53 protein-coding genes and 1 pseudogene (1 of these 54 running past the window's edge) are annotated in these 57,671 nt (G+C 37.4%); 21 read left to right on the top strand and 33 right to left on the bottom strand.

Annotation, left to right across the window (positions count from 1 at the left end; all coding sequences use genetic code 11):
- The 10 genes from EHQ43_RS10245 to EHQ43_RS10200 all read right to left on the bottom strand — a co-directional run.
- A protein-coding gene (locus EHQ43_RS10245) for a hypothetical protein (RefSeq protein WP_135771143.1) crosses the window boundary here: on the bottom strand, positions 1–606 show its 5' portion. Its footprint begins 171 nt before the window's first position; the window shows 606 of its 777 coding nt (coding positions 1–606); it begins with the start codon at positions 604–606; its stop codon lies beyond the left edge, outside the window.
- Positions 603–1,250, bottom strand: coding sequence for a hypothetical protein (locus EHQ43_RS10240; protein ID WP_244242748.1), 648 nt, complete (start codon positions 1,248–1,250; stop codon positions 603–605). Before EHQ43_RS10240 ends, EHQ43_RS10245 begins: the two co-directional genes overlap by 4 nt.
- Before the next feature lie 112 nt (positions 1,251–1,362).
- On the bottom strand, positions 1,363–3,936 hold the full coding sequence (locus EHQ43_RS10235) for a ParB/RepB/Spo0J family partition protein (protein ID WP_135771142.1): 2,574 nt from the start codon (positions 3,934–3,936) through the stop codon (positions 1,363–1,365).
- Between the two features lie 78 nt (positions 3,937–4,014).
- Positions 4,015–6,237, bottom strand: coding sequence for a hypothetical protein (locus tag EHQ43_RS10230; RefSeq protein ID WP_135771141.1), 2,223 nt, complete (start codon positions 6,235–6,237; stop codon positions 4,015–4,017).
- 36 nt (positions 6,238–6,273) lie between these two features.
- A complete protein-coding gene (locus EHQ43_RS10225; RefSeq protein ID WP_244242747.1) occupies positions 6,274–7,827 on the bottom strand; it encodes a hypothetical protein in 1,554 nt (517 codons plus the stop codon).
- The gene (locus EHQ43_RS10220) at positions 7,827–8,558 is read right to left on the bottom strand and encodes a hypothetical protein (RefSeq protein ID WP_135771140.1); all 732 of its coding nucleotides are present in this window, start codon (positions 8,556–8,558) and stop codon (positions 7,827–7,829) included. The genes EHQ43_RS10225 and EHQ43_RS10220 overlap by 1 nt, the downstream gene beginning before the upstream one ends.
- Before the next feature lies 1 nt (position 8,559).
- A complete protein-coding gene (locus EHQ43_RS10215) occupies positions 8,560–9,393 on the bottom strand; it encodes a hypothetical protein (protein WP_135771139.1) in 834 nt (277 codons plus the stop codon).
- Positions 9,380–9,793 (bottom strand): hypothetical protein, encoded by a 414-nt coding sequence (locus EHQ43_RS10210; protein WP_108961316.1) that lies wholly within the window; start codon positions 9,791–9,793, stop codon positions 9,380–9,382. Before EHQ43_RS10210 ends, EHQ43_RS10215 begins: the two co-directional genes overlap by 14 nt.
- On the bottom strand, positions 9,794–10,099 hold the full coding sequence (locus EHQ43_RS10205) for a hypothetical protein (protein WP_108961317.1): 306 nt from the start codon (positions 10,097–10,099) through the stop codon (positions 9,794–9,796).
- A 1-nt stretch (position 10,100) separates the two neighbouring features.
- Entirely contained in the window at positions 10,101–10,889 is a 789-nt protein-coding gene (locus EHQ43_RS10200; protein WP_135771138.1) for a hypothetical protein, read from the bottom strand.
- Between the two features lie 123 nt (positions 10,890–11,012).
- Between EHQ43_RS10200 and EHQ43_RS19570 the strand changes: the two genes are divergently transcribed.
- Complete coding sequence (locus tag EHQ43_RS19570; protein WP_167481782.1) at positions 11,013–11,372, top strand: hypothetical protein; 360 nt, start codon at positions 11,013–11,015, stop codon at positions 11,370–11,372.
- Between the two features lie 633 nt (positions 11,373–12,005).
- Here the strand turns inward: EHQ43_RS19570 and EHQ43_RS10190 are convergent.
- The 17 genes and pseudogenes from EHQ43_RS10190 to EHQ43_RS10110 all read right to left on the bottom strand — a co-directional run bounded on the left by EHQ43_RS10190 (position 12,006) and on the right by EHQ43_RS10110 (position 35,725).
- A complete protein-coding gene (locus tag EHQ43_RS10190) occupies positions 12,006–12,956 on the bottom strand; it encodes a hypothetical protein (protein WP_135771137.1) in 951 nt (316 codons plus the stop codon).
- Positions 12,957–13,057: 101 nt separating this feature from the next.
- On the bottom strand, positions 13,058–14,212 hold the full coding sequence (locus EHQ43_RS10185) for a hypothetical protein (RefSeq protein WP_135771136.1): 1,155 nt from the start codon (positions 14,210–14,212) through the stop codon (positions 13,058–13,060).
- Positions 14,212–14,673, bottom strand: a complete 462-nt coding sequence (locus tag EHQ43_RS10180; protein WP_135771135.1) for a hypothetical protein — start codon at positions 14,671–14,673, stop codon at positions 14,212–14,214. Before EHQ43_RS10180 ends, EHQ43_RS10185 begins: the two co-directional genes overlap by 1 nt.
- Positions 14,673–15,464, bottom strand: a complete 792-nt coding sequence (locus EHQ43_RS10175; protein ID WP_244242746.1) for a hypothetical protein — start codon at positions 15,462–15,464, stop codon at positions 14,673–14,675. The genes EHQ43_RS10180 and EHQ43_RS10175 overlap by 1 nt, the downstream gene beginning before the upstream one ends.
- Positions 15,465–15,636: 172 nt before the next feature.
- Positions 15,637–16,230, bottom strand: coding sequence for a hypothetical protein (locus tag EHQ43_RS10170; protein WP_135771134.1), 594 nt, complete (start codon positions 16,228–16,230; stop codon positions 15,637–15,639).
- Between the two features lie 28 nt (positions 16,231–16,258).
- Positions 16,259–17,941: a phage portal protein gene (locus tag EHQ43_RS10165; RefSeq protein WP_167481781.1), complete on the bottom strand. Its 1,683-nt coding sequence runs from the start codon at positions 17,939–17,941 to the stop codon at positions 16,259–16,261.
- A gap of 121 nt (positions 17,942–18,062) precedes the next feature.
- The gene (locus EHQ43_RS10160; RefSeq protein ID WP_135771132.1) at positions 18,063–19,562 is read right to left on the bottom strand and encodes a hypothetical protein; all 1,500 of its coding nucleotides are present in this window, start codon (positions 19,560–19,562) and stop codon (positions 18,063–18,065) included.
- 16 nt (positions 19,563–19,578) lie between these two features.
- The gene (locus EHQ43_RS10155; RefSeq protein ID WP_135771131.1) at positions 19,579–20,241 is read right to left on the bottom strand and encodes a hypothetical protein; all 663 of its coding nucleotides are present in this window, start codon (positions 20,239–20,241) and stop codon (positions 19,579–19,581) included.
- A gap of 205 nt (positions 20,242–20,446) precedes the next feature.
- On the bottom strand, positions 20,447–21,775 hold the full coding sequence (locus EHQ43_RS10150) for an integrase catalytic domain-containing protein (protein WP_135771130.1): 1,329 nt from the start codon (positions 21,773–21,775) through the stop codon (positions 20,447–20,449).
- 203 nt (positions 21,776–21,978) lie between these two features.
- Positions 21,979–22,134, bottom strand: a pseudogene (locus EHQ43_RS19855) (IS481 family transposase); the annotation flags it as partial.
- A gap of 373 nt (positions 22,135–22,507) precedes the next feature.
- Positions 22,508–23,116, bottom strand: coding sequence for a hypothetical protein (locus EHQ43_RS10140; RefSeq protein ID WP_135771129.1), 609 nt, complete (start codon positions 23,114–23,116; stop codon positions 22,508–22,510).
- Positions 23,113–24,516, bottom strand: coding sequence for an FBX42 beta-propeller domain-containing protein (locus tag EHQ43_RS10135; RefSeq protein WP_135771128.1), 1,404 nt, complete (start codon positions 24,514–24,516; stop codon positions 23,113–23,115). Before EHQ43_RS10135 ends, EHQ43_RS10140 begins: the two co-directional genes overlap by 4 nt.
- Entirely contained in the window at positions 24,513–25,415 is a 903-nt protein-coding gene (locus EHQ43_RS10130) for an LA_3334 family protein (protein ID WP_135771127.1), read from the bottom strand. Before EHQ43_RS10130 ends, EHQ43_RS10135 begins: the two co-directional genes overlap by 4 nt.
- Positions 25,416–25,583: 168 nt before the next feature.
- A complete protein-coding gene (locus EHQ43_RS10125; RefSeq protein WP_135771126.1) occupies positions 25,584–26,132 on the bottom strand; it encodes a hypothetical protein in 549 nt (182 codons plus the stop codon).
- Between the two features lie 5 nt (positions 26,133–26,137).
- Complete coding sequence (locus EHQ43_RS10120) at positions 26,138–32,860, bottom strand: RHS repeat-associated core domain-containing protein (protein WP_167481780.1); 6,723 nt, start codon at positions 32,858–32,860, stop codon at positions 26,138–26,140.
- Positions 32,861–33,395: 535 nt separating this feature from the next.
- Positions 33,396–35,087 carry a hypothetical protein gene (locus EHQ43_RS10115; RefSeq protein ID WP_135771124.1) on the bottom strand — a complete coding sequence of 564 codons (1,692 nt, stop codon included), beginning with the start codon at positions 35,085–35,087 and terminating at the stop codon, positions 33,396–33,398.
- Positions 35,084–35,725: a hypothetical protein gene (locus EHQ43_RS10110; RefSeq protein WP_135771123.1), complete on the bottom strand. Its 642-nt coding sequence runs from the start codon at positions 35,723–35,725 to the stop codon at positions 35,084–35,086. Before EHQ43_RS10110 ends, EHQ43_RS10115 begins: the two co-directional genes overlap by 4 nt.
- A 234-nt stretch (positions 35,726–35,959) precedes the next feature.
- Here EHQ43_RS10110 and EHQ43_RS10105 point away from each other — a divergent pair, with 234 nt between their 5' ends.
- Entirely contained in the window at positions 35,960–36,742 is a 783-nt protein-coding gene (locus EHQ43_RS10105; RefSeq protein WP_135771122.1) for a hypothetical protein, read from the top strand.
- A 210-nt stretch (positions 36,743–36,952) separates the two neighbouring features.
- Here the strand turns inward: EHQ43_RS10105 and EHQ43_RS10100 are convergent, their stop codons facing one another.
- The 5 genes from EHQ43_RS10100 to EHQ43_RS10080 all read right to left on the bottom strand — a co-directional run bounded on the left by EHQ43_RS10100 (position 36,953) and on the right by EHQ43_RS10080 (position 40,607).
- Positions 36,953–37,801 (bottom strand): ParB/RepB/Spo0J family partition protein, encoded by an 849-nt coding sequence (locus EHQ43_RS10100; protein WP_135771121.1) that lies wholly within the window; start codon positions 37,799–37,801, stop codon positions 36,953–36,955.
- A 357-nt stretch (positions 37,802–38,158) separates the two neighbouring features.
- Positions 38,159–38,386: a hypothetical protein gene (locus EHQ43_RS10095; RefSeq protein WP_135771120.1), complete on the bottom strand. Its 228-nt coding sequence runs from the start codon at positions 38,384–38,386 to the stop codon at positions 38,159–38,161.
- The gene (locus EHQ43_RS10090; RefSeq protein WP_135771119.1) at positions 38,383–38,937 is read right to left on the bottom strand and encodes a helix-turn-helix domain-containing protein; all 555 of its coding nucleotides are present in this window, start codon (positions 38,935–38,937) and stop codon (positions 38,383–38,385) included. The genes EHQ43_RS10095 and EHQ43_RS10090 overlap by 4 nt, the downstream gene beginning before the upstream one ends.
- 375 nt (positions 38,938–39,312) lie before the next feature.
- Positions 39,313–39,873: a hypothetical protein gene (locus tag EHQ43_RS10085; RefSeq protein WP_135771118.1), complete on the bottom strand. Its 561-nt coding sequence runs from the start codon at positions 39,871–39,873 to the stop codon at positions 39,313–39,315.
- Positions 39,870–40,607, bottom strand: a complete 738-nt coding sequence (locus tag EHQ43_RS10080) for a ParA family protein (RefSeq protein ID WP_135771117.1) — start codon at positions 40,605–40,607, stop codon at positions 39,870–39,872. Before EHQ43_RS10080 ends, EHQ43_RS10085 begins: the two co-directional genes overlap by 4 nt.
- 354 nt (positions 40,608–40,961) lie before the next feature.
- On the opposite strand from EHQ43_RS10080, the gene EHQ43_RS10075 reads away from it, so the two are divergent.
- From EHQ43_RS10075 to EHQ43_RS10055, 5 genes are all read left to right on the top strand, one after another.
- Entirely contained in the window at positions 40,962–41,369 is a 408-nt protein-coding gene (locus tag EHQ43_RS10075) for a DUF6941 family protein (protein ID WP_135771116.1), read from the top strand.
- A gap of 3 nt (positions 41,370–41,372) precedes the next feature.
- Positions 41,373–41,948, top strand: coding sequence for a hypothetical protein (locus tag EHQ43_RS10070; RefSeq protein ID WP_135771115.1), 576 nt, complete (start codon positions 41,373–41,375; stop codon positions 41,946–41,948).
- Positions 41,949–41,950: 2 nt separating this feature from the next.
- On the top strand, positions 41,951–42,262 hold the full coding sequence (locus tag EHQ43_RS10065; protein ID WP_135771114.1) for a hypothetical protein: 312 nt from the start codon (positions 41,951–41,953) through the stop codon (positions 42,260–42,262).
- Between the two features lie 800 nt (positions 42,263–43,062).
- The gene (locus tag EHQ43_RS10060; protein WP_135771113.1) at positions 43,063–43,653 is read left to right on the top strand and encodes an ImmA/IrrE family metallo-endopeptidase; all 591 of its coding nucleotides are present in this window, start codon (positions 43,063–43,065) and stop codon (positions 43,651–43,653) included.
- 16 nt (positions 43,654–43,669) lie between these two features.
- On the top strand, positions 43,670–44,641 hold the full coding sequence (locus EHQ43_RS10055; RefSeq protein ID WP_135771112.1) for a hypothetical protein: 972 nt from the start codon (positions 43,670–43,672) through the stop codon (positions 44,639–44,641).
- Here EHQ43_RS10055 and EHQ43_RS10050 read toward each other — a convergent pair.
- Positions 44,613–44,996: a helix-turn-helix domain-containing protein gene (locus EHQ43_RS10050; RefSeq protein WP_135771111.1), complete on the bottom strand. Its 384-nt coding sequence runs from the start codon at positions 44,994–44,996 to the stop codon at positions 44,613–44,615. The genes EHQ43_RS10055 and EHQ43_RS10050 overlap by 29 nt on opposite strands.
- Positions 44,997–45,098: 102 nt before the next feature.
- Between EHQ43_RS10050 and EHQ43_RS10045 the strand changes: the two genes are divergently transcribed.
- The 14 genes from EHQ43_RS10045 to EHQ43_RS09975 all read left to right on the top strand — a co-directional run bounded on the left by EHQ43_RS10045 (position 45,099) and on the right by EHQ43_RS09975 (position 57,440).
- Complete coding sequence (locus EHQ43_RS10045; RefSeq protein WP_108961346.1) at positions 45,099–45,401, top strand: hypothetical protein; 303 nt, start codon at positions 45,099–45,101, stop codon at positions 45,399–45,401.
- Positions 45,398–45,640, top strand: a complete 243-nt coding sequence (locus EHQ43_RS10040; protein WP_135771110.1) for a hypothetical protein — start codon at positions 45,398–45,400, stop codon at positions 45,638–45,640. Before EHQ43_RS10045 ends, EHQ43_RS10040 begins: the two co-directional genes overlap by 4 nt.
- Before the next feature lie 255 nt (positions 45,641–45,895).
- On the top strand, positions 45,896–46,090 hold the full coding sequence (locus EHQ43_RS10035) for a hypothetical protein (RefSeq protein WP_108961349.1): 195 nt from the start codon (positions 45,896–45,898) through the stop codon (positions 46,088–46,090).
- Positions 46,083–46,970: a hypothetical protein gene (locus tag EHQ43_RS10030; RefSeq protein ID WP_135771109.1), complete on the top strand. Its 888-nt coding sequence runs from the start codon at positions 46,083–46,085 to the stop codon at positions 46,968–46,970. Before EHQ43_RS10035 ends, EHQ43_RS10030 begins: the two co-directional genes overlap by 8 nt.
- Entirely contained in the window at positions 46,967–48,127 is a 1,161-nt protein-coding gene (locus EHQ43_RS10025; protein ID WP_135771108.1) for a metallophosphoesterase family protein, read from the top strand. The genes EHQ43_RS10030 and EHQ43_RS10025 overlap by 4 nt, the downstream gene beginning before the upstream one ends.
- Positions 48,124–50,463, top strand: coding sequence for an AAA family ATPase (locus EHQ43_RS10020; RefSeq protein ID WP_135771107.1), 2,340 nt, complete (start codon positions 48,124–48,126; stop codon positions 50,461–50,463). The genes EHQ43_RS10025 and EHQ43_RS10020 overlap by 4 nt, the downstream gene beginning before the upstream one ends.
- A gap of 431 nt (positions 50,464–50,894) precedes the next feature.
- Complete coding sequence (locus EHQ43_RS10015; RefSeq protein WP_135771106.1) at positions 50,895–51,770, top strand: ParB/RepB/Spo0J family partition protein; 876 nt, start codon at positions 50,895–50,897, stop codon at positions 51,768–51,770.
- Complete coding sequence (locus EHQ43_RS10010; RefSeq protein WP_135771105.1) at positions 51,767–53,272, top strand: DEAD/DEAH box helicase; 1,506 nt, start codon at positions 51,767–51,769, stop codon at positions 53,270–53,272. The genes EHQ43_RS10015 and EHQ43_RS10010 overlap by 4 nt, the downstream gene beginning before the upstream one ends.
- Positions 53,269–53,754 carry a hypothetical protein gene (locus tag EHQ43_RS10005; protein WP_135771104.1) on the top strand — a complete coding sequence of 162 codons (486 nt, stop codon included), beginning with the start codon at positions 53,269–53,271 and terminating at the stop codon, positions 53,752–53,754. The genes EHQ43_RS10010 and EHQ43_RS10005 overlap by 4 nt, the downstream gene beginning before the upstream one ends.
- 225 nt (positions 53,755–53,979) lie before the next feature.
- On the top strand, positions 53,980–54,840 hold the full coding sequence (locus EHQ43_RS09995) for a DNA adenine methylase (protein ID WP_135771102.1): 861 nt from the start codon (positions 53,980–53,982) through the stop codon (positions 54,838–54,840).
- Complete coding sequence (locus EHQ43_RS09990) at positions 54,837–55,289, top strand: hypothetical protein (protein WP_108961359.1); 453 nt, start codon at positions 54,837–54,839, stop codon at positions 55,287–55,289. The genes EHQ43_RS09995 and EHQ43_RS09990 overlap by 4 nt, the downstream gene beginning before the upstream one ends.
- Before the next feature lie 110 nt (positions 55,290–55,399).
- Positions 55,400–56,011, top strand: a complete 612-nt coding sequence (locus tag EHQ43_RS09985) for a hypothetical protein (RefSeq protein ID WP_135771101.1) — start codon at positions 55,400–55,402, stop codon at positions 56,009–56,011.
- 764 nt (positions 56,012–56,775) lie between these two features.
- Positions 56,776–57,069, top strand: coding sequence for a hypothetical protein (locus EHQ43_RS09980; RefSeq protein ID WP_135771100.1), 294 nt, complete (start codon positions 56,776–56,778; stop codon positions 57,067–57,069).
- Complete coding sequence (locus EHQ43_RS09975) at positions 57,066–57,440, top strand: hypothetical protein (RefSeq protein WP_108961363.1); 375 nt, start codon at positions 57,066–57,068, stop codon at positions 57,438–57,440. Before EHQ43_RS09980 ends, EHQ43_RS09975 begins: the two co-directional genes overlap by 4 nt.
- The last annotated feature ends 231 nt before the right edge of the window (positions 57,441–57,671 follow it).

Genomic DNA, 57,671 nt, shown 5'->3' with positions numbered 1-57,671 from the left:
AAAACCCCATGCACCTCTTCCGATTTGAGGTGCTTCTACGTTAAGAGCAGGTTTCCCTTCAAGACTTACTGAAGCCTTATATTTCTTTTGTAAGTTGTGTTTGAGAAAAGGAAGGACTGACATTGTCGCCTTGTATAATTCTTGGGCCGTTTTCCTTCCATTGTTACCGCTTCCTCCCCAACCAGATATGTTTACATTTGAAACGATATGTGAGGTGTAAGATTCCACTATACCAAAGTTAGTTGAATTTAGAATCTTATCAAATTGTTTGTATCCAAAATGTTCGTATTCAGAATCTTTTTTATTTTTATATGCGCTAATTTTGTTTTTAATCTGAGAATCAAAAGGGAAAATTCTGTAATTCCCACCTAAATCATCGGAGGGTTCATCATCCGTCCATTCCACCCCAACTTTTGGGAAAAATGAATCAGTGTCTTTTGCCCCTTCCCCGGAAGGGACAGAGGCGATTGAATACAGTGGATGTCCCGGGTGAACAATTTTTTCACATGGTATGCCCCTATCTCCCAATCCAGTCTCTAAGTAGAGTGCTTTCAATTCTTGAATAATTCGAAATTCAGGATCCAATTGCCACATTGATAATATCATTTCCGTTTTTCCTTTTGAGCCTTGATTCTATTCTCTTGAAGATCGATGATAATAGCCTCTGCAAGTGCCTTGAGAAAGGGTTCGCTCGTAAGCATCTGATCTGCAACCTTTTGCATCTTGGCAGAAAATTTCTGTCCCTTGATTTCAGGATAAGGCTTCCATTGTGAATCCGAAGTCACCATTATCAAATTATGATTTGAACTACTTCTTCCACCTCTTTCTTGCGTTTGAGAAAATTGGAATGTTTTAGTTCCTCTCTTTTTGTCTGTTAGCTTGGTATAACTATATTTATTCCGAGTTACAAATCCGCCATTTGGAGACTCTTCTTTGTGACTCCCAACAATTTTCATGACTACGTCCGTTTGGCTTTCGTTAGATGCCATGGGAACAATTAAATATTTTTTCCCACCTTTAGAAATTCTGACTTTTTTTGAATTATTCAACAGGCTTTGAACAATATCAAACGCTCCTCGACCATTCTCGGCAATTTTTTCAACATCGTAGTTCCCAGTTCCTTTTGAATAAAATATTTTATATCCAATACCTTGTTGTTCGATTTGTATCTGACCTCTACTAAGATACTTAACTCCCCACCAACCTAATCCTCCTGCTTTAACTCCAAGTTTCGCTCGTTCGCCTGCCATGAAGAGCCATCGAGACTGGATTTTTTCCGCAGCTTCTCGGAGAACTGAAAAATACCGAAGGAAATTTTCAGGCCTCTTTTTGATTTGCGATAACACATTGGAAATACTCACTTTAACATACCTGATTTTTATTTTTCAGAGCTTTGAGGAAAGTTCCAATCGAGCTTTTGAAAGCGAACATATCCGGAGTTTGGGAATCTGCTTTTATTTCTCTGAATTTCTTTTTCAATGAATCTCTAAAAGCAGCAATATTATTGAGTGCATCAGATAGCCTTGCAAGTTCTGTTTCCAGTGCACTCTCACCTTTGGTTGCAATTATTGAAGCAGCTAATTCTTTCGCTCTTCCTTCATTGAGATCCGTAATTGTATCACCAAGGAATTTCTGAATTGGTTTTTGGATTGCCGTTAGTAAGTTTTCGAAGCCTGCTGAATTTGCCTTTGCATTGTCCTCGCCACCTGCAAATTTCACAGCCTCCTGTTCTACGTCAGATCTACCGGCAGAGTCCACGTTCCCGAAGGAAAAATTCTGTGCTTTGAGACTATCAATATACGACTTAACTTGGTTAGGTGAAATTCCCTTTCCTTTGTTTTGATTGTACCATGAGAACGCCTTTCTTTGGATTGTAGGTGAGGGCTTGCCTACTTCATCGATCCCGTTTTTTGCGATAACGATTGCCAATGATTCAGGAATCGATTCCCTTTTCTCTTTGGATCCATCGTTTGCTTTATCAGATGTACGGATGTTCTTTTTCGCATCGGTTCGGAGAAGGTCTTTAAGTTCTGGAATTAAATTATTGAGTGCAATGGTTCCTTTGACATATTCCGTAGACTCTCCTGTTCTTTCTGAAATTTCTTGTACGGACTTTCCTTGCTCTATAAGTTTCGCGTAGGCTTTTGCATCATCCAACCGCTCCACTTCACGCTTGTTTTTGTTCGCTGAGACCTGAGCGAGTAAACGATCAGATTCAGAATTGTATTTTTCCTCAATTACATAGATTGGGGTATCTTTTGGAAGTTTTGCTTCCGAAATAAGTTCTTTTACGGCTGTGAAACGATGATGCCCATCGACGACTGTCATTTGACCGTTTTTATCTCTATCAACCTTAATTGGAGAACCAGGATCGAATCCTTTGGCAAGAATTGATGATTTGATTCCTTCAATAACTTTTCGATTATAATTTTTTTCGTCAGTGTATTGCTCAATTGTAGAGATATCTGAAGCAGGAACTTCTTTTAATTTATTTGAAGTCTTCCCGGACACAGATTGTCGATAGACATGTTTGTCTCCAGAAATGCGAAGTGCTTGCGATCTTAGCTTAGGGCTTTTTTTTTTAATTTCAGAAATTGCTTTTATTGCACCATCCTTCTTAGCATTATCATTGCCAATCATTGCTTTGGAACGTGCATCTGGATCGAGTGCTTGTTTTTCTTTAACGTAATTCGAAATTGCTTTCTTGTCTACATTACCTTTAGCATCAACAGGAAATGTGTCAGGTGCATCGACCTTGTACAATGCTTCAAATGCGACTTTCTCTAGATCGCTAAGTGTTTTGAAACCATCACGCACCTGTTTTTCTTTCATTGCAGATCTTAATTCAGAACGGGCTTTTTCAATTTCCGTCCTAAACTCATCCTCACTGAGGCTTTTATCCTTCCGAATGGTATCAATTTTATTCCAGGATTGAGCGATTTTAGCTTCAATCGGGTCCTGCTCGTTGACTAATTTGGATAGTTCCTTAGTATCAGTTTGGGATTTAGGTAAGCTGGAATTCTTTTTCAAACTATCCAGCAATTTACCCAATTCATCTTTTTTGGATTTTGGGATTTCACTCCAATTGGAAATACCTTGCTCTCCGAGACTTTCAATAGAGTTCTTTGCCTGTGACAAAACTTGTTTAGGATCTTTTTCGGAATAAAATTTTTCAGTTCCCGTTCCTTGAGACCAAATCCATTTATCTTCAGTAGGTTTATAAAAAAAACTCACTTCCTTCCCACTTTGTGAAAGGTATTTGTATTTTGTTGCGTTTTTTACTTCTGAAGTTTGCTCTTTGGTGAATCCAAGTTTCTCCAAATTATTTACAATTTCTTGAGAGGATCCCTCCCCATGTTTCTCATTTGAATCAGTATACTTACTTGCAATGAATTGCATGAGCTTCAGATTCCATTTTTTCCCATCCTGAAATTTATCTGCCTGCTCTTTGACCTTTCCCTTTGGAGTTTTTTCCTGTTTCTCTTTGGTGACGGCATCGATGTCGTCACCAATCTCTTCTTTTGGTTCAGCAGTTTCTTTTGTAGGCTCGGTTTTTTTTGCCTTAAATTTTGAATCCCATTTGGTTTTGTTTGCTAAATATTCTGCTAGGTGAGAGGAGAAATCCTGTTTTGAGACGGGTCCAACTTCCTTAGTTATTGCATCCAAATTCTCTTTGTATTCCGATTCAATCTTTGCATTGATTTCCGTCGGCTTGACTCCGAAAAAACTAGCAACCTTGTTCCAAATAGAAGGCTCTTTCTTGCCTTCCTTTTTCGGTTCTTGTTTTTTGTGATCTCGATCATACGCTTCTTTAGTGTACCAATAACGATAACCACCTTTCGCTCTTGGTTCTCGCTTGTAGTATTTTACATTCGTCCCCTGTGAGCCTTTGCTCCCTTTAAGAAAATTTAATATGATTGCAAGATTTTGATTCATGGGGAAGGACAAAGGAATGGATCCCAATGAAAGTCAATTCTTTTCAGGATAGACCATAGCGGAAAAAGTTCGCTATGGTCATTGACCAGGCAATTCCGCACCATGCCTTACAAGAGAAGCAACGTCATCCTTTGTCATAGATTTATCACTTTGTAAGAGTTGAGCGACTCGGTAAATCGTTCCCTTGACTTCTAGTCTTCGAATAACGTCCTCGGCTACACCAATTTTTTTGGCACTGGCAATTTGGATATCCATGAACCCTACATTGTGTTTTAAATCATCCGGATTTCTCAACGAAGCATCTCTTACGTTTTCGTAAATCTGCGAATCGGTTAAATCATTTAGTTTATGTAGGCTTCCTAGTCTTTCCGAATCGGATTTGAACTCTCGCATTACTTCATGGTAAATATCATCTCTTTCTTTCTTGAGTTCGCTACTAAGATGGCCGAGTTTAAGATGTTTTTTTCTGTTTTCCTTTAGTGCAAACAAATACTTTTTGTTTTTTAGTTTGTTTGCATAAACCATAATCGCTTCTGTTGCAAGATTTTTGTTCTCTAAGTCATCCACTCTTTTCTGTTCTTTCGAAGTGAGTTTAAGTTTGGCTTCCGATTTTATTTTTTTAACTGCTCCTTTAAGTTGACCTTTGGAGGACATTAGGTTATTCAATTTTTCAGAAGCTTGGATTTTGGCTTTACCGGTTTTTTCGGAACTATTCTGATTGGTTTTGATTAAATCGATGGATTTGATTGCATCGGGAATTTTCCCTTGTTTTAATGTATTTGCGGTCTTCTCCAACTGATTACCAATTTTCTCTCCTTTCTTCATCCCTTTAGAAAGAGAATCAATAGCACTCACTCTTTCCTTATATTTTGGATATTTTTCAAGAAGGGTGGGGTATTCTCGTAAAACTTTTACAGGAATTTTAATCCCATTTTGCATGGCTTTTTCAGTAGCTTGCGAATGCTCTTCTTTGGACATACCTGCTTTTTTTGAAGTTGTTTGATGTGCAGCCTTGTTCTCGCTCTCACCAATCATTCGCCATCCATTTGATTCTTTCCGATATTTATTCCCATCAGACCATGTTCTAATTTCCCCAACCTGAGCGAGTTTTCCTTTAATGAAGGGGAACAATTTATCAATGAAATGCTTTTTACTTGATTTTGCAAAAGCTAGATCTGCGGCCAAAAATAGAAAAATACTTCCTGAAGGGAGCATAACTTTTAGATGACCATCAATTTTATCCAAAACTTTCGCAAGGTGGCCTCGATTTACGCGCCCATCTATTGGTCTCTCAATCCTAACGATATCACCTGGTTCGGCATTTTTAATATCAAATGCTTCGTTTCTCTCCTCTGGCTTCATTTTAGAAATTCTCTGTTTGTTTCTCTCTTTCGCAAGTTGCTCGAACTCCTTCCATCTTTCAAGTGCCTCAATAGCTTTCTGTTCGTAAGTTTTATTTTGACCAGAATTTGAATCTACATTTGATTTTCGTTTATCATTTGAGTCTTGGGAAGGAGTAGAAGTCTGCTTATTACCGGATACTTCTACCCATCCATTGTCGGTTTTACGATGTTGCTTCCCATCGGACCAAGTACGAGTTTCACCTACTTGGGCTTTATTACTTTTTACGAAAAAGTTTTTTAAAGAGGATTTAATAATCACTGCTTTTGCTTTCTTGGTGGTATCAGCTTTCTCTAACCATATTCTAAATTGATCCACAGTCATGGACTGGATATCGCCTAATCCTTTCCAACCAGGAGTATAGTTTGCTAAATATCCTTCTTTTGCTTCTTCCAAAGAATCAAATCCAAGCATGACTTTATGCTCATCGAAAATTCCGGATGAAGGCTTGATTTGATTGATTATGAAAACTAGTTCCGATTTTATGTTTGGACCAATAAAGCAATCGATATGATCACCGTCTTTTCCAAGAGTCCTTTTGAAATAGCCATAATGGTGAACCATTTTATTTTTCCATTCTTTGCCATTGGAATCTTTTCCACATCTATACGTTCCCTTGGGATTTTCGATGGAAATATCGAATCCTTGAACTTTGACGTGAGCTTTTTTATAGTTCCCTGCTTGTTTTTGAGAATGAGTAGGATTGGAATTATAATCTTCTTTTGAAATTTTAAGACGAGATTTTTGGAAAAATTTTCCCTTGAGTGATTTTATATATTCTTTGAAGTTTCTGCCTCGGATAGATTTGGAAAAAGGATCTTTCTGAAGCGCTGCTCCCCCCGTCAAATTTCCTATGTCTGTATTACCTTGGCTATTTGCAGTGAGCATTTTATATTGCAAAGGCAGGATGTTTAGTCCTGCCTTATAATTTCAAACCTATACGAGTGTAGTAGGTAAGTTCTTAATTAAATAGAATCTCTTTGGTTGTAAAACCGCAAGACCACCATACCATTCAACCATACCCGCTAGTTTTCTTTGATAAACTGCGTTCGGTGAGAACTTGGTTTGTAACAAAGGCAACATACGCAACATTTGGTAGGTTCGCTTCTGGTCGAGAGCAGATCTTGAATTGAAATCACCCACAACACCTTCAGTGCAACCTGGACGCCAAGCATTGAGATCAACATACACGGTAGTAGGGTTTGCAGATTTCACGATTCTTTCTGTCAATCGGAAGTCTCCAGAACCAGGTGATGTCTCACGGAAAATTTGGAAATAAGTAGCCGCATTCCCACTTCCAGCAGGTGTAATTGTTACTGTGATTGATTTACCTGCGCTCATTGCACCAGAGGTTACAATCGCACTTGGAGCAGAACGTCCAGATTTGTTACAAGCAACCACTCGATAACTTACTCCAGCATCAACACCAGAAGAATTTTTGGTATCTTTCGGAAGCCACTCAGAACCCAAAACTGGGCCACCGGATACTGCTAACGCAATGCTCGGTGCATCAGGAGCTAGAGAATTTGTTTTCCCAGATACTTTGTTACCATTGGCATCTCTATAAGTTGGCAATTCAACTAGATGACGGTTCATCCAAAGATCAGTTTTAAATTCCAGCCTCTTATCTTTAAGTGGAGCACCAACTAAACCTGGGATATTGTATCCAATGTCTGCCATAGATCCGTTATTCGGTTGGGTAAAAAATTCTTTAGATTCAGTGTAGTATGTATCCAATACGTTTTTAACACCATCATGGAGCCAAAATTCGTTTACCATACCGAAGTTTGTTCTGATATTCACAGCCAATTCTTTGATGATTTTAATTTCCGGAAAACCACCGCGTGCATCATAAACTTGGCCAGCATTCTTAAGTTCAGTTACAAAACCATCGAATTCAAGTGGATTGATAGCCTTCTCAGCATACCATGCACCATAAGCAAGAGTTTGCATAATTCGGTTAATCGCACCTTGAACTTGGATCGCTTCTGGATCATAAGAACCTGTGTCTTGGATGTCCAAAACCTTAGATACTGCATATCCTTCCGCGAGGAAAGAAACCGTTTTTGAGATTCTCTTGATGGAAACATCTTTGAATTCTGCGTCGTCAACTTCACCTACGAAAGAGAAATCGCCATTGCCACCCCAATCGAGAATTTGACCAAACACGTTTAGAGTCGATTTTGTATCTCGATAGAACATAGTATTCAAGAAGTTATATTCGTCTGAATCCTGTGCTAAGAGAACCATCTCTTCGTCCAAATTGTGCATAGTTGTCGCAGCACCATTTGTGAGAGCAGTAACGTCGGTAATACCGTCGCTATTTGCGTTAAATGACTTCATGAAGTTTCTGATTTCTTCTAGCGAACCGAATGACGGGGTTAATAACCCGAGCATAACAGTCTCAGTGCCTCCAAGATGGAGGAGGCCAATGCAGAAGAGAATTGTTGAAACAACACCAATCAAAGTGAATTTTAAGTTGAGTTTCATTAGTTTCCCCCTTTGGATGAACTTTTTAAAAATTCCACAACAGCCTCAGTTTGACGTCCGGACGATTTGAACGTCTGCAAGTCACCGAGAGCTAATTTTTTATCCTGGACACCTTTGGAAATAAGCTGGATAATTTCAGCTCTTCCATATTGTGCAGGGATCCCGGAAGTATCAAGAACCGGTTTCTTTGTATCTACCGGTTGTTTTAATACTTTCCCGAGTTCTGACTTTAAGAATGCGATTTCCTTTTTGATTTCTTGATTTTCTTTTGCAAATACAGCATTCTCTTCGATTAAGGAAGCGATCGCCATTTCATGCGTTTCTGCGCTTTTAACAGCCATTGCTGTTGATTTTGCAAAAGCCACAAAGTCTGGGTCCATCGCCTTGTTCCCACCTTTCTGGATATCACTTCCAGGATCTGGCTCAGGTGCAGGTTCTTCACCACCTTCATCACTCAACCCTTCAGAGATAATTCCCCAAATTTCCGCGCTGTCTTCTTCAGAAATTCCATTTGTTTTACAGTAAGCCTTGATAGCCGATTCTTCGACTGCAACCTCACCTGATTCAATCGCTGACTTCAATTTATCTAAAAATTCATCAGAGATTCCTTTGCCTGCTCCCGTTCCACCATCTTCAGCACTAGGAGGTGGCTGTGTATCCTCTGCTCCTGTACTGGATTTGGTAAACGAGGAGACAAGCCCCATAAACTGTTTCTGCCAATCCTTATTCATTTCAGACCTCCATAGCCTGTAGTAGTTTAATTGCGTATTGTTTTGCCTTCTCTACCGATAGACCATGATTTTTAACAAATTCAAAAATCGCTTGGTAATCCTTTTGGAGAAGACCAGAATCGATTGCACCAACTAGTCTGTTTGCAACCCACTGATTGTAATCAGGAGAAGAAGAAATGAATTCTAACACTGAACCGACTGGATCAATATTAAACTTGGTTGGTAAAGGCTCTTCTTCTTCCTTCCATCCTAGTTCAGATGCGAGATGAGACTTTAAGAGTAATGCTTGGGTTTCGTCATTGATTGCCTCACCTGGAGGGCAAATGGCTATATGAGTAAGCCTTGCTCGATCCCAAGTCTTTTCTCCATATTTGGAAATTGTTTCTGGACTTGGACGGTATGCACCACCAGCAGCAGAAACTTCCAATCCAGAAAATCCAGCTTTGAGTAAAGGAACAAATGGTTTGATGTATTTATTTTCTGCATTAATTCGAGCTTCACAATATAATCCATCATCGCCAAGAAACAGGCCGCGCCCGCTTGGAACACCAAGGATTGCTTCTGCGCTAACCAATTCATTATCAGCTTTTTCTTTGGGATTATTTGACTTTGCGAATTTAGATGTTTGAGATAAGTGATTCCAATCGATCACACCTTTCTTTTGGAAGTATTCAACATCCTCTTTGTGGGTCCATGCTCCTTTCAGGAACATATCACCTTCTTTGTCACGCTTCTCTGTCGATACTTTAAGAAGCATGTTTATGAACTTACCTTCAATTTCGGCTTGTTCAACGGTTGCAGATTTTAAAAAACAATACGGTTTATTCTGTTGCACTGACAGTCCTCTTTACTAGAATTTTTGCAGTACCTTGTGCTCGAATTTGTATCTCTGGAGAATTTGGTTTGTATCCTTCGAGAATCACTGAATAGGCTTCAAACCAATTCCCAGAATCGAATCTGAATTGGAATTTTGCTCTATCACCTGCCTTGATTCCGTTTGGGAAGTCATTTTCGGCATACTCTGCTTTCAATACAATGCATGTAGTATTTGGATAAGATTCGAGCGAGACTGCAATTGGAGTAACCATGGTATCGGAAACTGAATTTTCTATAATGATAGCCTCACTAAGCGCACCTTTGGTGAATTCGTTTTGAGTTATCATTTCTGGCAATACTACTTGTACACCTGAATCCTCTACCAATGCGACTTGTGATTTAATTTGGATTGCAGCCATTTAAAATACTTTACCTGCAGGAATAAAAAATCCAGATACTTCCGTAACTCCCGTGAATTTCAAATTCTCACCTACGAATGCTTTCGGAAAAAACGTTTGGATCCCACTACCATTTCGGGTATAGACCTCACCATCAGCAGATGAATTGGTATATTCACAGGTCCAAGCACCACCAGAGCGCACTTCAGTGATTACATAGATTTTTTGCTGATCATTCAAATTTACAACATTGGCATCGTGGAGCTCCGTAAAATGATTTGCATACGGAGCTCTTGCAATATCCTGTGCTGCTAGAAATTTTCTCACGTTATTTTGCCACCGTAAGAACGATTGTGTTCGTAGTTGACCAATCGACTGAGCCAGAGTTGTCAATCGTGAGTCTATTCCCAGTAATTGTTACTGCACCGTCCCAGGCTAAAGGAACACCTGGAGTCGCTGTTGCAACGACTCGAATGTCGGCCAATGTAGGAGCGAAATCGAAATAGAAATGCATTACACCTAAAGCGACTTCAACCGCAGTAGGAACGCGCCGGATCACTGAATATGCCTGACTTCCTGGCTCACGTCCATTGAGTAATGTTGCAGCGGCCCATCCGTTATTTGCTCCCAAGAGAGTTTCTGTAGTGGGAGTAGTCTTGTTACCAGGTACTTTGTGGTATACAAACATTTCATTGGCAGAAATTTTAATGGCCGTAACTTCAGAAATTGGATCTGAATTTATAACATCAACAAGTGCAGCAATTGCATTCCCAGGTGTATCATCCGCATGACCTTTTACAGCTATGTTCCCAGACACAACTCCGTCAGCAGCACGATCAAATTCATATGTTCTTGCACCAATTCCAACGGTTTCCGCATCAGCGACATTAGCCGCGACTCGCAACGTATTACATGCGCGAATACCAGGATCATTTGTTAGGTCGACAAACTTGAGGCCGTTCCAATAAAACTTTCTACCTGTATCACTTTCTCGAACATAGAAAGGTTTAGATCCAATTTTGACCGACAAAGAGGACTTCTCGATAGAGGTGACAACTAGTTCTTTACTAGCATCTCCTTGAGCTTGGTTGATTTTCTGATCTATATTTGCTAACATTTTACCTCGCATAAGCGGAGCAGGTATTTGATTAGGGAGTGACAAGGGACGAATTACCTGCAATTTGCAAGAAAAAAATGAAAGGCTTGAATGTTTTTTTATGTCTCGTATTATCGGATTATTGTGGCACAAGAAGAAGAGAGTTTTGATCCAAATATTCCAACGGCGGAATTCATTATAATTCACGCATCAATCGATAGATTACTTGAATTGTTTTCTCAAGGAAAGATAAGAATTTTTTTATCAGAAGTGAGAACGCTTAGAGATATCCGAACTAAATCAATCTATCTAACACATGCTCAAAAGAAACTTACAATGGGTATTATCAACGGTATCTATACAAGACACCGCGATATTTATAAAATTCTTACGCCTGCTTCAAGGGCAAAACCTGTCGAACCGAATCCCGACTTACTGCGCTTGCAGTTGGCTCAGGCAAATTCAGACCTTCTCGATAATTTGAGACAATTAACCGCTTCATAGAATCGATATAATCTGGATCTTTTCCCAAAAGGAATATTTTACACATTAACAGCCATCGCCTTTTCCAGAAAAAATTTGCGAGGCCAATTCTTGTTCCCATTGAGTAAATATCAATTTTCGGAGGAACATTCGAAACATGAGTAACAGAATATCCCGCAAATGCCTGGATAAACTGAGAAAGAAACTGTAAAAAATCAGAAAGTCTCGGCTTCTTTCTTAGATTTGCTTTCACAGATAATTTGAACAATGCAAGTACAACCCATCGATGGATAGGATTCATGTAATGAAGATAGAATCTATGCGTAAATGTGAGTAACTCTACTCGCTCTTTCCCTATAACTTGTTTGGCTCTTTTTTGTTGAAATTTATTACTCACGTCACTTGACCTTTTTTTAATAATTTCCGCAAGAGCAGGATTTTCACCTGCATTGGGTGTTGTTGTCCAGGACATTAACTATGCGGTTCACTTGGTTTCAGTCCCCTGAAAATCCCCGAACGCCTGGATTGTTTGCGTTTGTATTTTCCGCCACCTTGCGAAAGGAACCACTCGCCACCCATCACGGATTGAAACCGTTCCAAAGCCTTGTCCGTTCCTAAATCCCAGTGTGAGATTTAGGTATCCAACTGCAATAACTAAAGTATCGCGACTCTCATGGACCTATATCGACTCATGTTTTTTTCGTACCATGCCTTGAGATAGTTAGTCAACTCTAAGATTCGGGCTCCATACATCGAGCTCGTCGCAGACTGAGTTGTGCTGACAGATTCATGTAGAACACCTACCCCAACTGAAAAACTTGCAACGGCAGCAGCGCGTCCATCACCATAGATCGACATTACTTTAATGGCTGTTACAAGACCAATAACCTCTCTTAATTCCGCTGGAACTCGATACGCAGAATCATACCCAGAGATAAAATCAATATAGTGAGTAGTTGGAATTTTCGTTGGGCTCATCCCTTGAAAAACTCTTTGCGATCGAAGCGCTGCGTTACCAGAAAAGGAGACATTAGATCCAAGAATCCCAATAGAACGTAAAATTCCTTGGTCATATACTATTCTCGCTCTCTTTTGGAAATCAACGATTGTGGTTGTCGGTTCATTGTTCATGTCCCGGCCAATTGGATTAACGAATTGCCAAGTAATTAGTCTTTGAAGTGGTTTTTTTCGCAATTCTACAAAGAAATTATTACCAAGATCGGAATTCTGATAATCGTGAGCATCATACCACTTTGCATGAGGCTCGATTAACCTTGGGAGGTTCCCTTTTGGTCTATGCCTATAGATTGTCGGATAGATTTCGTGCTCCAACTCCTCAGAAATCGCAAGTGTAACCTGATCTACGAATCCTTTTAAATTTTCGTCTGTGATATATGATCCATCAACTGTCACCAATCGACCGTTACCTGACATCAAAGAATATCGTATTTCATCGGGGGTTACAATGGCTCCCCACCCACCGGTTTTTGGAATCGATGGATCGATTTCACCTGGAATTTCTGTAGCATACAGTCTTTCCAAAAGGTGTCTGTTTGCATTTTCGTCGGGATTTTGGAATAGAAAACCTTTAAACGGTCGCACCATATTTTTTACCTTTAATGAAACCTAAGATGATATTTGAGCAGAGTTTGACATGGGAAGTGACAAGGGCATCCCCCATGCGAGAATTCAAGCTTTTTTCGGTTTCAGTCAGTCGCCACCGAACGATAAATTGATTCGCGGAAGATTCTACCAAGATCAAGCCTTGTCTGATTAATCCTCCCAATAAATTTTCTCGGTTGGATACGTTCTGCCAGAGCTGAGGCCGTTGTATCTGGCATAATCGTATATCTAGGATTATATTGGTACACACAAACTATTCTTTCTGGAAGAGTACCGGCATTGATGCGAACATATCTACTGTCTTCTATCCAAAAGTCTTCATACTCGATAGAATCGGTATAGACTGCCACAATCTCCCGAAGTGGGCTGTATTTGACAGGGTAACGTCCGTCCTTATCTTTTTGTAGGATTTCTTTCTCTGTCCGAAGAGAACGCAATGGAATCAGTATGTCATCTTTTGAAAGGTTTAATCCAGAACCAACAACGATATCAATATCGCCTGATTGGACATCTATCAATTTCTCTGCCAATCGAACATCCTTAGTATCGATCGTTTTATAACCAATTTTAATTGGAGAAAATGTCACGTAGTTTAATAAATACCTTCGGCCAGCCTCTGCCACTGTCTCACATGAGATTTTGGTAAAATCATATTTAAATCCAATCTCATCGTAACCTGATTTGTCGAAACGTTCTCTCCAAACAGAATCGACGATCACGATGATATCTTCTTGAACTGGATGGAGCAAAAACCCATCGTCTTCTTGAATAAATGAAACATTTTCAAATTTTGTAAATGATTCGATATCATAATCGCAATCCAATTGATAATATTCCTGGAATTCGATATTTGGTTTTAGCTTAATTCTATTGTGCTCAAAACTCTCAATTGATAGATTAAAATTTCCTCCGAAATCTTCATTCCGAAACACTTTCAGTGATCTGATTTTGGATATTGGTCCATATTTCGTTTGAACAACATTGCCATCATAAAACATCGGATTTAAAGTTTCCGTTGGCATCCTTCGATATCGTTCGATCCGATACAATTGAGAATCACTTCCAGGAATCGCCATTTTTGTTTCGTCTAGATCTCCTATTGTGGGAATTGCGCGAATCCAAATTGCAGGCTCGCCTTGCCTACTAATTAGATCATCGGGTGGATTAGGATTAAATACTGAAGGCGCAGGGGTAACTCCAAATGGATTCCCGCCACCAGAAAGATATTGCTTTGCCATTAGTTATATTTCCCACCATTCCGCTCGATTACCTCTTTTGCGGATTCTATTACTGCGAGTTTTTGTTCCTGATTGAATGTTGATCCAGATACATCGAGATAGATTTCTTCTCCAGCTTTCCTCACAGAGAGCAAGACTATTCCGAGAGTTTCAAACTCATCCGTGTCCATTTCATTTCTGTATTTAGATACTGCACTTTTGGGATCTAAAAATTCTATCATCTCAGAGAAGGCCATTGCATCGAGAACGACTTCTCTACCTGAACGTTTTGGTGGAGTGGATTTGATATAACTATCAACTCGATCCAAAATATCTTTAAGCATGAGCCAATACTTCTTTTCCCAAGGATCCTCGATCGGTGTAATATCGTCCCATGTTGCGTGACGCTTATTTGCATCTTCAAACTTTTTTATAAGAACACGTCTAAGAAATTCTAAATGGTCTTTATAATGATCAGTCATTACATCACTCTTTGCCCTTTTCGGAATACTCCATAATCGATTCCCAATTCACTCATCGCGCGGATCCTTCCAGCATTGAACGCGATACTTGCCTCTGTCCAGGCAAATCGTCGAAAATTTCTATTCAATCGCAATTGCAGCAATTCGGATTCCTTACCATTGAGTAATTCAAGATAAGTTTCCGATGAAATAGTACCTTTTTCAACAAGATCCAATAAGTCAGGATAAGCAAAATCACTTTGCATTTGTTCAAGTGTCTTCCCTTCTTGAATTGCCGTAACTATCATATCACGCCACATTTGTGTTAGATACTCATAAGGCTTTCCACTTCTCTCAGGTTGACCATCTTCACCATAGATTATTTCACCCTGGTCATCTCGTTTGTAAATCGCAAGCCATTCCGCTCCATGTTCCTTTGCATATTCTTCTGCGAGCCTTGAAATTTCTTTTTTCGAAACTACTTTTCCCTTTTCAAAAACTTCGTCTATGCCAAAACCAAGCTTATACTTAAATGCTTTGTCATAGTCTTGAATCCCCATTTCAGTAACAGTTTCCAATGGTAGTTTCAGCTCACCGGTTAAATAACCTGAAAGGTATCCGAGCAATGTTCCAGTTTCGCCGATTTCTTTGAAAGTAGGATTCCAATCTTTTTCCAAATAATCAAACAGCCATTCATCGAAGTCCTGGTCTGGAGGATCCGGCATATCATCAAGAACAGTATCTTTCCCAATATTTATAATAGCTGGCCGTATTTTTTGTGGCAGCGTTTTCGCTGTAATTGAAGGAAACATTCTGGAAAAGAGATTCTTCCCCCATTTCATTACACCCTTTTTGAAATAAAGTTTCGATGCGTACATAGTAGGGGAGTCAGGTCCAAGTACGACATACTCTATCCACTTGAGCCGATCCCCAACAAGTAACTGAAATTCCCTTCCTGCTTTGCTTCGCAAAAAGGGGGACTCTTTACCCCAATCGTTTTGCAAATTGATCTAACTGCTGTGAGAATAAAGACAACTTTGTAGCATTTGGCAATCCACTAGAAACAACACCTTCAAATTCGGATACAAGTGTAAGATAGTCTTGAGTTGCCGCGAGTTCTACAATTCTATTTGATAATTGGCCTAGAGCCTCAGTTGCATCTGGATTCACACTTCCTACTTTATCCAAAATTGCACTAATAATCATAGAAACGATTATCGGCTGTGTCTGGTTAGGGGAAGCAAGTATATCGGAAATCGTATATCCCAAATCCGTTTTCTCTTGCTCACTTAGGTGATCAATTTCCCCTTGAATGAAGCCAATCCCTTGATCTTCCGTTCCCTGATTTTCATCTTCCACTTCAGGAGGTGGATTAATTCCTTCCGCCTCTTTCAGATTAGAAGGTTTTTCCTGATCGAATTCTGGAAGTGTAGTCCCCGTTCCATCACCAGAAACAGTATCTCCGCCTTCTTCCAGAAGCGATCGTTTGTTCTCTGAGTTTTCAATTACTCCTTCAGTGATTGGCTCCGGTGTTTCTTCCACGGCCACTTGTTCGGTTGTTTCTTTTTGATTTTCCATGTTTTGTCCTTCTAAATTTTTAAATTAACTACTCATTCGGTAGAAAGTCTTCTTCACCCCAAGGCAATTCTACCTGGTTACCGCTTGCAACTGGAGAATGTTCTTCCTCAATACCACCTTGCGCTTGTTCCTCGTCTGCGAAGACTTTCCCAAACTCCTGACTGAAATATTGATTTCCACGTAAGAGGCCAAGACGTGCCAGTTTCTTTCCCTGCTCTACCGTTATGATTCCGCGAGCTACATAATCTTCCGCTTCCTCTTTCATGGTAGGTAAATCATTTGCTTTACGTATTTCATCAAGTGACCGACTAACTTTGAATTGTTTGTCTTCGAGGTCTGCTTTTTTGTCCTCTTGCTCTGTTTTCACTCCGATGAAATTCAATGCGATTGGGCTTTCATCACTCGGATCGAAAACTTCATTGAGACAATCTTGATGAAAACTCATGATAGATCCATGAGCTCGATCTCTGGAAAAATGCTGTCTTCCATCCATGGAAGGCTCTGCTAATGATTGTGATTGATTAAGTCTAAGTCCGAGTTGTGCAGGATCAATTCCGTGTCTTGCAATAATAAATGAAGAAACCATTTGGAGCATTTTATCGAATTCAAAATCATCCGACACATCCAAGTTATGTACCTGAATTTCTCCAGCCCCAAACATCATTGGGATTTTGAAACCCTCTCTCGGTCCATAAAAGGCATTTTCCCAAATGAGTTCAATTCGCTCTTGATCAGCTTTAGGAATTGCGTTTTTTGAAGAAATAATAGCCTTTGGTGGATTCCTAGAGTTGAATCTGTCTGCATTATGTTTTATAGTAAAGAGTAGGGACATGATCTCAACCAAACAAGACTCGATAGGCGAATAACCAAACCCACGCATTCGAATATCAGAAAGGTTATTTTTATGACGGTAAACAATTCGTCCTGATTCATAAGTCTCAGTGACTGTATTGTGTACGATTTGAACGTGAGTGATATTTTTATCACCTTTGTATCCTTTCCTTGGATCCACACGGAAAATAGTCGCGGGATCCAAATAACGAACGTCACAAATCTCTCCTGCTCGATTAAAAGTTCTCAAATATGCAACGGCATCTATTGCAAGAGTGTCCCTAGTAGCCATTTCAAGGACTTCTCCGAGTCGTTCACGCTCTCTCCAATCTGCTTGTGATTTGTCTCCCATTAGGAAAACACGATTTGCGAAACTGACCATCTCTTGCCTTTGCAAATCTGTTGCGGATATGTTCTTTTGCTTTAGAATAAACTCGAATCCTGGATCCTCTCCAATTTTCGCATACATTGATACATCATCAGCCATGATTTGGTGAATTGCGCCTATCAGTGAAGATGCATAAGATATATTCCTTAGATCCTCGAGAGGTATACGATATATCGGACGAACTCGGATCCCTTGCTGGACAGGGACCACCATATCATCTGAATAAATTGGATTCTTTTTGTCCTTTGCTGTTTCCAGCAAATTAAACATTCGATTATTTAATTCAACTGCCTGCTTAACTGTTGATTTTGCAGGTGAATAAAAAAAGGATTTCCTAAACTCCTCCACAGTCATGGTCCTCGGATCGGAAGAGGGTTCCTCGACTGCTTTAGCCTTACCTTGAACAACCTTCTCTCTTAACTCTGGTGGAGTTCGATAGAATAGATTCTTCTCATAATTTTTCCCACGTGGTCTCGGCATGGGAAGTGACAAGAAATATAGTTCTCAATCATTGCAATCGTTTTTTAACATTGAAAGTAGGGTTTTAAGGGGTTTTTAAATTCGTTTGAAAACGATTTGAATACTCAATTTGATTGAACCTAAGAGCTGTTTCTTATTTCCTATGAGACAATGCCTGCGTTAAGCTATTCCTAATTTCTTCGAAAAGTAATTCTGTTTCATTTTTCTCATATTCTATTTTGTAGTTTTCACCATGCTCTTTTTTCATGAAGCTATCAAACAAATCAGCAAAGTCGAAATAGTTAGAATCTCCAACTTCTTCTCTATATTTGATTAATTTCAGTAATAGAGAGGCAAACTCTATATTCTCTTTGCAAATATAGTAAATAATTGATTCAAAAGTAGAAATTGGCAATATAAAGATATGACTTAAGTTAAAATTGTTTATTTTCTCTTCGAAACCTGGGTAATTTCTTTCTAGACCTTCTCTTATAAATTCATCATAAACTTCTTCAAACCAACTGAAGTTTAGATCATCTAATGTAACTATTAGCATGAAGTTGTTTTTAAAAATTACTGTATCGAGATAAAAATGCGTTTCTATACTTTGAACTAAACCTTTTAAAATACTCTCTTTATATGAACTTATTAAAATCTCTAACTTAAGGTCAACTTTCGAAAGCTTCGGCGCATAAATCGCTTTACATTCAATTGTTACTTTCCCAAGAGATTCAAACACAAGGAAATCGGCTTTCTTTTGACCTTCCTTTAATTGGTATCTCTTTTCTATTTCTTTTTCATTCAAAAATGAATTGAATTTTCTTTTCAATAGAGAGTGGGTATAGGTTTCAAAGGCTTTCGAAATTCCGGCGGGGTTCTTGATAAATGCCTTTTCTATTGGTAGCCGTGTCATTGCTTTTTCAAAAAGGTGTTTGCTTATCAAATATTTTGCACCTTTAATTTCCCATATGGGGTACTTGTATAATATTGATTGGTCGAATATTTCTAGTCGCTTACTTCTTGCCTTTGCATCCTGAAGTATATCCTTCTGAATGTAACTAATATCTCTTGATAGGTAAGAAGTAATTTGATCAAATATTTCCTTATCTTCAATCGCCACTTTGATGTCTGAAATATCCAATATTGGAATATCCAGGTGTGTTTGATGCCATGCATAAATTATAATAACGTATTTGAGAAAATCCTTGTAAGAGAAATTCACATCATTTGAAAAATTCTTCTCAAGAGTACGTTCAGATAATTTTAACAACTTTATTGTTCTTTCTATTTCAGGAAGACTTAATTCTTGTTGGCATCCAAATTGCTGGAAAGCAAATCTTCGCATTATCTTATTTAGTATTTGTTTGTTTGATTCACTTTCATAAGCGGGAACAAAGCTATTTAGCTCCAAGCAAAGATTATGGAGATTTAGAATATCCATGAACTTAATTTGCTTTCTAGGGTTGAATCCACCATGAACTACACAAATTTTTAGAAGAAACAATAGATTCCAAATCTGCATCTTCTCGATTGGGATCCGATCTTCTTCCAAAAGACGTATTTGTTCAATCAACGCGATAGCAAAAGATCTTCTATCAAATTTCGAAACGATTTGAACTATCCGATTGTAAATAGGCTCAGTATCTTTGCTCATCTGTTAGAAATAGAATTCATTTTTTAATGAAATCAACTTTCCCTTTGAATTCTTTTGTAAGGATATTGATTAAATCTTCCTTCACATTACCGCCAAGAATAACAATGCATTTTGTTTTTAACACAAATGCGTCTTCATCACCAAGGAATTTTTTGCCAAATTTTTTCAGAGACTCCATTTTACTTAGATCTTGCAAGATATCTTTTATTGGCTGGGAATTGCCAACATATGAATGTCTATAGAATTTAAATTCTATTGCATACAAGAGAATGCTCTGTTTAGTTTCGTGATAAGAATTCCCGTAAAGTTCAACTATTCTTCCAAAATATTCATTAAATAATCCGTTTTGTGGTGTCCCATTTATATAATCTAAATCTTCATTATTATCCGAAATCCATTCTATAAATTTTGGGTTAATTACAACACTATCAATATGGCTGCGCTTAAAATTAGATTTCCTTGGACGTATTCTGAATTTTTTCTCTTCAATCGAACACTTAAATGGAGTTGGATATTCAGTATGAAATAAAGAATGTTTTATATCATTTGAAACATTCTTTTGAAATAATGAATAAAATTCTGAATGTATCTCTTTTTCTGTAAAAAAATAATGATCTGGTCTACTTTTGAATATTTTCTCAAGTTCCTTTATTTTATTTTCTATGGCTTGTATGTTCACAATAGATCCTCAATGCTTTCACCCAGTGAAGTAGTAATCTACTTCGAATACATTTACTTTTGAAGCATTATTTTGATTTGAGATACTATCTATTATAAAGCAATATGCTTCTCGACTTGAATCTTCTTTTATCTACTCGAAATGTTAAGTGGAGAATCAAATAAAAATCTACTCCAAATATAACAGAGAGTTAAAAGATTCCAAGCTATTTTCTTTTTACCCAAACTTGTTCTGCAGCTCGTCTCATCTCTTCAACACGTTGTCTCTCGATGAATGGATTCTTTGTATCTGAATTCACTTCTCGTCTCCATTTCGGAGTTGTATGTAATATTCCTCTTTTCCTTCTAACATTCACTTTGTCTATTGGGTTACGAATAGGGGCAGCAATTTTCACAAATTCGTTTTGCCAATGATTGATCTGATTCTTTAATTCAAAAATATTCAACTTCTCATAAATCTTTTTCATAGAAGCTTTTATCGTTTTCGAAATATCTTTTCTAGCCAGTATCCTTCGGTAAGGTGATTTTGCTTCGTCATACTTTCGAATTGCTTTTGAACCAATCCTATGTTTCTCCTTCAAGATCATCACTGGTAGAAAGTAATTATTGTAAGTATTTAAATCTTGGTACAGTGATCTGACAATATCTGCTTGGATTTGATTTTCAATACGCAAATATCCAGTATTCCTTCTTACAACGCTGTAATTCTTTTGTTCAATATGTGGGTTATCATTCTTTTTGTATGGTCTTCCGCGAGTGAATTGGATATCGTTCCTTTCTGCATAAGCTAGAATTGTCTGATTAATAAATTCTGCTCCGTTATCGGAATGGATTCCTAAAAGTGGGAAGGGTAATATTTTTTTCAGTTTTATTAATGCTTTTAGCATCTGGAATTGAGTTTTATCTTTCACCAGTATACAAACAGTCCATCCCGTACAAACATCTGTTGCTGCAAGTGTTGAATAAAATCCTCCAAATACATTTCCACCATTATGGGCGACTAGATCGATTTGGACAAAACCAGGTAGAGAACTTTTCCATTCGCCAAACGTTTTGATTGGGATCCGATCAATAAGGTATTTAGGTTGCTTCGTCGTAGAGGTGCCTTTGCGACCAAGTTTTTTCCTGGCAGGTTTCAATAAGCGATCCACTGAAGCAGAACTGATGGAGAGAAGTTTGTCCTTGGTTATTTTATCAATTTTAAATACTTTGAACTGTTCGAGTTTGGCTAAGACATCTGGCATTGCCATCACGAGTCTTTTCCCACAAATTCGATCCAGGATCTCCCAAATCTTCTCTAAATAGAATCTGACGTCATCATCATAGCTTGATATACGCTTCTTTCTTGCTCTCAGTTTGACAACATTGTCTTTTTTCTTTCTAAGGACGGTTCTGGCATAGGATCGATTGAATCCAGTAGCTTCAACGAACTGATCGAGTATTAGGCTTTTTTCTTTTTTCGAAGCCCAAAGGTATTTCTCTTTGAACACTTGAACCAACATAGAACGCACCATCTTCGATTGCTTCATGGACATCACCTGCACATGAGTGAATCGTTTCCTTAACTAATTTGGAGTAGATTTTAAGATGATGCAACGACTAGTGTTTCGAGTAGATTATTACGTGATGCAGTGAGCCTCTTCCGATAATATAGATTATGTCGCATTACGTTTGCTAGTCGGTGTATAGAAAGGCACATCGGTAACACTTTAGATCACTCACATGGGTGACACTTTTACTAATCAATTCTATACAATAACCTCTGGTATTTCAACACTTTACTCGTATACAAATCTAAAATTCCAAGGATTGCGTTCGCAAAATAAAGACGACAATGCCTGTCAGAGATCTCTTCAAAGCCAACCACCTCTCGAATAGAAGGATTCCCAATAAAGCTTAATTTTGATAGTAAAGGTTCTAGTATAAATACTGAAATTGCTATTAAAATAAGGATTCGGAATCGCTAGGGCTCTTATTAATGTTGTATAAAAGCAGCTAACCCAATATAATACTCTTTCGAAGAAATTAATAACATTTTGAAGATGCCAAAATTCTTAATTTTAAAGGTGAAAAGAAAAGTTCCATTTAAAAGATCCTAGATGAGTGGAATTATCAAATTCTCAATTGTTGATGCAGCTGATTTTTCAACGGCATTGTTTTTCCTTAAATTATTTATTAAAACTTGCATCTTACTCGACACAACAATATCAGTTCAATGGTTGCAAACTTAGACCTGAATCGAAACCATATCAATTCATTATTAATACTCACTTTTTAAGCTTTAAATAAAGGAATATCACTACTCCTATAGAAATAAGTAACAAATTCATAAAAACAATATTCCCAATGATGAGAAACATTATTTTTTCATTAATTGATTCTATTTTACTTGAAAGTGATAATTCAGATTCTTGAATTTTGAAATTCAATTGGATCAATTCATTCTTAAATAAAGGTTCATCATTTGATGGATTTTCTTTTTTTGTTGGCAGAGCAACTGGTATTTTCGTTTTCTTTACTTCTGGAATCTCTACTTCATCTACTAAATCTTTATTCTTAAGTTCATAATAACGTTGTTGAACTAGTGGGTCTGCGCTCCAAAACTCATAAGCTTTGGAATAATACTTATAAGCTGTGCTAAACTTTCTTTGAATATAATTCTGATTTCCAAGTTCGATCCAAATTTTCGATTGCAATAAATCATATTCAGGATTTGAAAACTGTACTTCAGAACGTTTTAAAATTTCCGATTCTGCTTCCTGGAATTTTTTTTCTTTATATAAGCTTTTTGCTAACTGAAGAGGATCTTCTACTTTTTCAGAAAAAAGCGAGAATTGAATTATAAATAAGGTTAGGATTGAGTATACTAATTTCATCGGCTTAAGATTACCGCCTTATGAGCAAATCTTGGTCTTGGCATTTTTATGGATTCTAATCGCCAAGGCCCGCCTATAGGATTCGCCAAATCAATAGAGTAAATATTATCAGTAGGAATGTTGATACTTGTAGAACCACCCATAACATACGCTCTTCGATTTTGATAAGCGATTGCGATACTTGGATAATAAACAGATGCTGGTAGTGTGGGACCTGCTTGGAAGATATTTGAACTAATACCAGTCCGGTAGTAATCGTAAGAGGATGAAGGTGTTATTGCAGTTACCGGTTGATTGAAGTTTGAAGCTGTACTTCCTCCTACAACTAGAAAAGCTTGAGAATCATTCGGGTAAGGATCTGAACTTTGTGGATTATAACAAACAGTTGCAACCCCATGCCTAGCTTGGTTGATAGATGCTTCGACTAATGTAGTAGTAGAATTGGCTGATGGCAAATACACATCTGTAGTTGCATATGAATTTCCATCTGAATATAAGCGTCCTCCACTGTAAAAGAGAGATCCGTTCATGATGCATCCACCCATATCAAGTCTAGGAAAAATTGCATTATTTGATGTGTATTGAGTCCATTGTCCCATACTTCCCAAGCTTGGATTAAAACGAAAAACTGTGTTTAAGATGGTTCCAGTAGTCATATCCATAGTTGTAGAACCAGAGATTAGATAGACTTCTTCACCATTGGAAACACCGATCCCCCCTTGCAAATCGATTGGCATATCAGCCATTCTTTTCCATTCATTTCGGACTGTGTCGAATCTTTCGACAATTCTAGATTGTATCCAAGACGAACCTACTTTTGTGGCTCCGCCAATTACAAAAATATATCCTTTATGATATACTATTTGCGAAAAAGCTCTAGGCGTAGGTATCTGAGAAACGTTTTCAAACCATCGATTTTCAATTGGATCAAATACATCAATCATTCCTACTGGTTCAAAATTGGATCCAATCCCTCCTAAAATCCAAATCGATCGAAGTCCGTTGATTCTATCTAGAAAGTCGTTTGATGTTGTCACAAAGGATTGATTCCCACTTGTTGCTGCACCAAGTTCCTTGCAGTATACTTGATAATAGTATCTTGTATTAGGTTTTAATCCATCTACAATGAAGAGGTGTTCTTTTCCTTCTCTAATACTTACCCTCACATTATCTGCACCAAGCAAGGCTCCTACTCCATTGAGGGGAAGTTCAGAAAAAGCCATGAGTCCATTCGTTTTTTCAGAACAGAGGACAAAGATATTTGCACTAGTTTCACCTATATTCGAAAGTCCAAATCCTTCGAGCTTTATTTTTTCTAAAGCTTCTGTATCAGAAAGTGGTGAGTTGTAACAGTGGATTAAAAAAAGAACAGAAAAAATAATGATTAATAAAAATTTCAAAACTTCAACATTCCTTGAATCGTAGGTCCAGAAAAACAAACGGTTGTGGTAGTTTCAAAACCACAAAAAGTATTTATGCCCAGCCGTAATTGGAAATCATTAATTTTATAACCCTGCCAACCTATCTCAATCATGGCAAGCGGATTTAAACCTGATCGATTCCTATCTTCTGCAATTGTATTAACATAATTTCCACCTAACCCAACTTTTCCGTAAAAATTCAAAAGAGGATTTTGTGGAAATTGATAATGAGAGTAATAATAAACGATTCCATTAAACATATTGATTCTGTAATCTGAGTTTACTCCCCAAATACCATCTAATTGCAAACCAATCCTTCCATAGCCCTTCCAATCTAAGTATGCAGGTTCCAGGCTTAAATACAATTGGTTGAGTGTTATATCTAAACTTGGAGACCTGTAAAACCCATAACCTAACCCTACAAATGTATTTAGCGATTCCAAGGAAGAGACCAGATATTTTTTGGGAGGTGGGAAATTTTTTTCCCTATTTAAATCTGATTTTTCAATTCTTGATTTATCTATATTAACAAAACCTAATTGAGTTTGCAAAATAATATGATCTTGGTCTTCTTCAATCAGATAGCCTATTAATTGACTATTATCATGTAAAACAATTCTGGATAGTCCAATACTAAAATCGCCACCAGACTTATCTTTTTCAATCTTAGTTAGTTCAGATTTCGGTATACGATAATCCTTACCCTGAAATTGGAATAAGATTGACCTCTCATCTTCTGATATTATTTTTCCTAAATATTTATTGCCAGAAGGTAATTCAATTTCTGCTCCAAACAAATTCATGCCACCAAAAAATAGAAAGACCAGACAATTCAATAATAGTTTGCGTTTAAAATGGATTTTTCTCTTTTTATTCATATAATCACATACAGTTTTAAAAGCCTCGAACAAATAGAACTAACTCATAAGTGAATTAATTAATAATACAACGTACTTGCACAACTTATATTGAGAAAAAAGAATTAAGGAAGTAATTACCGATTGGTTTATATCTTTTAAAGTTATGCTTCAATTGCTACATAATTATTATTTTTTTGTTAGTAAGAGGCAAATCTCTTTCCCTAAAGACATTCCAGATTCAATCCCAGGATCGTGATAATAAAATGTTTTATATATCGGAGCAAGTGATCTACTCATACTAAACTTTATTCTGAATAGTAAGTCACTACGATGTTTTGAGAAAGCTATTAATTCAGCTTCCGTAAGCTCATCATTAATATCTGAAAAATTATCAAGCATCAAATTCATATCAATCTTTTCTTCATTTAACGGGAGCTTATCTTTCGAGCTATAATTAAGAAATTTATATTTTAAAAATTCTACACTTACTTCTCTGCCGATATTATTACATTTTTTAAGTTCTGCATTAATTCCGGCCATAGCTTTATTGTAACCATTTCTAACATAAAATCCATCCCCAAAAATGACATTTATATTAGATTTTGCAGGGAATTCCTTTTCTAATTTTATATTAGTAATCGATTTAAATTGATATTGATAGCATGAATTCAATAACGAAACTAGAATTAAAACAATCTGAAGTTGTCCAGGATTATTAAATTTCTTAAAATTCATAAATTTTACCTTCCCCATGACTCAGTGTACCATCCTCTGTGCCTTGAATACCATTCTAATCCTCCAATCAAAAGCCCAATTGGTCCTGGTAGCCAAACAATTGAAGTTCCTGCAAATGGGAATGGTACAAATAAAACACTTCCACTTTCAGCCATTGTATATGCTGCTGCTGCTTCAGTTAAACCAAAAAAATAAATAGCCACGCCATAAGATAATATGTCATTCAAAGTTAGATAATTCATAAAACCATCCCAATATTTTCCAAACCGTTCAGGATTTTTATCTCTATGATCATTATTCTTACCTGATAAGTAAGCAGAGGCTATGTATAGATTTGCATTAGGATTATCTTTTACTAGCAGAAATGCTGCAAATGCCCATTTCCAAGATTTGCCTATATGGATTTTATCTTCTCTTTTCCCTTGTAAATCACTGTATGTTCCTCCAGCTCTTTTTCCCATTGTAAATCCCATAAAAAGATTTCGCACTCTATCAAAATCATTGTCTGCTGGTAACAAATAATAAGCGGCAAGCGCATATTGCAAGGCTTTCGAAATGTGAGGTTTTCCTAAATGAGAAGCATTTTGACCTATCGTCTTCTCAATGTATGTTTGTTTTCCTCTTTCATTGCCTCTAAATGTTCTGAATGCAGATGCTGTTAATAGCAACCTATCGCTTTCATTCATACCAGAGCTTAGTAAATAAACAACAGCGGCACCGAGATAAGGAGACTGTCTTCCATATCCAGTAGGATCATGATAGTTTATAGGATTCCCATTAGCATACATATACCGATTCATGCCATGTATTTGTTTTGGATAAACTTTTTGGTCTCCCGTCAAAAAACGACCGACAAAAGGATCATAATATCTTGCTTTCATATAATATAATCCAGATTCTTTTTCTTCCGTTTGTCCCGCATATTTGATTTTACTAATATCCGGTCCACCACTATCCGTTCTATGAATCAAGCCATAGGGCTTATATGCAATTCGAGATCTCCCAGTCCAATCACCTCCAGACAATGGGTTTCCTTTCGAATCCGATAAAAAGCTAACAGAACCTAAATGGTCTGCGTGTTGAAACGAGATACCAGATGATGTTGTTGGTGAAATAGGAGGTACTATCGCACCTGTCCCGGGGATGTAATCGTTTCCTTCATCATTGACAGACTTTGCGGAATCAGAAACATGTGTTGGAAATAATATCAGAGGTTTCCCATCTCCATCTCCTCCGATTCCTAAAAACCCACAATTGCTAACACCGAGAAGAAATGAAAAAAGCAACAATACATTTGCATATCGCATAATAGGTAAAACAAAAATGGAAAAGTTAGATTGTTTTTGATTGCGAACGAAAATGAATAAAAATCCAAGGAATGCGAATTGGATTGAAAATGTTCCAAATCTTATATTTTCATTTGTTATCTGTTTTCTTAGTGGTTTTAATACCAAAGAATCAAATTTATTTTTTCTATATAATTCACAGTCCATTGTAATTTTGGAACAATCGAATATAGATAAATTTAGACTTAAAATTTTATCCCAAGGATTGAGATAGCTAAAATTTTCATCCCTCAAATATTGAACGTCTGGAATGGTTATTTGTGCTAGTGGTTCTCCTTTCAATCCCTTAAGATATATGGTAACAGATTCCGGAATACCTTCCTCCCTCGTGATTTCAAAGGCATCTCCAAATAAATTGTAACTAATCTGTTTTCCATTCCCTACATCTTTTTTGATTCGATTCCCGGAATGGTCATAATAGTAACGAATAGAAGTGCCTCCAACGGTAGTGATGCTTGTTAATAAATTATTGGAATCATAAGTATGAACATCTCCATTCCGATTTACCATATTTCCGTTCGAATCATATGAGTAATGAAATGTTCCTATTTGAGGAGACTTTGCTTCGGTGACCAAGTGAGGTTTATTTAAATTTTCATATTTAAAAGTTACATCGCCTCGTTTTAGTAAGTTACCATCTGCAGAATATTCGTATAATTCTTCGCCATATTTCCCACTAGACTTTACAAGACGGCTCAAAGAATCATATTCAAAATTTTGAGTTCTATCTTCTCGGTTATTATCTAATATTTTGCTAATATTTCCGCTTGGATCATACTCATATTTCAAATTTTGTTCTAGAAACCCATCCGCTAGTTTAGTTCGAAGTCCAGTTAACCTTTTGAATTTTTTATCAATTTCAATAGTAGACTCAACTCCGTTTCCTATTATTTTTTTAATTACAAAGCGATCATTTTCTAGAAATGGTCCTTCATATTTCACCAGAAGTTGGTTAGTTGAGTTGCCATCCGCAGAATCCAGAGTCATCTGATTCAAATGACCACCAGATCCATAAGTATAATGAATTACCGTTCCTTCTGGATATCTCGTGAGAGTAGGATTGTTATTGGTATCATACTCTGATTCGACAAACAAAGTTATATCATCCATCATTTTCTTTTGCCGGATTACATTACCTCGCATGTCATAATCCATCAATACTGTTAGGCTGCCATCATTAACCTGTGTCAATCTTCCGACTGGATAAGACTGCGATGTAGCACCCCCAACGTCGTACAGATAAGATATTGTTTTTCCGTTAGTTACCTGTGATTTGATCCTCGACAAACTATCATAGGTGAATTCGGTTATTGTTCCGTCTGATTTGATCGTTTTTGATATTCGCCCCAACAAATCATATCGCATTTCTATATTACCAGACGATTTATCAATTTGTCCTATTTTTCGACCTCTGGTATCATATTCATATCTAGTTTGATTTCCCAACGAATCAATAATTGTTTTAACTTCACCTCTAGGATTATAACTCATCGTATGGGTGGAACCATTCATCGTTCGTCGGATCTCCTGACCCAAAACGTTCTTTTCAATTTCCAACGTTTGGACTAGCTCGCCTGTTACCGAAAACATGTTTGTAGTCGTAACTAATTGGTTTGGAGAATATGATATTGAAATTCTTTCCCCATTCGAATTTATAACACTTGTAACCCTGTCAAAGTTATCATAATTATACTCTTCCCACTCTTCTTCCATAAGTCCAGAAATGATTGGATTGTATTTACGATAGAGCCGCCCATTAGAATCATATATCATTCGTTCTGTAAGATTAGATGATTCATTTAGCTGAGTGATCTTACTTTCAGGTTTCCCATCATGATTAATTATTTCGGTAGTGACCGAATATCCACCTTCTGAGTTACGAGACTGTTTTATTACTTGAAGCTTCGTCTCATCTTTCATGAATTTGAAACTTTGTTTAAGACTAGGCTCCGAATCACCCGGAAGTGTTTCGCTTTTTTCATTCAGAAAAGGATCATATGTTTTTTTTAAACTTGTTCCGTTTGGCGAAATTTCTTCAATTAATGAATCTGTAAGTAAGTCATATCTTTTCTCTGTTCTATGACCTAAGCTATTCATTTGCGATACAACATTGATTCCGGAATCGGAATCATATTCAGTTATCACTTCACCGATACCCGGAATATTTTTTACCGTATTTCTGCCGAGCATGTCATAAGTCATTGTCACTTTCGATTGGTCTGGACTTCCAGTAAATGACACAACTTCAGCAACCAAATTGTTATTGGTATAATTAAATTCCTCATCCGAAACTAATTCAGATTGCGAATAACTTTTCATTCTTTTAAGTCTTCCAATAAAATAGTTATCAAATGAAGTATTATTATCAAAATTTGATTCTTCTTCTTTTACCAATATGTTATTAACGAATGTTTTTTGAGACAAAGCATTGCCATAAATGTCATACCCTGCTTCGTATTCTTCTTTTTTATAAAGATAAGAGTCTATGTAGGATTCCGAAACCTGCGAATTTCGTAATACTAATTCAACACCAAAAGGATTTTTGATTTGATAATTATAAGTTAGGCTTTTTGCAAGTGTCCCATCCGAATAAAAACTCATTATCGATTTTTCTAGACCGGCAAATTGGGGTCCTGCTTGGTTATATATTATTTCTTTTCTTACATTATGTAATAGATTAGTTTCAATTACTTTTTCAAACCCATAATACGCCCGGGAAAATAAATCACCAAGGTGAATTCTAAAATTTTGATAATCATACCTATCTACTATGACTTTATCTGCACTTTTCGATACTATCTCATAAACCTGTTGTTTTGATATTGGAACTGAAAGCTTTGGGTAGGAGCCAATATTAAACTGGATAGCATTTTGAAATTCTTCTGTCTTTTTATATCGAATTTCAGTTTCAAACCACATCCCATCTGATAGTTTTACAAGCTTATCATGTGAATTATTCAAAACTACCGGAGTAACACTTAAATTTCCTCCTTCTGGAGTATCGTAAAGAGCTAATAAGCTAAGGAGACTTAGAAGTAAGCCTGGTGACATTGTTGTTTTGGGAGCTTTAAATAAGGAAACAAAAGCATCAAACCCCCTTGCATGCATCGCAAAAAAATTCTGACTTCTGCGCGTACCATCAACATAGTCCTGAATGGCAGGGTAATAACTTAAGTAAGGTACATTTAGTAAAAATGCGTTTTTATCAGCCTTTAGATGAATTAGTTCTACTCTTCCATCCTTGTTTAAGTCCATTGCTCCATAAAACGAATCAGCTTCTGCCAATGTACCTCCACTGACAAAGCCTTGTCCGTTTCCATAATTGACAGCTACTCTCGATCCATCAAAGGCTAGTAAGTCGACTTTCCCGTCTCCATTCACATCAGCAAATGTTTTAGTTTTAAGAATTTCATCTCCAAAAACTTCTCCCTGGTAAACCATTCCGGAAAGATAACCTTGATTAACTCCTTCCGCAAAACTTTTCCCTAAATTTAAATAAGTATAAAATAATCCATTGGGTAGTAATACGCAGAAATCTGGTCTACCGTCACTATTGATATCTGCAAGCCATCTGTTGTATCCTTCCTCTTTAATATTCCCATTGCCCGTGTAGATTCCACCCATTCGATACTCAATGGAATTACCGGAGTTTAAGAATATTTTTCTTATAACTACCTCGCCGTTTAAAATATGTACAAACTCAGGCTTTCCGTCAGAATCAAAATCGATAAACTGCCCCATTTTTTCATTTATAAAGATTGGGCCAATGTCTATATGATTTTCGCCAGAAAAAGAAGTACCTTGTGAGTAACTGATTGAAATCGTTGTATCATTAATCTTTTTTATATAATCTGAACGTCCGTCTCCGTCCATATCAACAAGACCTCCCTTCCAGGTTAAATCAGGAGGACTAAATAGAAAATCAACGGGCGGGGTAACCAAACTTAAATTTGATATCAGATATGGTTCAGTATAATAGCCATTCCGCGCGAAAGTAACTAATACATTTTGACCATTCGAATATGCTAAGTCTACATTTCCATCTCCATCAACATCCCCCCAAGACATTGTAGAAAAACTATTATAACCTATACCATGCAAATTCGGAGATACAGTGGATTCATCCATACTTGTTGTTGGATTTTTAATTGTGACAATTCTGAACGAACCTTCATCTTCATTACCTACAAGTCGAACTCCTTCCAAGCTTCCATCACCATCCGTATCGCCGAAGGTTAGAAGATTATTTGGACTTCTGGTTCCTGTCATACAAGGAAGCCACCACGTATTCTGAAATTGACTGCAAAGCAAACCATACCTGGCTTTTTCGGTCTGGCAGACCAATAGACTCGCTGGGTTTGGCATATTACATACCATCGTGTTGAATGCCAAACAGTTTAGTGTACCTAGGTTGCATTCAAATTTATCTTGCAATGGCACTCTTGAAACTGCAAAAAGATTTGGAATTCGTTTCTCAACTTTTGATCCATATACAGATTGTGTTCTCTGGCTATAGGATAATTGAATATCAAAGTATTTGCCATCTCCAAAGTTATTTGATTCTTCGCGAGAAATCGTAATTAATTGTGCTTCTCCTAATAGATTTGTAGAATAATCAAATTTATATAAACGGACAGTTACTCCAGCTACTTTTACTCTAATCTCGCTTATTAATTGGTTATCTTGCGATTGAATAAAATTCGTATATTTCTTTGCGTTATCGTTATTGTCTCGATATTCGAATGAGATTTCTCTGTTTTGGTATGCAATTTTTGTAACAAATATACCTGCACTGCTATTCGGTTTCTCATATGTTACAGTATATCCAACACCAAAAGTGTCCTTTACACTCGTTAGCCACCATCTTTGGACCTGATCTTGGCTATACAATGAATTTTCAGTTTGATACTGATCGTTGCCCCCAAATGTATAAATCAACCCGTTTTTGTCTTTCGCTTGCCAAGTTTTCGAGTCAAGTTTCTTGAATATAAATAATGATTCAGGTTTAGTTCGATAAATATTTAATGTATTCGAGGGGACTAGCTCTCCACCTAGTGTAGATGTAAAGCGCTCGATCCCATGATCATACGATCCGCGAACATCTCTTTCTATGTAATGATTAAGATTTAAATCCCATCCTTTTCCTAATAACCCAGTTGGTAATTCCGAATTATACGAAAGTTGCAAATTAGGTGCTATTTCTTTTAGGGCAACAGGCAGCTCAATGGGGAAAGTAGTAATAGCATTCCCGAACTGATCAACCGAGATTATTGGTAAATTTTGAGGAATTTTTTCGTTCCAAAAATCCATCAAGGTAAAACTTGAAAATGAAAAGAACGCAAAAGATAATAGTAGTATATTCTTTAATTTTGAAAATTTCAAAGCGAACCCCAGAGCCATTACTTACAATAACACGTGTTTCATAATAAATTAAAATTCAGAAACATAGGTCAATGTTTTTTCGTACAACTTATATATTCTAAAAAGTTTTATTTGTATTCAAAAAGGCTTAGATTTTGATGCCAGAAAAAAGCTATTATATTAATAACAGTTCAGATTAATTTTATTTCAGAAATTTCAAATTATTTTGAATTTCGCATTTTTTTTCAGAATTAATAAAACAGAAATATCACAGACCATAGCGGAAAACATTCCGCTATGGTCTGTGATAGAAAAAAGGCCTTTATCCCCAATTCGAAATTCTATAATCGAAAAAATGGATGATTTTAAATTACTACTATGTCACCTAACGCCTGAAACCATTTACAGTCATTGAAAAAAGTAGGGTAATTAAATCTCTGTAATTGAAAATACAGCCTTTTTTAGGGACCATATAAAGAACCTCTTTAAGTACCTTTACATAGAACACTAGCGTAAACGAAAAAGATTTCCTTTTTCAAATACACAAAAGAAAAACTTAATAACCACGCCTTCTTAGCTGTTCTCTTCGTAGCTGCTCAATAGACTTTCCAATTGTAACTTGAGATTCTTGACGCAAACCTGATTCACGCTCCCTTGCCTTCGCTAACTGTTCAGGGGTAACAATACTTATCATATTCCCCATTTGTTCTACTATCAATCGATGAGCCATCTCCAATGCGTCGGGACCATCCAGTTTCTTGTAAGGGAATTCGTTTAGCATTTCAAAAAGTAAATGAGAATCGGATCTAAGTAGCATAAGGCCAGTTGCTACAATTGTTTGTAATGCACCTTCAATTCGTTTGATCTTATCTCCGGTGTTTGGGATCCCAACCATTGGAACAATGATTCGATCACCGGGTGTTAATCCTTGGCCGATATTTGGGTTTACACAAAGTTCATTCCAGTCTTCCAAATGCCGTTTAAATGCGTCCAGGAAGTATTCCTGCCCTCCACTGGTCTCAACACCCGCAACTGTCCATGGAAACGCTCTGAGAGCCTTTACGAGGTCAATTTGGATCTGATCTGGAGGTCTTCTAGCAATGTCCGAATAGAGTTCGTAAAACTTTCCTTGCGGGGAAAGTCCAACTCCAACAATTGCGGAATAATCTGATCTCTGAGTCTTTCCCAAAGAAAGATCCACTGCCAATCCAAGAGTCCATCCTTCAAATGATTCCGGCCTAACAAATTCGTAAGCCTGAATTCTACCTTTGAATTTCTGATCGATCTCTGCGAGTATGACGTTCTGCCTTTCTCTTGCGAAAGAGATTGGATCGACTTCTCTTTCCTTTACAAGCATCGAGAGAGGTGCCCCGGCTTCCCAAGTAGAATATTCGGATCCATCTGGACGTGTTCCAATTGCAGAGAATTTCTTACGATTCCAATCCCAATATTTTTTGGTGTCGTTGTAGATTACTTCACCAACGCAATTTGGTGAAAGAGTTGTGTAAGATAAAACTACATCAATACCCCACTGAGCACCGAGCTTCAATGCGGCTCGATCGAACCAACGATATTTTTTTTGCATTCGGGAATCTGATTCAACGTCCTTCTCTTCATCCGGATCATCGACAATCAAAGCGTCTGGCCGATATTGTCTGTACCGAGTTCCACGAATGGCATTGAGAAAACCTTTCGCGATGATCCTGGCACCACCACGGAAAACAATATCCAAATCATTCCAAGCAACGTTCTGCCCCTTTTGATCTTTAGCAGGTCTTAGTTCAGGAAAGTCAGAGATAAGAAGTTCGTTGTCCTCGCACTCATCGACAATCTTTTGTAAGAATCCTTTGGCCTGTGTAAGTGATGCACTCACCATGATTACGAAATGCCAATCGCGCCTAAGCACCAACCACATGACACCGCATAAAGAGAGAATGGTTGATTTTCCAAAACCTCGTGAGAGAGCTCGGATTATTTTCATCGGCCCCCTACCCTTCTTTCCAGCAAAGGCTTGTATGTCCTCTATCAATTCCAATTGCTGTTCCCCAAACTCAGTAGAGAAGTAGTGAGAAAAATAAGTATTGAGAAATACTCGAAAATTTTCTATGGCCTTTACTCGTCGTAAGGTGGCGGGATTCCCTTCTCCGGATTGTGCTTTTTGTTTTTCTAAAAATCGCTTGAGATAAATTTCAGCGACTTTGGCCGGATACCTTTTTAATTCCTTACGCAATTCCTCGATTTGGATCATATCGCAAGGTCATTCCCAAACTTTTCAGCAAGCGCAGTTGAAAGTGCCTGAACAGCTTGTTCTATCTTTTTGTCTTCTTCCTCTTTGTCATCGGACTTAGGAAGCCGTCCCGTTTTTTCTAAATAGGCGAAGGCTAATTTTCCGGCCTGGATCTTGTCTTCAAAGTCATAGTCACCTGAAGCTATCTCTTCCAAGATTCGAAAGAATCCGACGGCCACGGGAACGGAATTTTGGCGAATATGTGATATGAGCTCCAACTCAATTTCATCGGCATACTTTCGAAATGGCTCACAGTGTTTGTAATTCCAACCGAACCAGTCCCGAGCTCTCCCAATCAAAGGACCAATGTGCGTTTTATATTTCCCGGCTCGGAAAAGAATTAATCCAGATTCTTGAAATGGGGAGACATCTGGAAATTCTCTATATAGAACCACGGCCTTGTTTTTGGGAATTGGTTCAAATTCTTTCCCTCCCCTACTCTCTAAAAAAATCTCCTCTGGTTCTCGACTCGGTAATGCATTTTCGGTCGAGTTATCTGAGATTGTTGAGTTAGTATTTTCCCATGAATTTGACCTACTATTTTTCGTCACACGTTTGCTAGGTGCTTTTTTCCGAGGGATTTTCTTCTTTGGTGCCATCGGGAAGGGACAAATTGCAGTAAAATACTGCCTGTCAACGAAAAACACATTGACCACTTACAGTGATTTACTGCAATGAAGCAATGCCTAGAATAACTTTAGATTTGGATGATGAATCGTATGAGTTGCTTGAAAAAGATCGCGGTGAGCTTTCACAACAGAAGTATATGATTAGACTATTGAAGGAATACCAACTTCAAATATCGATCAGGAAGCGAAAAAGAGAAGGGAAGAGTGAATAAATTGATTAATTTCATTTCGAGAGTAGATTGGTTCAAAGGATTTTTATCCGTAATGGCTCTAAGTGGCTTTCTGATTATAGCATTCGTATATGGATATTATAATTATAATTTTCCATTTATAACAGATGATAATGAACTTTGGGCTCAGTTTGGTGATTTTGTAGGCGGGACGTTAAGCAGTATTTTTTCTTTTTTAACCTTCCTTGCAATCTTATACACGCTTCATTTACAGCGAGAAGAGTTAGGTTTAAATAGGGAAGAGTTAAGACTTAGCCGCGAAGAATTAAAAATTGCAAATAAGGAAGCTGGGGATCAAACACGTATTTCGAGGACTCAGCTTGAAAATTCAAAAAGACAAAAGAATGAAGCGTATTTATTGGAATATATGCAGGTTTATTCAAAATTAGAAAGAGATGTTAACAATCCAAGATATTCTCATAAAATAGGTTCTTCAATAATTGACTCCTTCCTTTCCGGCAAGTATGGAATTCAGAATGATCAGATTATTAATAAGGATGGGTACGCTCTTGATGTCGTAGCCATATTAAAATATCTTAACTGTTTAGAATATTTAATTCATTGGGATTTATTGCAAGTTCAAGATGAAACTTTCAATACTCAACCTATTCCTGATCATCGATCATTTTCATCTAAATACGCTCCTTTTATAAAGTCTTTTTGCGATGATAAAACTTTCATTCATTTATCAAAATCGGGTGTCCTACTTAAAATGAATATAGCAGCTCAGTTTCCGAATATAGTAAGATTTATTTAATTCTGTTTTGACTATAAAATGAGTTCAGGGTAATAGCTAAGTAGAAAATCGATTTTGCATTGACTACCACTCTCTTCCGCTAAGTCGATTAAATCCTGGAGATTAAAATCAGATAAACCATTGCCATTTTCAGAACGGATAACTTCTCTCACAAATTCATTGAAAAAATCTTCGCAAGTATAATCCGAATCTACTAAATAATCTAGATGCCTAATCTTGAGCTCCTTCCTTTGCTTCGATAAATTTCTTTAGATCCTTCAGTTTCTTGATATCTGGATCCTTTTGAATTGCGTATTTCAAGTAGTGTTCAAACCCACCGACTTTCCCAAAATCCTTTTTAAACTCCGATTGTTTCTTTGAAATTTTATTCAATCGCTCTTTGTAGGAATCGATCTCTTTGCGAAGATCCTCTTTGACTTTGTTCTTTTGCTTCTCAGCCTCCCACCAATCAAGGATTCGATTATTGAAATAACGGATCTCTCCATCTTTCAGTTCTGGTAACTCCTTGGGAGGTTTCTTCATATCTTTCTTTAGTTCGTCTCGGAGTTCCTTTAGGTCCCGATTTACAGTTCCAAGAGGCCAGCCAAACATATCCATGATCTTACGTCGAATGGGGGTTTTGAATTCTTTTCGGGAGGAGAACTTATTCCCATAGGACCCTCCCCTATCGTCTTGGAGAACTTCATCTTTCCCAAACCAAATAAGGATTACACGTTTTCTGTTTTCTGGAGTATAGTCTTTAGCAAAACCGTTCTGAGCAACCATGACACGAGCACGAACGATATCAGTTAATTCAGATAGAACATGTTTTGCTGGGATTGTTTTGAAGCCTGCTTTTTTGGAAGCACGGTATCTTCTTGCGCCATTTAGAATTTCGTATTGGCCGTTTGCATTTTTTTCTTTGGTGAGAACTATAGGATCTTGTACACCTTGAGAGGCAACATCAGCATCAAACTCTTTTTGTGATTCGCGATCTACGTCTCGAAAGAAGTTATCTTTGTGGATGACTAAATCATCGAGTTTGACTAGCTTTATTTCGGAATATAAAATCTTTTCCATTGAAGACAAGTATGCCCTGCGATTGAAGAATCAAGCAGTTTTCAGAGATTGAAATTAGCAATTGGTTTTGGAAAATTCAAGGAACTGCAATGCTGGCAGAGTAGGAGATGAGGAAATTAGAAACGGAATCGATTAGAGAATTTAAAGTTTTTGCCATAGTTTTTTTTACCTCTTTTATCTTACGTTTAGAAACTAATTTTGCTAAGAAACCGAGGATAAATATAAACAAGACCCAGACCCAAATTTTTACGTTCTGTTGCTCCTTCTCTACCAGACATGTTGGAGTGCCATAAGACCAGTATGATTAATTCTTAGACGAAATGAATCGGAGTAAAGAACAGATTTTTCGCTTAAACCTCATTCAAGAAGTTCTTCAACTCGGGCTAAATTCCCATCTATAAAATGAAACCGCAAAATATTTCCATGACATGCAAATTCTACTCTATCTTCTCCCCATTCGTGGTATGCAACTTTGGAATTGCAATTTTGACAAATAGGTATTTCAGACGGCTTTTCAAAATACCTTTCTGCATCCGATGTAGAAATGAATTGGTCATTGTCAGACTGTGGAAATAGTTCGATCATAATGGTGCCCAATTTTTCCACATGAGAAAAGCGGATCCTTTCAAATCCTCTGGTCGAGATGCTTTTGAAACTAAGTCCCAGGTTGATGGTGATAACCTTTCCCTACTCCATTTTAAAAATTCATCCCAGCTCTTTTGTACATTGTACTGTGATTGTACTCTCTTTATAGGAACGTTGGAAATTGCAAAGCCTGCCTCGGCACTTTCGCCTACCCTGCTTTTGGTTTTGGGAATATTCTGTTTTGGCGCGGAGGACAAAACTTTGGACAAAATATGATCTTCTTTTTGCACCGATTTTGTCTCAAGAATCGGTATTAGTTTTCTTCGTCTCCCATCGAAACCAGTTTGTTTTACCAAACCCATTTTTTTAAGTTTAGAAATGATTCTTGAAACCGAGTCCGATCTAACTCCAATTAATTTTGAGAAATGTTCGTTAGATGCGAAACACTCCCCTACCCTATCGAGGGAGACTATTTCTGCGAGTAATACTTTTTCTGTGAGATTCAAAGGCAATACTTCGATCTCAACAGGTATCCATAATCCTGTCCTCATAATGATCCTCTTAGGTGGACACGCCTACGGCCACGTAATAAATTGATTTTTTGTTTGGATCATTGGATTGATCCAGCTTCACTAAATTGCCAAATTTTCGGAAGTGGCAAGTCTTAGGCGTTAAGACGGGTACACGGTATATTTAAGAGACATAATAAGTCAAGCACATAATGAGACATAATGGATTAGGATGGGTGCTAGACGGATTTTGGTAACTGTGTTTTGGGAAGTTTGAACTTTGCGGGCTTCCGAATTCCCGCATCGTTCGTATCCAGTGAAGCTAGACATGTACTAAGTAGTCATAATCAAATAGAAGTACAAGAAAAAAATTGCTTTTGAAACCAAAAATTTGAAATCGGCAACGCGTTTCCTTTTTCAAATTTTATTTAAGTCCTTTTCTAGTTGCGTGATTTTAGCTTTCGCGGCTAGGAGAACTCGCTCTTTTTCACTTATCAAATACTCTTTGAGTATTTTTTTCTCTTTTGAGCTAATGGAATTCCCAGATTTAAATCTTTGGTAAATTTCCTTTGGTTCATCGTTTTGAATTTCTGCCGGGTTTATTTCCTTTTCACTTTTGTTTAGATCCGCAATCTGCTTTAATGCTTCACGAATTGATTTCGCATTCTTTACAGTTTCTCTGTTTTCGTAAAATCTTATGTAATTGCTTGCCATCCTTTTGTCGAAGCCGATGAATTCTTTATTTGATTCAATGTATGGCAAAAATTTCCCATGGCCAAGGTTTGATTTGATTCGAGCCAATTCTTCGCCGGTAAGAATTGCATTTCGAATTGTATTCATTGCTGCACCAATTGTGCTTCGGTGGAGATCCCTGAGTTTTATAAGATCAGCATCTTTATCTAATTCGACAATATTCCGTTCCTCTCCACCAGGTCGAACTTCATCAAAGGCGCTGAGTCGTTTTTCTTTTTTGCTCACTTCAAAATTTCCTTAGCTAAAGATAAAAACATGGGGAATGCCTTCCCGGTTTTTTCATTTAAAAACTCGCTGATATCATTTGAGACTTTTATAGCTTCGGAATTCACGATGGCGGTTTGGAAAACTTGGTAACCTTTTTTCTTTAAGATCGGTTTTAATTCTTCAGCCTTTTTTAAAGTACATTTGGAAATCAATGCTCTCAATTTGATTTCGTTTTTCATTGCTTTGGACGCATTTTGCCTTTCGATTTCTATATCATCAATTCCTTGCGAGCTCCAAACACTAGGTTCAACAGGGCAAATTATTTCATCGGAAGCAAGAATTGCACATCGTAACCCTGTGTTAGTAGCCGGGTGTGCATCAATTAAAATGAAATCGTAGTTTAAAGATTTTAGATCATTTCTGAATCGTAACCCGAGAATAGGGTCCGTTGCAAATTCGATGTCAATATTTTTAATATCTTTTTTGGCCGGGATTACATCAATCCCGTCTTTGGATTTCCAGATAAATTCAGAAATATCTGCATATCCTTTTAGCATATTCAGGATGTTTTTTTCATCTAGATCATTCCCTTTTGGGAACTGCTTAATCATGAAATTAGAAAGATTATTGTTTTGATCTAGGTCAATAAGTAAGATTTTTTTCCCATAGCTTCTCAGTGCTTGACTTAAATATAAGGCAGTGGTAGTTTTTCCGATTCCACCTTTCAGTGAGGCAACAGTAATAATTTTCATCTACAACGAATGGAATGATCTACGCCTCACGATGACAAGGAAATTCTGTATTTGTAAAATGTGATTATCGTAAATTACGGCAAGATTGCACGGGTTTATAATCTTGGGTTTTTCAGCTTCAAATAAGGAATCGTTGGTTCACTTGCATTAACTGAAATCGAAAAATAGTAGGTTTATTTAATCCCGATGATTGAGAATCGTTTCATTCGCGGGAACAAATCCAAGGACAAATATCAGAATAGAGATCGATATTGTCAAAATAATTGTATTATGTCACTAGAATGTTTTGGAAAAAACCAAAAATTTGATGAATTTTAATTTGCTTATTATGGGGACTGTCGAAGCTTAATTTAAATGGTAAAACCAACTGTTGCCGCAATTCTTTTTGCAGACAAGATAATCGAAGAAAAAACAAATAAAAAAGCTATCATAGGAACATTCGATCGAGTCTATTCTCCCAGTTTCCCTATGCAACCGTTTCCTTGGGGTATATATTTAGCGCTAACTGGAATTTTGGGTGCGGTAAAATTTAGTCTAATCTTAGATAAGCCTGGACTAAAAGAACCACTGTTAAGAGTTGAAGGGGAAATCGATGGGAAGGAAGAAGATGGGATTATTGAAATTCCGATGAATTTTTCGAATTTTCAGTTTGCGGAACCAGGTGACTATACCTTAAAAGTTTTTGTAAATGATAATGTGATTGGAACTCGGAAACTGGTAGTGCGAATTGGTGCGTTCCCTCCACCTGTAAAACAAGGATAAAGAATGTCTTCAGTCATTGAAAGATCAAATTTAGCTGGTGTTACAGAGAAAGAAACAATTGGTGAAAATTTTAGGATAGTTGGAAGACCCGATTCGGTGGAATTTTTTATTTCTACTGATTATCCAGAAAATGTAAAATTGAACCACTTGAATTATAATGTTTCTGATTTAATTCTTGGAGCAACTCAAGATTTCGATTATAAGATAAATGTGCAAAGTTATTTATTACATAAGCTTACTGACTCATCAACGAATAGGTTGCTTTTTTGGAGAGATATTGGTAAGTTTGAAATAAGTTTTACTAAGAAATCGTTTCACCATGAACTAGAAGTTTTGCCAAAAATCGGGAGGATTAAGAAACCTTTATCCGTAAATATTACCTATGAGGACGGATTATATTTTGTTGAATGTGAAGACCTTGACCTTTATGATCACGGAGAAACTGCAGCGAAAGCCCTAGCAAATTTTTCTGAGTATATTTTGTCAAATATTTCAGAATTTCAAAAAACTCCTGTTGCAGAAAAACATGAATCATTCATAGAAAGTGAAAAGAAATATAAAGAGTACTTTGAATTTTAACAGTGAGTTCTTTTGAAACAAAAGATATGATGAGTTCCTTGGAAAAAAAGGGATTTGTAAAAAGAGACGGAGATCATCATTTCTTCGATTTTTTTTACAAAGGTCAGAAGACAAGAATTTCAACAAAAATTTCTCATGGAAGCGACTATAAACAATATCGTGGTAAACTTTTTAATTTGGTTAAAAAACAATTGAAGTTTGTAAAGAATATTGATTTGGTAAATTTTGCAAAATGCACACTTGGGGAAGATGAATATATTAAAATTCTCCAGGATCAGGGAATTCTCTCTAAGGATGATCAAGAAAAACTGTAGATCGCTTGTACCGCCTTCCGATACAAATATTGGCATAACTATTCCTAGAAATTCAATGTTAGAATAAAAAAGAACCTGTCAGAAAAAGTTCCAAGGGAAGTTACTCCATCCTAGCGATTCCCAATCAAAAAATATTTATTGTATATTTTAGTTCCAAATGGATTCGTCCGTTTTTCGTGAACGATTATGCGGAACCCTATCTAATCAAAAAATTCTTCGATGGAGATATCGAAAAATACAAACTCTTCGATATACGACAAAACAGATTTATTGCAGAATCGACTGAAAAATCTCTTATAGTCCATGAAATAATCAAAAGAAGTAGAGAATAATTATGTCACTTAAGTAGGACAAATTAGAACATTTTTTTTAAATAAAATTGTTTTAGATGATTTCTGTCCTAGGAACATATTACTATACATATGTGGAGTTAAGCAAAAAACAGAAGAAGGAGATATTGAAAGAGGAGCTTTTGCGGTTTGCCGATGCTATTCTTAATTCCGAGGAATCTCTGGAAAACCTTATCGAAGAGTTTTCTGTCAGATTAGTGGGGGCAGGAGGGGAGAAATAATTGGTTTGTCTCCATTTTCTAACGGGCTTGTCTATGTAAATAAAGGAATTTACATGTCTTTCTACTTTGTGTATTATGTCGTCACAGGGTGGCAAGTTCCTGAAACAAAAGCCCAATGGGAGGATTTGTGCATTTCTGAGAAATGCCCGATTCCGGTATTTTATCTATACGTTTCGTAAAATAGAAAGTCTTTTAGAGTTATGAAGTAAATAGGTTAAATTTAATAAAAATGATTACTGAAGATAAAATGTTCGAGCAATTAACAGAAGAAAATGTCCTTGGAGTATATAAGAAACCTAATATATCTTACTTTGAGCCAAAGCAATCTCTCTACTCGAAATCTGCAATAAAGAAGATTGCTGAATGGGTGGCAGAAAAGTTGGAATTTTCTGTGGGTGGATCGATCGAATCTATCGTAAAAAAAATTGGTGGTGAGTTAGTTTTCCTTGGGCCTTCCAACATTATGCAAGTTGGTGATGAACAATTAGGTGCTATTCTAATCCATGAACAGTTTAAGTTTCAAATTTTTATTCCGAATTACACATTAGAATTCCGAGATCGCTTTACCATTGCGCATGAACTTGGCCATTATTTTCTTCACTACATTTTCACGGACGAAAGAAAGCCCTTAATAGCTGCGCGAGGCGTTTCAAATAAAGTAGAAGCAGAAGCGAATCATTTTGCTGCTTGCTTCTTAATGCCTGAAGATGAGTTTAGAAATGACTATTCGAAAATGAATTTAAGTCAACTTAGTTCAAAATATCAAGTATCAAAGCTCGCAATAAATGTGAGAGCATCTTATTTGGGAATTCAACTATAACGAGTGTTTAAAATAAGTGTCTCCTCCCATTGTTAAGTTATTTTTGAGCGTTGATATAATTGGTTCCACTGAATATAAAGCAAAAAATACAGAAAGAAATAATGACAAAAATGGAGAACAGTCGTGGTTGGCTTTCTTCGAAACATTTTATCAAGATTATCCAGAAAAATTAAATACAGCTTTAACAAAAATTGGTGTCTCAACATTGCCACAGCCTTGGAAAAGTCTAGGTGATGAAATAATATTTCAGGTTGAAGTAAATAGTCACAAAGATATTGCAGACTATTTGTTCGCATTCATGAATGCCTCGGATAGCGCGGAGAAGTATTATGCTTCGAAGGAATTGCCTATAAAAGTTAAAATGGCAGCTTGGCTAGCAGGCTTCCCTAAAATTAATGCTATTGTTAATATAAAAAACCAAATTTCTGAGGAGCCTGACTCTAGATTTGAAGATTATTTGGGGCCAAGTATGGATACTGGTTTTCGATTAAAACAACATGCAACACATACAAGAATGCCAATTTCAGTTGAGATTGCATATGTGCTTTCTTCAGAGACAAGTTTTTCTAAACCCGAGTTAGCAAAAGAGTCATATTTTGAATTGTTCTTTTCTGGAGAAAAAGAACTAAAAGGGGTATTGAAAGGCATCCCATATCCTCTATTTTATATAAGAAGAAATTCTGAAAAAGAGTCACTCCTTCAAAAGTTAACAAAAACAGAAAAAGTAGACTTGGTTGATGTGAGGAAATATTGTGAACATTTTATCTCTGAAGTAAACGATCCATTAGTTCTATGTAAGCCATATTTTATGAATGATAAGGATCCAGATTGGCAAAAAATGCCAGCTGAACATACAAGAGAAAATTCTAGCAGTAAATCTTCCGAGATGAATTTACATTTAGATGAAAATGAGAATAGTAAAGGTGATCCAGATTTAACTTCTGAACCTATACAAAATCTTATCCCTTCCCCAGAAACCCTCGAATAACAGAGAAAAGCCGATCACGCTCTGATTTTTTTAATTCTAATATTGCCTGGAGTATTTCTTTCAATTCCGGATCTTTTAATATTTTTCTAGTAAACTCTACATCCTCACTGACGGCCTTTTTGGAAATCTGATCCACTTTTTTGGGAAGTTCGCCATTTAAGAGCCATTCCTTGCGATAACCGAAACGGATCTCAATTAGCGTTGCGACCGGTGATGAAATTTGGCTATCCCCTCTGATGTATGCACTTATTGCGCCTTGGGTAATACCTAGCGCTTCGGCAATTTTGACCTGGGTATGACCTTCGTTCTTCAATTCAGAGAAAACCTCGAATAATCGCTCACGAACATTGGTCATAAAATAAAATAACCATTATTATTTATTTTGCTTGCTAAAATAATACTCACTATTATTCTCTTATCAATAGTGGTTATTAACCACTAGAGGATTTAAAATTACATGAGCAGTGCAGAGATTCAAGCAGATTACAACGAGCTTTTAACTATGTCTCTTGGCCCACGCCGACCTTTCCCGGACGATCCGGATCTCATCAATAGGATGTTATCTCTTTTAGGAAAAAACCAAGAGATGATAGCACATGAAACTGGAAAATCTAAGCAGCTTGTTTCTGCCTTTATTCAGGGGACTCGTCACAATCCAGACATCGCACTCTGGTTTGAAAAACATGGAATTTATTTAGATAGGGACTATGTAGACCCTCTCTTAGATTCCAGAAGGACAGTAGAGAGGTTAACCGCGTGAAATCCAAACAATTGTCACCAAAGCAAATTCAAACTGAACTTTCAAAGATCGGTTTCAATGAGTATGATGTTTTTCTTCGAGTTGGTGGAGTATCTTTGATGCAGGTTAAAAACACGATCAAAGGAAAATCCAATAACCAATCAATCCTTATGAGATTGGAAGAACTCGGAGTAAAGCATGGGAGAACATTTAAGCACGGTTTAAGTAAGGAGAATAGAAGTGTTGGAAAAAGAAACTAAGACAATCGTCAAGTTAATGGAAAACGGGAATATCCGCTTATCTGAAGATGGCTTTCTGTTAGGCGAGATGTCAAAAGAAGTTTTCGAGACTCACTATAAAAGTAAGTTAAAGGGAACAACAGTGTATATGGCCGAAAAAAAAGCTACCAGGTTGACTGCCTGATAGCTTTTTCTAGAGAAGAAACGTTTTAGCTAAACTCACTTCTCTATTTTTAAAAAAACAAGTCAACAAAAATTTAATAGGAGAAGTTAGAGATGCTTAAATCTGAAAGTTTATCTCAAAATATTGATCAAGAAATATTTTCCGTAAGGAATGTTTACGAAATCTTAATTGATCATAAATATCACCATTCCGAAGCAATCGAATTACTCCAGGGATATGGTTATCAAACCTACGAACTGGAAGTGGAATTTAATCAAAAATTTGAAATGGAGTTACAACATGTCTGAAACAACTACCACAGAAAATTCTATCTTGCTCTCAAATGGCGAGATCAATCCAAGTGCTTATGCAAAGGATCCAATCGAGAAACTAAAGAACCTTCGAACATTGTTTCCACCAGAGAAATATAATATCGTTATGTTCTCTCAGTTTCTTATGAATTCTCTCCCGGAAGGGATCTCACTCAAGCCACAGTTTGTTACTGTTAGCGATGACGATCTTTGGGATGAAAAAAATGCATCAGGTGTTAAACTAACTGCGGGCCATGTTATGTTGAAATCCGAAAAGGTGATCAATATCGCTCAAGCAATCGGACTCCGGCTAGAAAAAGTTTTGGAAGAAGAAACAATACTCAATAAAATCCCTCACCTTCGAATTGAATACGTTGCCTCTCTCCGTTTACCAGATGGCACAATAGTGAAATCATCGCCAGTTGGCAAAAGTCTACCCATTACTACAAAGGATGGCTCAAACCAAGCCCACATTTACGAGAACGTAGATCGAAAAGCAAAGAGAAATGCGATCAAAGAAATGCTCGCAATACCCACCCAGATGAAAAGGGAAGAAGCGCAGAAAATGTGGGTTTGTGTGAGAGCTGTTGTTGGTGATGGATCTACTGAATCTCAAGAAGTGGGAAAAACCATCGAGGCGTCTGCGACCGTTGCAACAGAGAACCTTTATGGAGATCCTACTCCAACAGTCCTGAAACCTTACACGGCCCAGGAATTTCAATCTTGGATTAAAGAATGCAATACCCAGGCACGTTGGGATGAACTTCGAGATTCACTATCAAGAGATATCATCGAAGAAGAATTAACTTTTCTAGGATTGAAAACATTACTCGCAAACAAATATCGCGAATTGAATCCAAAGGAGCAGAAGCTATGAGTATCAAAATTGGTAACATTGCGGACATCCACCTCCAAGGAGGTTTTGAATCCAAAGAAGCAATAGCTCTTCTCAGAGCAGGTGAGATTTTTCGGGAAACGAATGTGGATGTGGTAAGTGTAGGTGGCGATATCTTTGAAGATGTATCCACAGAAGAGCAAAGACTTGTTTTCAAAACATTCTTAGATGGTTTCCAAGGTCGAACTCCCATTCTAATTACACGAGGAAATCATGATAAACCGAAAGAGCTACTTTCTTACCAGAACAGAAGCCAACTGCAGATCTATGTTTCAGAACATCCTGAAGTCTTAGATTTATATCTTGGTTCAGGAAAAGAAAAAGTTCGATTCTTGACTATCCCACATTACTCAGCCGGAGCCTTAGCACTTCAATCACAGAGTGTTGAGCAATTGGGAGAAAAAGGAACGAATGCATTCATGGATCTCTTGGATGGTTACTATCAAAAAATTCAAAGATCGGACTGCCCTTGCTTTGTGCCTTTTCATGGAACAATTTCGGGTGCCAAATTGGATAACGATAAGATTCCGAGACTAAATGGAATTCACCTTCCTCTGGGGTTACTGGAGTCATTTGGCTGTCCGGTTGTCGGTGGCCACTATCACAAAAAACAAAAAGTCGGTGGTAAGGTTTGGTACCCCGGATCGATTACTCGCCAAACATGGGGAGAGGCGAATGACGATAAAGGTATTCTCATTTGGTCCCTAAACGATGGAATTTGGTATGAGGAGCCTGAATTTATATCCTTAAATCCTGAGCCGATGATTTCCATATCCGCAAAATGGGACGGATCCCGTTTTATTGGAGAATCTGGAGAAGAGATCAATCTTGAAAAGATTTCTGAAAGCAGTGCAAAATTGAGATTCCGATACACCGTAGAGAAAGAACTCACCCACACGGTTCCAACTAACATTAAAGAAATTCTCTCTGTAGTAGATCCATCGGTTAAAATTGAAAAAACTACAATCACAAAAATTGCAGTTCGAAATGAGGAGATTGCAAAGACAAACGATATCGAAGAATCTCTTCGAATCTATTTTAAAAGCAAAGGCATGGATGATTCGGAAATCGAAACACATCTCGAAGAACGTCGGGCAATCAAAGAGTCCCAAGAAACCAAAGAAGAGGTGGCAGCATGAAAATTCTAGAAATCAAAAACAAAGGATCTATCGCTTTCCCAGAGGGCATCACATGGACTCCCGGGAATGAGGCAAAAATTGCAATCGTTGGCGATAACGGATCAGGAAAGACCACTCTCCTGGATACGATTTCGATGGCATTCTATGGAGTAACACCAAACAGACGTTCCGAATCTGGAAGAGAAGAAGGTGCCATTTACGGATGCTTTAAAGCTAAATCTTCCTCGATTGAAGTGAAGGCGGAGATCGGTGGGAAAATAATCCACGTGAAGAGGCTGATCGATCCTATTGCTAAAACTCAAAAGCCCTATCTTTATGTAGATGGAAAAGCAGTAACAGAAGGAAAACTCAAAGAGTTCCAGGAAAAGTTTTTGGAACACACAGATCTTCCACAGGATCTTTTCCTTTCTGCTCTTTACCATTCTCAAAAAGGGAAGGGTCACATTGTCTCCCTGGACCAAGCAGGATCTAGAGAACTACTCGGAAATCTATTGGGATTTCAAGAATATGATTCGGAATTCGATCTACTCGAAAGCGAAAGGAAGGTGCTAGAATCAAATATTGCCGCAGATGATCTATTGTTTAAAAATTTAAACTTTATCATCGAAGGTGAGGAAAATGCCAAAGAAAGTCTTCAGGTTTTTGAATCTGATAAAGTTAGAATAGATTCAGAATTGGCATCTTTGGAAAAAACTCTCTCAGATATTCAACAGAGATTGGCAGAATATAAATCTGAATCGTCCGATGTTCAGGCACTCATCGAGTCCAGGACTTTTACCGAAAAGGAAATTAAAGTTCTTGAGGATGAGATCGCCGATATCTCCGAGAGACTGAAAAATAACCAAGCATTAAAAGCCAAAGAGAAAGCGATTCGCTCAGCCGTTGAAAAAAAATCAATTTTGGAAGTAGAAATTTCTGAACTTGAAAATCATATAGTATTGGTCCAAAACCAAATAGATTCTTCAACCAAAGAGATCGAGGAATCCAATAAAGCTGTAAAGATAGAAATTGATAAACTTGAGTATGAGAAGGAAGCAGCGAGAAAGAATTCCGATAAATTAAATACCTCAAGGTCAGACCAAAGAAGTAAGGTTGCTAAACTGGAATCTGAAATTACAGAATGTGAAAATAAGGCCAGTCTACTTCAGAGAGTACCATGTAATGGTGTAGAAGTCTCAGGGAAGCAACTGAACGAATCCTGTGAACTACTAGCCGATGCAGTAAAATCAAAAGAGAAAATTGCATCTCTGAAAATCGAACACGATGAACTTTTAAAAGAAATGGAGCAAGAAGTTCTCAAAATCGAAAAGATCAAAGGGGAAATGCAATCAATTGATTCTCAGAAACTAAATTTGTCCTCGAAGCTGAAAACCTTTGATTCACTTACAGATGATCGAGTAAAACTCGAGAACCTGAAAATGGACATCAAGGTGAAAAAGGACGAAATCACTAGCTTTACTGATGCTCTTAAAAACTTGGCCCATTTGGATCTCGTAGACGAAAGGATTCGAGATTATCAGGCAAAAATTGAAATCGCTTCCAATAAGAAATCGGAATTAGATTCCAAATTATCTGGATTGGCTCTATTAATTACCGCAAAACAGTCCGAAGTTGATGGACAACTACTAATAGAAAAAGAACTTGCTGACGCAAAGCTCAAAAAAGATGAAATGAGTAAGCGACGTGACGAGATACTGACCGAAGTCTCTAAGCTAGAAACCAAACTCAAACAGATTGAGGAATCCAAAGAAAAGTTGGAAGCTCTCGGTACACCCAAAAAATTGGAGAGATTGGGACGACTTAGAAATCTCTGCGAAGCCCTTTCTCCGAAAGGTATCCGGGCTCTAAAATTGGATGCTTCTGGTCCTGAAATTTCAGCCACAATTAACGAAGTTCTTTCCGAATGTTACGGATCCAGATTTCAGGTATCTTTCAAAACAACCAAAGAAACTGGGAAAGGAACTGTTAAGGAAGATTTTTCCATCGCAGTTTATGATGAAGAAACCGGAGAGGAAACCTTTGTGGATAACAAATCCGGTGGCCAGGAAGCCATCATTAAGGAAGGGATCTCTCTCGGAGTAGCAGTTTACAAAATCCAAAAAACAGGGAAGGCCATTGAGACAGTGATTCGTGATGAAGCTGACGGTGGCCTCACTCCAGATAACGCCAAGCTATATCAAAAAATGTTAGATAAGGCGATGGCGCTTGGTGGTTTCAAGCAGGTGATCTTTGTTTCCCACAAACCTGAAATCCAAAACTTAGCTGATGCGGTTTTCAAAGTGGGAGAAGGCAAAATTGAAAAATTATCTTCAGAAGATAAAGGGATGGATTTCTAATATGAATTTTCAGGCAAAAAATCTCATGGAGTTGGTTGGTAAAAAAAAGCCAACCAACTGGCGAAGAAAATTTGTTATTCGGCTATTGAATTGCATACGTGATTTACGTTCAAACGAATGTATTCAAAAGAAACAAATTAACTATCTTCTAAATCAGATCGAACAACGAGATAAGATGATCGATGAATTGAGAGAAAAGAACATTGCTCTTTTGAGTCGTAGACTATCAGAGCAAAGACCTTTTCAAAGAGTAAATATTGTAGCGTAGGGTAATAAAATGGAATTGATTATGTATGGACTGTTGATGTGCCTTTTAAGTTTTTCATTTGGTTATTATTTCGGTAATCGGAAAACACCTTCAAAGTCAGGTGTAAGCGTTATCAAGAATACGCCTCGTAACTTTTTAACCTAACAAGAGACATATAAAAATTATGAAACAACAAAAATTAGACAGACACAAATTTAATCTTTATCCGCAAATGAATCCGACAGAGTTTAAAGAACTTGTCGAATCAATTCATAAAAATGGTTTCGATACTTCAAACCCGATCATTCTTTTTGAAGGCAAAATCATAGATGGGTGGAATAGATACTTAGCATCAGTTCAAGCTGGGAAACGATTCTCAACAAAAGTTTTCAAAGGAAGCAAAGAGGATGCCCTTACCTTTATTCTACGTGCGAACATTCGCAGAAACTTAACGGCTTCTCAAAAAGCGACTCTTGCAAGCGAGTATTTACCTCTTTTGGAAGAAGCAGCCAAAGCAAGGAAAGAAGCCGGGAAGAAAACAGATTCCGAAAAAGGTCGCTCCACTCAAAAAGCCGCACAACTATTCGACACGAATGAAAAATATGTCGAGAAAGCAAAGAAGCTGAAAAAAGAAAATCCTGTCGAATTTGAAAAAGTCAAAGCAGGTGAAAAGTCAATAGCTCAGGCAACTAAGAAGAAGGAAGGGAAAAAGAATCCACCGAAATCTAAAACTGTGAAGATCGAGGGTGCGTATGAAAATGCTCCAAACAATTGGGACAAAATCTCGGGTGTATTGGCAGTTCACCTTGATGAAACTATCAATTTCCATAGATCCTTCAATGCCTTTATTCCAAATCCAGGAAAGGATTTTCTAAAGCTTTGGCAAGAGCATGAATCAGTCTTGAAAAAACTTCGTTCTTGGTGTATTGATGTGGCAAAGAAGTGTAATCACTGTCACGGCACTACCCAAGTTACCATCGATAAAAATGGTAATTATGATCCGAAAGGAACACCAGCACCTTGTAACAAGTGCATGAATGGCTTTGCAGGTGACTTATGAGTGCTGAACCATCTTTGTTTCAGAAACCAACGTTTCATTATACTTTGAAACCATACCAATCGAAGGCGGTCGGGAACGCAGTGCGGTTATTAAAAGAAGGGAAAAATCCTTTGATAATTATGGCCACCGGGACCGGGAAAACAGTTGTTGGTTCATCAATTATCAAAGAAAGAATTTCCAGTGGTAAAAAAATCCTATGGCTTGCACACCGAGAAGAGTTGATTGATCAGGCAAAATCTCAGATCGACAATATTTGCCAAATTAGCAGTGGCTTAGAAAGAGCTGAACATCGCGCAAACCTTACCGAGAATGTGATAGTTGGATCTGTACCTACACTTAGAAAATCCAGGTTAGATTCTAGGTTCTCGGATTTCAGGATTGATGACATCATTATTGATGAATGCCATCATGCAACCGCAGACTCTTACCAAACAATCATTGAGTTCTTTCAATCCAGATTCGGTTCTAATGTTGTAGGATTAACTGCAACGCCCGATGGTGCCAAAGGCGGTGGCTTAAAGAGTATTTTTTCTGACATCGCTTATAACTACTCGTTACTTGAGGCTATTAAAGATGGAAACCTGTGTAATTTAATTGGAGTCAAGGTTGACTGTGATATTGATTTATCTGGAATACGAACTGTAGCAGGAGACTTGGATCAAGGAGCACTTGATGATGTGATGTCTTCCAAAATTCTCAATATTGCCGAAGGAGTTCTGAAAGAAACAATCGGACGTAGAACTATCGTTTTTACTGTGTCTGTCCGGATGGCGGTCATGCTTGAAGCAATACTCAAAGAAAATGGGATCAAAGCGAAGGCACTATCAGCAGAATCTAGTGTTGAGGAAAGAAGATACGCAATTTCTCAATTCAGAAGGGGAGAAATTACTCACTTACTGAACTGTGCCCTTTTCACAGAAGGATTTGATTGTCCTGAGATCGAGGCAGTAGTCATCGCTTGCCCTACAAAATCGAGAACAAAGTATTCGCAAATGGTTGGGAGAGGCACCCGTTTATCACCCGGTAAATCACATTGTTTGTTGGTTGAATTTGGATACCAAGCGAATCAACACCAATTAGTGAAGCCATTTGATCTGTTTATCACAGAGCATTATAGCCCAGAAGTTCGGAAAGAGGCAGAAAGACTAAGTTCGCTAAAACCAAACTACTACATGCTAGAATTGTTGGAACTTGCAAAAGAGAACTTAAGAAAATCAGCTCTCGATAGTGTAAAAATTGTTCAATATGGTTCAACGTATTATGATCCTTTCGCGTTATTAGAGCTCAAAGGCAAGGCGTATGATCAGGAATTAGATCTTGAATATGAGGGAAGAAGGCTAAGTAATGCTGAAGGCTCAATCACTTCCAAACAAAAAGAGATCTTAGCAAAACTTAAAGTTATAAATACAGAGAAGATGTCTGTCGCGAGTGCGTCTCTGGTAATTTCTATCTTCGCTAACAACGGATGGAGCGCCGAAAAAGTTCTAAGGAATTCCAAATGAAAAATTTACCTAAATCCCAGACTGAGATTAAGCCAAATGAGTATTGGTCGAAAATGCCGTTGTCGGCTCCTCTTTACATTAGGTGTCCGAATAAACTTTTCATATATGGTCTCCTGCTTTTTAAAATAGGGAACCAGGGATCCTGGTCTGGACGCATCAATAAGATAGTAGAAATTGCAAACGAGAACACTCCACTTTCACAGAAAAGATGGACCTATGCTAGAGTAGAATACATTCTCCGGTGGCTTCGGAAGGAAGGCTGGATTAAAGCAGATAGACCAGCAAGAAATAAGGCATTGGTTTACAGTGCGTCAAAACCTACGGATGTGCTGCCGATGGAAGAACCGAAAACAGAAGTTCGAATACAAAATGTCTCGGCCTCTGTTTATGTTAAACGCACAGAATATGATTTAGATCGGGATCCCGAATCTATCAGAATATTGGAGGAATTCGATGCAGCAATTGGCCACAAATTCACTTAATCCTAAAAATAACTTCAGCGAAAATCCGGAGGCATTTCTTTTGGAACATTGCGGGAATCTAGTTGCAGTTGGTGGTGGTAGTCTCGAAGAACGAATTTTATTTTTCGTTCGGAGGTTGAAAAAACTAAAAGCCTACGTTCCCCCTTTGGATTTGAACAAATTCCCAAAAGAACTTCACACTGAAAAAATTAAAACCATGTGTGGTTTTCTTCAGAAGGATGCAGCATGAATCGTCCGGCATTAAAGTATAATGGTGGGAAATTCAGACTTCGAGAATGGATACTTTCTCATTTTCCAAAACATCAAGTTTACGTTGAGATGTCTTGTGGAGCGAGTAGCGTTCTTCTTTCGAAAGATCGTTCAAAAGTAGAAGTGGCCAATGACTTAGATGGGAATATCACAACATTCTTTTCCGTTTTAAGAGATGAACCCAAAAAACTAATTAGAAAAATAAGTCTCACTCCTTACTCGGAAAGATCCCTGAAGTATGCATTGGATACGATTGATTCTACTGAAGACCCCATCGATCGAGCTTGGAAATTCTATACAATCTGTTGGATGTCGATGCGAGCAAATGATGTTCGAAAATCAAATATTGATTTTCGTGCAAAAGGTAATATTGCGGAGGATGGTGGCCACAATCCTGCACGGTTGTTTTCCAAAATAAAACACCTCTATAAAATTTCCGAAAGATTGAGGGGAGTTTTCATATTAGAAAAAAATGCTATTGAGTTGACCAAGATTTATGATTCAGAAGGCACCTTGTTTTATCTTGATTTACCTTATTTAGCAGAATCCAGGAATACAAAGAACTTATACACTAAAGAATTTTCTCAAGTTGAACAACATGTAAGTGTGCTTGAGACATTAACAAAAATCAAAGGTATGGCCGTTGTTAGCCATTATCCTCACCCAGTTTACGACGAAATCTTTTCTGGATGGGAAGTAGTTACGAAAAGTACCTTAGCAAACTCAATGCAAAAAAGAAAAACGAGAAATTCTAACGAAAGGGTAGAAGCACTTTATTTAAGTCCTTTGGTCTCACAAAATCTTCATCCAACTTTATTTCAGGAGATAGCAGTATGAAAGGAAAATATGCGGAGAACACAGAGGTATCTTCGGACAGATCAAAATCCGAGATTGAGAAAACTCTTCGAAAATACGGAGCTAAAGAGTTCGTCTCAGGTTGGAATGATAACCAAGCAATGATCCTTTTTAGTATGGAGGGCAGAAAGGTTAAGTTTCTCCTACCACTTCCGCCAAAATCAGATTTCTCAAAAACGGAAACTGGAAGGGCGCGAAAGCCCAATCAGATTGAAGAAGCATACGAGCAAGGGATTAGGCAAAGATGGCGAGCACTTAGCTTAGCCATAAAAGCAAAACTTGAGATGCTGGAATGTGGAATTGCGACATTTGATGAAGAGTTTCTTCCATACATAGTAATGCCAAATGGAAGCACAGTTGCAGAAGAAGTAATTCCGAAAGTGAAGCAAGCTTACCTCGATGGGAAACAACCTCAAATTCTGATTGGATAGTTTTTATTTTTAATAAAGGAGAAGAAAATAAAATGAAAAGTATGATTAAAAAAGTGCGGGAATGGTGGAGTAGTTTTGCCCCGAGAGCTACGGATGCTTGGGATGTTCTAATGGGAAAAAAAACACCAGTTCTTAGTCCTTGGATGATGAATGATAAAGTTGCAACAGAAGAACCACCAGTTCTTCGTGAAATTCTTCCAGTCGATGATGCAGCGAGAATTTTTTTGGCAAAGAAACCCAAATTTCGCATAGGTGATACCGTTAGGTTGATTGAAGGCGTAGGATCCGACCGAAGATATCCAAAGCCTGGTCAGACTGCAGTTGTAGTTGGCTATTCTAAAAAAATCAGTTTGGGTGATGGTGGTTTACCAGCGTTTACACAAGATGTGATCTTATTGTTGAACCATGATAGTGCTGGGATGCAAAGATTCCCATTCGAGTCTTGGAGATTGGAAAAGATAGGGAGCATTATCTCAAAGCCAATGAAAAAGAAATCAGCGACCAAAAAGAAGGCCGTCCCGAAAAAGAAAAAATCTGCATCGAAGAAAACTCTTAGAAAAGCACGAAAGAGAAAATCTACTGAAATGCAAGAAGATATAAAACCGAGAGGACTGGAAGCAATTCAGCAATTCCCTCAAGAAGAAGTAGCGGATCAAATCGTAAAACCCGCTAAAAAGAGAACTAAAAGGATTCAGGCAGAGGATTCATTAGCTGTAGCATAACCAACATTTCAAATCGGGGATTTAAATCCCCGTCTTTATTGGGAACCATAGGAGAACCAAATGCAAGAAGTTGTGATCATCGAAGGAGTGGAATATTTCCACTCAGTAAAATACAGAATCTTGGAACGAAAACTTCAGGAGAAAGACCTGGAGATTAAAAGGCTTAATGAATTCGTTTCAATGCACACTCCATGCGCCGAGTTAGCAATATGAAAGAAGTTATCTTAATCTACAAGAGTCAATTGCTTATAAATTATTTGTTAGTGGGGAGCCTTTCAGCTTTAGTTTTTTTTGTCATTGGTGCTTGGGTCGGAAAGCCAACCATACTTGAATCTTCAAAAAATTCGGTCACAAAATTATGATTCTTGGATTCTCAACAGTTTTTCCATGGGGAGGGAAGGAGCCTAAATTCACTCACTTCCCGCAAAAGATTCTCGATGGCAGAAAGATCCATACAGCTCGTATCGATGAACACGATCGATGGAAGCCAGGAAGAATCATTCAGTTTTCAATTGGAGTAAGGACTCGAAACTACAAACAATTTGCACTTGGAAGATGTAATAGAACATCGCATTTGATAATCGAACCAAATAAGCAAAGAGTATCCATTGATTTTGGAGAAAATGTTTATCGTGGTGAAGGTGTCTTGGAATTTGCGATGAATGATGGCTTCGATTCTCTAGAAGATTTCTGGAGATGGTTCAACAAGCCATTCGAAGGGAAGTTGATATACTGGACTTTATTTGAGAATGGGAGAGCTAAGGATGAATAGTCCAAATCTCAATGAAATTTATAAAGAAGTTTTATCAGCCAACTATCGTGAACTTTGGGGTTTTATTAAGGAAGGTAAAACTGCAATTGTTCTGCTAGAAACTGAAGAACCATTTTTTGGTGATGAAAAGAAAAAATACGAACGAGTTGCAATACTTGGAATTTCTTCTCAAGGTTACTGTCGATTTGGAACTCCAGGAATTGGCTATGGTCCAATAAAATTTGAAGACTATAATGACTTTGAACGGCATATGATTTACTACAATTTGAAATGGGTGAAGGCATGAGTGAACTAACACCTAATCAAAGATTGATTAAAACTGCTGAAAAAATTACCGAAAGATGCTATTCCCCAGGCCACTATTTAGCATTGGTTCAAGAGTATGAAAAAAGCGAGAACCTATATCCTGCTTTGCTCTATTACGGAGATTACGAACATGAAATACCTTGGGATATTTCAGAGGAAGAAGCCAAAGCAAATCTAGAATCAAATCAGGTTATAAGTGGTACTACAATATTCGGAGTTGGATTTCACCAAGAAATTGAACAGATCTCTGGAGAACACGATTTCATGGTTAAGGTGTTTCATTTCGACAAATTTCCTAAGATAATTGAACTGTCGCCATTACCTGCTGAATTTCATGCAAGGAAGATTTAGCTAGAGATGCACCGGCGTACGATAGAAATTAAAACTGCGATGCGAGAATTCATGCAATCTGAAAAGGCACAATTTTGTATCACATGCAAGAGCGTATTGTATTTAACTCCGAGCCATTTATTCAAAAAATATGCTTTGTATAAACAAAATAACCCATGTGATAAAAACTTAATCGTTTGCCAATGCTGGAAATGCCATTCCGAGTATGAGCTCTTATGTTCGGAGGATAGA

The organism is Leptospira bouyouniensis, assembly GCF_004769525.1.
GTDB classification, from domain to species: Bacteria; Spirochaetota; Leptospiria; order Leptospirales; family Leptospiraceae; genus Leptospira_A; species Leptospira_A bouyouniensis.
This window is presented reverse-complemented; position numbering and strand designations above follow the sequence as displayed.

What these genes read in the sequence shown, in the direction of transcription:
- EHQ43_RS10240 (WP_244242748.1), bottom strand. Translation starts at nt 1,250, where the DNA reads ATGGCAGGCGAACGAGCGAAACTTGGAGTTAAAGCAGGAGGATTAGGT.
- EHQ43_RS10235 (WP_135771142.1), bottom strand. Translation starts at nt 3,936, where the DNA reads ATGAATCAAAATCTTGCAATCATATTAAATTTTCTTAAAGGGAGCAAA.
- EHQ43_RS10225 (WP_244242747.1), bottom strand. Translation starts at nt 7,827, where the DNA reads ATGAAACTCAACTTAAAATTCACTTTGATTGGTGTTGTTTCAACAATT.
- EHQ43_RS10220 (WP_135771140.1), bottom strand. Translation starts at nt 8,558, where the DNA reads ATGAATAAGGATTGGCAGAAACAGTTTATGGGGCTTGTCTCCTCGTTT.
- EHQ43_RS10210 (WP_108961316.1), bottom strand. Translation starts at nt 9,793, where the DNA reads ATGGCTGCAATCCAAATTAAATCACAAGTCGCATTGGTAGAGGATTCA.
- EHQ43_RS10200 (WP_135771138.1), bottom strand. Translation starts at nt 10,889, where the DNA reads ATGTTAGCAAATATAGATCAGAAAATCAACCAAGCTCAAGGAGATGCT.
- EHQ43_RS10190 (WP_135771137.1), bottom strand. Translation starts at nt 12,956, where the DNA reads ATGGTGCGACCGTTTAAAGGTTTTCTATTCCAAAATCCCGACGAAAAT.
- EHQ43_RS10185 (WP_135771136.1), bottom strand. Translation starts at nt 14,212, where the DNA reads ATGGCAAAGCAATATCTTTCTGGTGGCGGGAATCCATTTGGAGTTACC.
- EHQ43_RS10180 (WP_135771135.1), bottom strand. Translation starts at nt 14,673, where the DNA reads ATGACTGATCATTATAAAGACCATTTAGAATTTCTTAGACGTGTTCTT.
- EHQ43_RS10175 (WP_244242746.1), bottom strand. Translation starts at nt 15,464, where the DNA reads ATGTTTCCTTCAATTACAGCGAAAACGCTGCCACAAAAAATACGGCCA.
- EHQ43_RS10170 (WP_135771134.1), bottom strand. Translation starts at nt 16,230, where the DNA reads ATGGAAAATCAAAAAGAAACAACCGAACAAGTGGCCGTGGAAGAAACA.
- EHQ43_RS10160 (WP_135771132.1), bottom strand. Translation starts at nt 19,562, where the DNA reads ATGAGCAAAGATACTGAGCCTATTTACAATCGGATAGTTCAAATCGTT.
- EHQ43_RS10150 (WP_135771130.1), bottom strand. Translation starts at nt 21,775, where the DNA reads ATGTCCATGAAGCAATCGAAGATGGTGCGTTCTATGTTGGTTCAAGTG.
- EHQ43_RS10140 (WP_135771129.1), bottom strand. Translation starts at nt 23,116, where the DNA reads ATGAAATTAGTATACTCAATCCTAACCTTATTTATAATTCAATTCTCG.
- EHQ43_RS10130 (WP_135771127.1), bottom strand. Translation starts at nt 25,415, where the DNA reads ATGAATAAAAAGAGAAAAATCCATTTTAAACGCAAACTATTATTGAAT.
- EHQ43_RS10125 (WP_135771126.1), bottom strand. Translation starts at nt 26,132, where the DNA reads ATGAATTTTAAGAAATTTAATAATCCTGGACAACTTCAGATTGTTTTA.
- EHQ43_RS10115 (WP_135771124.1), bottom strand. Translation starts at nt 35,087, where the DNA reads ATGATCCAAATCGAGGAATTGCGTAAGGAATTAAAAAGGTATCCGGCC.
- EHQ43_RS10110 (WP_135771123.1), bottom strand. Translation starts at nt 35,725, where the DNA reads ATGGCACCAAAGAAGAAAATCCCTCGGAAAAAAGCACCTAGCAAACGT.
- EHQ43_RS10100 (WP_135771121.1), bottom strand. Translation starts at nt 37,801, where the DNA reads ATGGAAAAGATTTTATATTCCGAAATAAAGCTAGTCAAACTCGATGAT.
- EHQ43_RS10095 (WP_135771120.1), bottom strand. Translation starts at nt 38,386, where the DNA reads ATGATCGAACTATTTCCACAGTCTGACAATGACCAATTCATTTCTACA.
- EHQ43_RS10090 (WP_135771119.1), bottom strand. Translation starts at nt 38,937, where the DNA reads ATGAGGACAGGATTATGGATACCTGTTGAGATCGAAGTATTGCCTTTG.
- EHQ43_RS10080 (WP_135771117.1), bottom strand. Translation starts at nt 40,607, where the DNA reads ATGAAAATTATTACTGTTGCCTCACTGAAAGGTGGAATCGGAAAAACT.
- EHQ43_RS10075 (WP_135771116.1), top strand. Translation starts at nt 40,962, where the DNA reads ATGGTAAAACCAACTGTTGCCGCAATTCTTTTTGCAGACAAGATAATC.
- EHQ43_RS10070 (WP_135771115.1), top strand. Translation starts at nt 41,373, where the DNA reads ATGTCTTCAGTCATTGAAAGATCAAATTTAGCTGGTGTTACAGAGAAA.
- EHQ43_RS10060 (WP_135771113.1), top strand. Translation starts at nt 43,063, where the DNA reads ATGATTACTGAAGATAAAATGTTCGAGCAATTAACAGAAGAAAATGTC.
- EHQ43_RS10050 (WP_135771111.1), bottom strand. Translation starts at nt 44,996, where the DNA reads ATGACCAATGTTCGTGAGCGATTATTCGAGGTTTTCTCTGAATTGAAG.
- EHQ43_RS10045 (WP_108961346.1), top strand. Translation starts at nt 45,099, where the DNA reads ATGAGCAGTGCAGAGATTCAAGCAGATTACAACGAGCTTTTAACTATG.
- EHQ43_RS10035 (WP_108961349.1), top strand. Translation starts at nt 45,896, where the DNA reads ATGCTTAAATCTGAAAGTTTATCTCAAAATATTGATCAAGAAATATTT.
- EHQ43_RS10030 (WP_135771109.1), top strand. Translation starts at nt 46,083, where the DNA reads ATGTCTGAAACAACTACCACAGAAAATTCTATCTTGCTCTCAAATGGC.
- EHQ43_RS10025 (WP_135771108.1), top strand. Translation starts at nt 46,967, where the DNA reads ATGAGTATCAAAATTGGTAACATTGCGGACATCCACCTCCAAGGAGGT.
- EHQ43_RS10020 (WP_135771107.1), top strand. Translation starts at nt 48,124, where the DNA reads ATGAAAATTCTAGAAATCAAAAACAAAGGATCTATCGCTTTCCCAGAG.
- EHQ43_RS10015 (WP_135771106.1), top strand. Translation starts at nt 50,895, where the DNA reads ATGAAACAACAAAAATTAGACAGACACAAATTTAATCTTTATCCGCAA.
- EHQ43_RS10010 (WP_135771105.1), top strand. Translation starts at nt 51,767, where the DNA reads ATGAGTGCTGAACCATCTTTGTTTCAGAAACCAACGTTTCATTATACT.
- EHQ43_RS10005 (WP_135771104.1), top strand. Translation starts at nt 53,269, where the DNA reads ATGAAAAATTTACCTAAATCCCAGACTGAGATTAAGCCAAATGAGTAT.
- EHQ43_RS09995 (WP_135771102.1), top strand. Translation starts at nt 53,980, where the DNA reads ATGAATCGTCCGGCATTAAAGTATAATGGTGGGAAATTCAGACTTCGA.
- EHQ43_RS09990 (WP_108961359.1), top strand. Translation starts at nt 54,837, where the DNA reads ATGAAAGGAAAATATGCGGAGAACACAGAGGTATCTTCGGACAGATCA.
- EHQ43_RS09985 (WP_135771101.1), top strand. Translation starts at nt 55,400, where the DNA reads ATGGGAAAAAAAACACCAGTTCTTAGTCCTTGGATGATGAATGATAAA.
- EHQ43_RS09980 (WP_135771100.1), top strand. Translation starts at nt 56,776, where the DNA reads ATGAATAGTCCAAATCTCAATGAAATTTATAAAGAAGTTTTATCAGCC.
- EHQ43_RS09975 (WP_108961363.1), top strand. Translation starts at nt 57,066, where the DNA reads ATGAGTGAACTAACACCTAATCAAAGATTGATTAAAACTGCTGAAAAA.